The organism is Patescibacteria group bacterium, assembly GCA_028716665.1.
Taxonomy (GTDB): domain Bacteria; phylum Patescibacteriota; class Patescibacteriia; order UBA2591; family JAQUPP01; genus JAQUPP01.
Genome location: JAQUPP010000001.1, coordinates 1 through 57,671, shown reverse-complemented (window position 1 = coordinate 57,671; position 57,671 = coordinate 1). Strand labels below are relative to the sequence as shown.

The following is a 57,671-nucleotide window of genomic DNA, read 5'->3' as shown; positions in this document are numbered from 1 at the left end:
AAAAGTTTTAACTAATCCCGATTTGCCAATTGAAGAGGATCTGTCTCGCCGCGATTTCACGATTAACGCACTTGCCCTGAGCATAGTCGAAGGGATGGCGTCAAATATTATTGATCCATTTAACGGCCTAAAAGACCTTAAAAATAAAATTATTAAAACCGTTGGCAAGCCGGAAGACAGATTTAAAGAAGATTATTCCAGAATGTTGCGAGCGATAAGATTTAATTGTCAGTTGGATAATGATTGGCAAATTGAAAAAATGACATGGCAAGTCATTAAATCTAAAATCAAATTGATCGCCAAGACAGTGCCTTACGAAATTATTGCCCGGGAATTTTTGAAATCTTTTTATTTTAATCCGGTTAAAGCTCTTGATTTATTTGATCAGAGTGGATTTTTTGAAGCAATAATGCCGGAAATTTTAAAAATGAAAAAATGTCCGCAGCCGAAAAATTTTCATTCCGAAGGAGATGTTTGGGTACATACGCGTTTGGCTTTGGAAAAATTATTTTCTCCGCAATTTAAAAAGCAATTCAATAGTGAGCGCCCGAACACAGAATTGATTATCGCCACTCTTTTCCATGATTTGGGCAAGCCGCCGACCATTCAAACTCCGGAGAAAAATCACACTGACCGCATTCGTTTTAATGAGCATGACGTGGTGGGCGCGGAAAAAACCAAAAAAATTTGCGAGCGATTAAAATTTTCAAGTCCGGGCTTCGCCCCAGAGGGAGATTCTCAGCCCCGAAGGGAAAATTTCGGCGTTGATCCGGAAAAAATCGCCTGGTTGATTAAAAATCACATGCTTTTGGTTCACGGCAATGCTCTTAAAATGCGGCCGCAAACCATTGAAAAATATTTTTTTAATCAAAATTTGCCGGGCGAAAATTTGTTAAAACTTTCATTCGCGGATATTTCAGCCACGATTTTGGAAAAAGGCCATTCTGATTTTGGCGATTTCAAAAATATGCTGAAAAGAATCAAAGAATTAAAAAAATTAAGCGCTAATAAAAAAGAATTGCCCCAACCGATTTTAAACGGCAATGAAATTATGAAAGAGTTTAAAATAAAACCGGGACCCAGAATAGGCGAATTATTGGAGATTTTAAGAGAAAAACAGCTCGAAGGAAAAATTAAAGATAAAAAATCAGCAATAAAATTTTTAAGAGGGTTGACAAAAATGAAAAATGTGTTTTAATGAACATTAAATAGTAAATTTAAAAAGGAGGTTAAAATGTTATTGGCGATAGCCGTTGCAGTTGTAATAGCAATTTTATGGAAAGTTGCTATTGAAGAAAAAATTTCCAGCACTATTATTGCAGGAATAGTTACCTTTGTCATTATGTTGTTCATTGATAGCATTGTGTATGACAGCGTGGATTTATTTTGGGCTTTTAAAAAAGAATCCGGTCGGTTAACAACACAAAGTTTAGTAGCTCTGAGAGATAAAAGTGGTTCTGAAACAAGAGGAGATTTTTTTATTGGGACAGGAAACATAGAGACTGACAATAAAATGTTTTATTACTATTATTATCGGACTTCTGATGGCGGCATAAAATTCGGGAAAGTAAGTGTTGATTCGGGGGTTACAATCTATGAAGAAGATCGTAATGACGGGGTGATTGAGATGCAAGAAATTGTCAATAAGAAAATTTTTATTCCCAATACTTTTTGGAAAAAAATGATATGCTTTGGTTCTGTTAAAACAACTAAAATTCGCACATGGAAAAAGCCAAACAAAATAACAATCAGGATTCCAAAGGGAAGCATTAAATCAGGTCTCAACTTGAATTTAGGGGGATAATAAAAAATAATCAGGTGCTTGCATATTAGCAAGCACCTTTTATTTTTTTAAAATTTATGTATAATTAAATAAATATTTAGTATATTAAAAAGGAGGTGAGGAATGAAAATATATTTTGGACATCCGCAAAATGTCTATAATACGGATTTAGAAAAACGATTGCTCGAAAAAATCGATTTTTATTTTCCGAAATGGGAAATTATAAATCCGGCGGAAAAATGCCATCAGGAAGAAGCGAAACGTTTAAAGCAAAAAAGAGGCAGTGCGGCGGCAATGGATTATTTTATAAAATTGATTTCTGATTGCGAGGTGGGGATATTTCTTCCCTTTAAAGATAATAAATGGGGGGCGGGAATATTCAAGGAAGCGAAAAATATCGCCAAACGCGGTGGAATAATTTATAAAATTGATGAAAAGGGGACAATTGACAACATAAAATTTAATCTGGTTAAGCATTTAAGCATTAAAGAAACCAGAGCGCGTATTCGTGATAAAAATGGCAATTTTCTTCCTTATTGCTGAGAATTAATCAGGGCGGTCTAAATGACCGCCTTTTTTATAAAGTATATTTATCGGACTATTGACACTTTTTCGAATTTACATATAATTATAAATAGATTCAGTTCATTAAAAAAAGGAGGAAAAAATGAAGTCGAAAAAAGCTTTGAAAGTATTTACCCCGGAAGAATTAGAACAACAACTTCTGAAAAGGGTGAAGAAAGGACCAAATTTACTTTCTGATTTGGCGAAGATTTTTAAGAAATCGCAGGACAAAATTGTCCAAATGGTGGATTCTCTCAGAGAACAGGGTTATGACATTAAAGTAACCCAAAGAACGGAAAAGGGAGAATTTATCTATGAGGTTAAGTTTTTTGACGAACCTCAAGTTGGACCGTCAATTCGTTTAGAATCTACCGGTCGAACAGAAATAAAGATTGGATTTATTTCTGATACTTGTTTCGGTCTTAAAACTCACCAGCCGGAACTTTTAGCCTTGGCTTTGAAAGAATTCAAGAGACGCAAAATGGGTTTTGTTATCCATTGCGGAAATATTGTCGGCGGTAAGCCAACTAAAAGCAACGGTCAGGATTTTTTAGGCGGAGGATTTGACGAACAAATTGATTTCACTTCGGAGATACCCAAAATGCCATTTAAAATTTATTTTTTAAATGGACCTCGTGATTTGACTCATGCTCAGGATGTAGCGCATGTTCTCTGTCAGGATAGAAAAAATTGGCGGAAAGAAGGAGATTTGGAAGCTAATTTTTATATCACCGGATCAAAAGGGGAATGGAAAATTAAAGTCATGCATCTTAAAAAGGGTTCTCCTTACACGGTTTCTTATCCTACGCAAAAGGTGAAAGAGAATTTTACGGCAGCGATTCGGTATATGCTGAGAAAATCTCATCGGCCAAATCTCTTAATTTTAGGAGGTCTTTCTACACCTTTGGTAATTCCGGCAAAAAAACCTGGTGATATGATTAATATCGCTTTACCGGGTCTTTGCGCCACGCCTCCTTCTCAAGAAGCAGAAATTAAGAAAGGTAATGTACCGGAATTGGGTTACACCATTGTTACAATTAAACTTGATAAAGGTGGCAATCCGATTGATGTGGAATGGGAATTCAATATCCTGACCGCTTATGAACAGGTGGAACAATGCTATTATACTCCTCAATCTTCGGGTGATCATACTAACATTCCTTTAAACGAGGCGGAGAGAGACATTCTCAGAGAATTACAGGAAAGACCAAAACGACTTGGAGAATTATCTCGAAAACTTAATCTTGATAAGGGCAATGTGGTGGAAGTGATTCAGAGTTTGCAGAAAAAGAAGTATAGAATAGCGCATGATGAAGCTGCCAAAAAATACGTTTTAAAGTATGATTGGACTTCAAGGAGATTTGAACCAATTTCTTTAACAGGCGTTCATGCCAAGAAATTGATTATTGCTTCCATCTCCGATACCCATATTGGTGATAAAACGGCAAGAGAGGATTTAATTGAGAGAGCCTACCAAGAAGCTAAACTGGCCAAGGCTGATGTGATGACTCATTCCGGCGATGTTTTTACCGGAACCAATGCTTATAAAGGACAGCAATTTGATTTAAAATATCATGGTGCGGATGAACAACTTGAAAGAGCACAGAAAATTTGGCCTGACTCTAAAATTCCTCTCAAAGTAATTGGAGGATCTTCCCATGAAAAAGCCTATTCGGTTCTTGCCGGTTACAATATCGTCAAAATGTTTGCTCGGTTACAGAAGAATGTTGAATATATTGGTGGAGAATTCATCGTGGAAGGGACGACAACCATTAATGGGGTAACCATACGTTTAGTCCATCCTAAAGGAGGAATTCCTTACGGAAAATCGTATCGTTCGCAACGATTTATAGAAACTCTTGTGGAAGAACAAAGTAATTCTGAGGATGGAGTAAGGGTATTATTACTGGGACATCTTCATGTGTCGATATTCATGCATTATAAGGGAATCTCTTCATTCCTGGTTCCTTGTCTCGAAGGAAGTACCTCTTATTTAAAAGAAAGAGGTATGGTTCCATGGCTTGGAATGTGGATTACTGAAATAACCTTAGACAGAAAGAACAATGTGACGCGTGTCCGGCCCAAATACATCTCTTTTGAGGAAGAGATAAAAAGTGAATAAAAACAGCCCCCGCTTATAAAAGAGCGGGGGATTTTTTTGACAAAAATTAGTTTTTTAGCTAGAATGATTTTTATGGGGATTGACCCCCGCACCTGAACGGTGATAAAATGCTCAGTAATATATTTTTAAACTTTTTTTAAAATAGAATAAATTTTAAAATTTAGAACAGATTAATCAAATATAATGAATAATTCATCGCATTTTAAAAATATATCGCCGTTTGGTATGGGGGTTGACTTTTTTTTAAAACCGAATATAATCTTTAAAGATAAGGATTATTTGATTATTGAAAAACCGAGCGGATTATTGGTGCATCCTACCAAACATCAAAAAGAAAATACTTTAGCGAATTGGTTAATTGAAAATTATCCTGAAATAAAAGATATTAATGAGAGTGAAAGACCGGGGATTGTTCATCGCTTGGACCAAAACGTTTCCGGATTGATGATAATTGCCAGAAATCAAAAATCATTTGAATATTTTATTGATCAGTTTAAAAATAGCCGGGTAAAAAAAGAATATTTGGCTTTGGTTTGCGGCCGGCCTTCGCAAAAAAAAGGAACAATTGAATTACCAATTGGCCGAACAAAAAAAGGAAAATTAGTCGTTGTTCAATCTAAAAAAAATATTAAAATTTCCAAGCCGGCGATAACCGAATACGAGGTTGTTCAAGAATTTCCAAAATTTACTTTATTAAAACTCAGGCCGTTTACCGGTCGAACGCATCAAATTCGTCTTCATCTGCAATCAATCGGCTGTCCGATTGTCGGAGACAAGCAGCACAGCAAAGCAAAAACCGATTTAGATAGAATTTTTCTTCACGCCGGTTATCTGGGTTTTTACGATCTAAATAATCAATGGCAAGAATTTAAAAGCGATTTGCCAAAAGAATTAAAGGATTTTTTAAATAAAAAAGTCTGCCTATCAGGCAGACAGGGAGGTAAAAATGAGTAAATTATTCGTAATTTCCGGACTTTCCGGAGCAGGCAAAGACAGTGTGATTGAAGGTCTTAAAAAAGAGAATCTTGATTTTAATTGGGTAGTTACTACCACCACGCGTCCGATGAGACAAGGCGAATCAGAGGGCCATCCTTATCATTTTGTTTCAGAAGAAAAATTTGAACAAATGATAAAAAATGACGAATTAATTGAACACGCTTTGGTTTACGGTAATTATTACGGTCCGCAGAAAAAGGATGTGGAGCAATTAATGCAGTTGAATAAAGCAATTCTCTTTAAAATTGATTGCCAAGGCGCAAAGACAATCAAAATTAAATTCCCGGAGGCAAAAGTGATTTTCATTATTCCTCCATCAATTGAAATTTTGGAAAAGCGATTGCGCAGCCGCGGACAAGATTCGGAAGAAGTAATTCAAGAACGTTTGGCTGAAACACAAAAAGAATTGGCCACCCTTGATAACTGGGATTATGTTATCACCAATGAAGAAGGGAAGCTGGAAGAAACTGTTGAAAAAATAAAGAAAATTATTTTAGAAGAGGCTCCTGCCTAGAGCCTCTTCTCCTAAACATGTTATTAGCCTTAATATATTAATCAAAATTAAAATTTAATATGGAAGATATAAAAAAAGAAAAAAAAGAAACCAACGTTACGGACATTAAACCGGGAATGATGATTAAAATTTTTCAAAAAATCAAAGAACCGGATGCGAAAGGAAATATGAAAGAAAGAATCCAAATTTTTGAAGGCATGGTCATTTCTCGCCATGGTGGAAATACAGCAGGCGCCACTTTTACCGTTAGCAGAAAAGCGGCTGACAATATCGGCGTGGAAAAAATTTATCCTTTGTATTCACCGACGATTTCAAAAATAGAAATAGTGAAAAAGTTTAAAGTCAGAAGAGCCAAATTGAATTTCTTAAAAGATCATTCAAAAAAATTAAAGGAAATAAAATAATTGTTATTTTAGGCGGACGTGCCTGCCTGCCGGCAGGCAGGGCGGAACTGGTATACGCGCATGTAATTGTTATATTACAATTTTAAAATTATGGAAAGTTATTATGTTTATGCTATAAAAAGTATTAAATATAATTATATTTATGTTGGGATGTCAGAAAATCCGGAGAAAAGATTAAAAGAACATAATATTGGAAAAACTAAATCAAATAAACGATATATCCCTTTTAAAATTATATTTACAGAATTTGTTGGTTCTAGATATCAAGCGAGACAAAGAGAAAAATATTTTAAATCTGGTTGTGGTAAAGAATATTTAAAAACATTGATAAAATAATTGCGGACGTGGCGGAACTGGTATACGCGCATGCTTGAGGTGCATGTGGGAGCAATCCTGCGAGGGTTCGAATCCCTCCGTCCGCACTTTAATTAATAATTTTATGGGCCCGTGGTATACCGGTAACACGCTTCCATGGCATGGAAGAGTAAGGGGTTCGATTCCCCTCGGGTCCACCAAAAATAAGATTCTTGAAATTAGCGTTGAGGATTTAGTAAATTAAACTTATGAAAAAATTCCCAAAAGATGCATTTTTTGAGAAGATGGAAGCACTGGGATTGGCGCTGACTTTTGATGATGTTCGCCTAAAATCGGGTCATTCCGAAGTTATGCCGGACAACGTAAATCTTGAATCAAAATTTTCGAAAAATATTTTTTTAAAAATTCCTCTCGTTAGCGCTGACATGGATACGGTGACAGAAAGCGGTATGGCAATAGGAATGGCTTTGTTGGGCGGACTTGGCGTAATTCATAAAAATCTTTCTCCTAAAGACCAAGCGGATGAAGTGGCTAGGGTAAAATATTATCTGAATGGCTTTATAGACGAACCAATTTGCGCGTACGAAAATGAATCCGTAAGGGAAATTCTCATGAAAAAAGAGGAAAAGAAATATGATTTCTGCACCTTTCCTGTTATTAATAGAGCTAATCGACTCATCGGTATATTAAGTAAGACCGATTTTGATTTTTGCCAAGATTTTTCTCTTCCGGTCGCAAAAGTCATGAGTAAAAAAATCATCACGGCGCCAAAAGGGACCTCTCTAAAAGAAGCGCATAAAATAATGATGGCAACAAAAAAGAAGATTTTGCCGTTGTTGGATAAAAATGGTAAAATCGCAGGGATGTATGTTTTTAAAGATGTTCAAAGAATAATAATGAAAAATCCTACCGGATGCAATGTGGATAAAAATGGACAGTTAATCGTGGCCGCGGCAGTGGGCGTGAATGATTTTGAACGGATTGATTTATTGGTAAAAAATAAAGTTAATGTGTTGGTAATCAGTACGGCGCACGCAGATACAAAATCAGTTATTGAAACACTTAAAGAAATAAAAAGAAATTATAAAATTGATGTTGTAGTCGGTAATGTCTCAGAACCGGAATCGGCCTGTCGACTCGCCAAGGCGGGTGCTGACGGAGTAAAAGTAGGTCAGGGACCGGGTTCAATTTGCACTACAAGAGTTATCGCGGGAATCGGCTCGCCTCAAGTAAGTGCTGTTTACAAATGCGCAAAGGCTATTGGCGCGTTTGATATTCCTGTTTGCGCGGACGGCGGGTTGCATAATTCAGGAGACATTCCTATCGCTATTGGTGCAGGTGCGTGTTCTGTGATGATGGGCGGCATGCTGGCAGGAACAAAAGAGGCGCCAGGTGAAATAGTTTTTAAAGATGGCAGACAATGGAAAGTCTACAGAGGAATGGGTTCTATCGGGGCAATGGAAGTTAACAAAGGCAGTCGAGAAAGGTATAGACAAGTGGATACAGGAAAAAAAGAACTTATTGCCGAAGGCGTTGAAGGATTAAAACCTTACAAAGGAGAATTGGAACAAGTAATTTTTCAATATTTGGGCGGACTGAAACGTGGAATGGGATATGTCGGCGCGGCAAATATTTCTGAACTTCACGAAAAAGCAGATTTCATTAGAATCACACAGGCGGGCAAAACCGAATCTCACCCTCACGATATTATTATTACAAAAGAACCACCGAATTATTCTCTCGAATAAAAATTTAAAGGGCATCAAGGGGCGACTAGTTTAATGGTAAAACGTTTCCTTTACACGGAAGAGTACAAGGTCCGATTCCTTGGTCGCCCACTTGTTAAAATGTTACAATGTTTTAATATTGAAATGATTTACGCCAGGGTAGCTCAGCCCCGACGTAAAAGTCTGGACTCCGGTCCCTGTAAAGGCGTCGGAGTGGTAGAGCGAAGGACTATTAATATTTAAGATGTTTAAATTTTACGCCAGGGTAGCTCAGTGGTAGAGCGAAGGACTGAAAATCCTTGCGTTGGCAGTCCGATTCTGCCCCCTGGCATATTAAAAGACCGTAGATTTCTACGGTCTTTTAATATTTTATATTTTCTAAAATTTACAAAGATTTTTTGTAGACTTCCATGATTTCTCTCAGCCGTTTTTCGTCAATTGCCGGCATTTCTATTCCCAAATCTTTCGCTTTTTGATTGGACAAAATGCAATTGCTTCGTTTGGCGCTGGTAATATTATAAAGTTCATTCAAAGAAATTAATTCATATTGATGATTTGGATTGACTATTTCTTGATAAGCTTTAAGCATTTGTTCGTGAGTCAGATAATTGTCATTCACTAAATTTAAAATTCCGGTCGGTTTGATTTCCGCCAATTTAACCAAAGCCGGAAACATATCTTCAATTAAAGTTACGGAATTAGGCAAAGAAATAACTTTTTTGTAAGAAATTATTTTATTAAGCAGATTGCGCGGATGAGAATACATGGAAATCGGCATTCTGATTCTCAATTGAAGAACGGGCAATTCTTTAAGCGCCATTTGCATTGCGACTCTCATTCTGGAATAAAAACTGCCGAAAAAATTCGGTTCATCTTCTTCGCTAAAAGGCGTTTCCGGCGTGCCGGAATAAATACAGCCCGAAGCGATTTGAATCATAAAACTTGACGCTTCCAGAGCGGCTAAAGCGACGTTAATCGCGCCCGCGACATTTACGGCAATTGTTTCTTGTTTGTGAGTTTCGCACCAGTCAATATTCGGATAAGCTCTGACGCCGGCAAAATTAATCACCACATCAGGTTTGATTTCTTTAAATTTTTTCTTTAAAGCCGGCAAATCAGTAATATCAATTCTTTCGTTGGAAACTTCAAAATTATTTTGTTTTAGATATTCCACGAATTTTCCGCCCATAAATCCGCTTGCCCCTAAAATATAAAAACTTGGTTTATTATTTTTCATACCAGGTAGTAGAACTTTGACCGGTTATTTATTCCTGTCAAAGTTATAAAAATAGTTAATTTATTATTAAAATTTTACTTTATATGCTTGGTAGAACCCCTTAAAAGACTAAGTCAAAGTTTCACTACCTGGCATATCTTTATTATACCTATTTAAAATTTGTTGGCAATCTTGGGACTTGACAAATTCTTAATTTTTGATAATCTAAGATTAGTTCAATAAAAAAAGGAGGAAAAATGAAAATACTTCAATGGTTTAAAAAAGTAAAGGAGGATTGCAGGCTTATAAAAGTACAAGTAAAGGAGGATTTCAAATATTTGTTAATTAGGGGGATCTGTGAGCATTGTGCAACTCTGCAAGGACTTATGGTTTCAGATTCAGACACTAAACTTAAATGGTGTGCTTGTTACGAAAGCGGATTGTTTCCCGGCAGTGTATGGAAACATACTAAGTGCTGTCAGAATGTTTGTCCAAAAGTAAAAGACATAAAGATAAGTTATCCTGATGAAGAGGGCTGGCCGATTGTGTCTGTGTTAGTTAAGGATAAAAGCGGGAAAGAAACTTTTTATAAAGAATGGAATAAGCATTTGAAGGCATTAAGTAAAGATGAGATAGAAAAGGGAGAGTATTTGCCATGTTAATTGAAATAAAAAAAGGGGCCGTCGGTCAGACGTGCCCCTCTTTTCTTTTTTTAAAAAAGCGTTATAATAATGTCATATGGCAAAAGAACTAACAAAAATGGATAAAATAATTTCGTTGTGCAAACGCCGAGGATTTATCTTCCCCGGTTCTGAAATATACGGCGGATTGGCCAATTCTTGGGATTTTGGCCCTCTTGGCGTTGAATTGAAAAATAACATCAAGCGAACTTGGTGGAAAGAAATAGTTCAAAAAAGAGATGACGTGGTGGGATTGGACAGCTCTATTTTAACGCCCAAAATTGTTTGGGAAGCGTCGGGACATTTGGAAAATTTTACCGATCCGTTGGTGGAATGTAAAAAGTGCCATCAGAGATTCAGGTCTGATAAAATTGAAGGCAAAAAATGCCCGGATTGCGGCGGCGAACTCACCGAAGGCAAGAAATTCAATCTCTTAATGAAAACTCATTTAGGCGCGGTTGAAGGTTCTCAAGACGAAGCTTATATGCGTGGTGAAACTTGCCAAGGAATTTATTTGAATTATTTAAATGTTAAAGAATCAATGAGAAAAAAATTGCCGTTTGGCGTTGCTCAAGTCGGCAAGGCATTTAGAAACGAAATAACCCCCGGAAATTTTATTTTCAGAACGCGCGAGTTTGAACAAATGGAAATGCAATATTTTGTTTCGCCCAAAGAAGCGAATGAATATTATCAAGAATGGAAGGATTGGACTTTTGATTGGTATAAAAATTTGGTTTATCGTCCGGAAAATTTGCGTTTGCGCCAGCATGAAAAAGACGAATTGGCGCATTACGCCAAAGAGGCCTGGGACGTGGAATACAAAACACCGTTTGACGATTGGAGCGAATTCGCCGGCATTCATAATCGCGGGGATTGGGATTTGTCGCGGCACGGAAAATACAGCGGCGTGGACATGAATTACACAAACGAAGAAACAAAAGAAAAATTCATTCCTTACGTTGACGAAGTTTCCATGGGCGCGGATCGAGCTGTTCTTTTGTTTTTAATTGATGCTTATGATGAAGTTGAAACCAGATCCGGCGGCGAAAATGCAGTTCATGAAACGGAAATAGTTTTACGCCTTCATAAAAATTTAGCCCCGATTAAGGTGGCAATTTTGCCTTTATCAAAAAAAGAAGAATTATCTCAACCGGCCAAAGAAATTTATCACGATTTGCAAAAATATTTTATGTGCCAATATGACGAAACGGCTTCTATCGGAAAACGTTATCGCCGCCAAGATGAAATCGGCACGCCTTATTGCGTGACTGTTGATTTTGAAAGTTTGGAAGATAAAAAAGTGACGGTTCGCGACCGCGACACCATGAAACAGGAAAGAATTTTAATTTCAGAATTAACCGGTTGGTTAAAAGATAAATTAGAAAATTAATATGTACTTTCAAACAAAATTATCTCAAGGCCTTCGCTTGATTACAGTACCGGTTAAAAATGCCGAGTCAGTAACGATTGAGGTGCTCTTGCCGGTTGGTTCGCGTTATGAAACCAAGGATTTAAACGGCGCCTCTCATTTTATTGAACACATGATGTTCAAAGGCACAAAGCGTCGGCCGTCTTCTTTATTGGTGGCGAAAGAATTGGACAGTTTGGGAGCAAGATATAATGCGTTTACTTCCAAAGATCATACCGGTTATTGGATAAAAGCGGTTGATAATAAAACGGAAAAAGCTTTTGATATTTTATCCGATATGGTTTTTAATTCGGTTTTTGACAAAGAAGAATTTGAAAGAGAAAAAAAAGTTATTTTGGAGGAAGTTAAAATGTATGAAGAAAATCCTTTGCTTCATATTGAAGATATGTTTGAAAAAGTATTATTCGGAAATCATCCTTTAAGTTGGTTGGTAAGCGGGGATATGCCGACTGTTCAAAAAATGAGCCAGCAAAAATTAATGGCTTATAAAGAAAAATTTTATCAGCCGAATCAGATGATCGTGGTGGTGGCGGGCAATATCAAAAATCAAGAAGCCATTAAATTGGTTAAAAAATACTTCGGTGCTTATCAGGGCAAAAAAAATAAAACTGATTTTTCGCTTTTTAAAAATGAAGAAAAAAAATCTTGGCCCAAAGCGAATATTTTATTCAAAGATACCAATCAGGTTCAAATCGCTTTAGGCGGCCTGGCCTATTCTTATCATCATCCCGATTTGGAAGCGGCTAGTGTTTTAAGCCTTATTTTGGGCGGTAATATGAGTTCGCGGCTTTTCACCGAGATAAGAGTAAAAAGAGGACTGGCTTATTTCGTGGAAATGGAATTGGGCGTTTATCAAGATACGGGCAGTTTTGAAATTCGAGCCGGTGTTGATAAAAACAGAACGGAAGAAACGTTAAAAGTTATTTTGGAAGAATTAAATAAAATTAAAAAACAAGGCGTAAGCAAAGAAGAACTGACTCGGGCTAAAGATTACATTGAAGGGACAATGAAGCTTTCTTTTGAAGAATCGGCCACTTTGGCTTCATGGTACGGCAGGCAATTATTATTGGTTGGCAAGATTATTGAACCGAAAGAAAAATTAAAAAAGATAAAAATGGTCAGCCAATCTGATATTCAAAGAATAGCCAACCAGCTTTTTAAAAACAAAAATTTAAGTTTGGCCATGATCGGGCCATTTAAAGAAAATCGCCAATTCTTGCGGATTTTGCAAGATGAGATATAATTAAAGTATAAATATAAATCAAAATTTATGCCAGGTAGTGGACTTTGACTTGTCCTCTCACAACTAAAAAGTTTTATCTGGTATATATTTTGCGCATCTAACATATCGTTGAAGATTTAATTTGTTGATTTTTGGTCGGACAAAAAATTCATAAAATAAAAAAGGTTTCCTAAAATAATTTAATTAATAATTTAAAACTTTGGTAATTTCACAAAAATTGTCAAAGTTCTACTACCTGGTATGTTTGAAAATCAAAATAATTCAAGTTCAAAAAATACAAATGTTTTTAGTATAGATTTTTTATCAGTTGTTAAAGTTGTTTTAGTTCTTTTGGGTTTTTGGTTTTTGTATTTTATCCGCGACATTATTTTTATGGTTTTAATCGCGGTTTTTTTGGCCGTGATTATTAACCCCACGGTTAATTTTTTTGAAAGAAAAAAATTACCCCGTTGGCTGGGAGCATTAATTGTCTACTTGTTTATTCTATTGATTTTAACCGGTATCAGTTTTGCCGTTTGGCCGACTATTGTAGAACAAGGGAAAATTTTTATTGATCAAATTCCGAATGTTTTTCAATCAATTGTAGTAAAAATACCAGCAGGTGTCCAAGAACAATTTTTAAAATTAGGAAATCAATGGTTAAATCAGAAAGTTCTGGGAGACACAAATATGTTTTCTTTATTGGGAAATACTATTGGTCAGATTGTTTCCTTATTCATGGTTCTAATAATATCTTTTTATTTGTCTATTCAGAAACACACTTTCTATAATTATTTGAATTTAATAATTCCGATAAAATATCGCCATTTTTTTGAGCATTTTATGAGATTATCCCAGAAAGAAGTCAGCGGATGGGCGATAGGTCAATTCTTAATTTGCTTGATTATAGGTATTCTAACTTATATCGGCTTATTCTTTTTAAAAGTTAAATTCGCTTTAATTTTAGCCATTATTACCGGCTTCGGAGAGATGATTCCATTTATAGGTTTTGCTTTAGGAGCTATTCCGGCGGTAATTATCGCTTTTGTTCAATCACCGCTTTTAGGTTTATTGGTGATAATTCTCTATATTATTATTCAAGAAATTGGGCATCTTATAATTTCTCCAAATATAATGTATAAAGTTGTCGGACTTAATCCGGCCTTGGCTTTGATCGTTTTATTAATTGGCGGAAGATTGGCCGGCCCGATCGGAATGTTAATTTCTGTTCCGATTGCCACAGTTATCAGTATTTTGATCCGTGATTATTTTAAAGAAAAAAGAGAAGTTGAACTTGAGGAAAAAAATTTAAAAGCGTAAATATTATTTATTATGTTTTCTAAAAAAATTGGTATAGATTTAGGGACGGCCAATATCTTGGTTTATGTGCAAGGGCGAGGAATTGTTACCGATGAACCTTCGGTGGTGGCAATTTCTACGGCAGATAATAGCGTCTTGGCTGTTGGCGATGAAGCCAAGGCCATGATCGGACGAACCCCTGATTCAATTGTGGCAAAAAAACCATTGAAAGATGGCGTTATTGCGGATTACAAAACAACTGAAGCCATGTTAAGATATTTTATCGGTAAAGCGATCGGACGTTTTCGTCTTTTCAGACCGGAAGTTATGGTGGCAGTGCCGGGTGGCATTACTTCAACTGAAAGAAGAGCAGTAATTGATGCGACGATGGCGGCCGGAGCTCGAGCGGCTTATATTATTAAAGAACCGATTGCTTCGGCTATTGGCGCGAATATTCCCATTGGTTCGGCTTCGGGACATATGATTGTTGATATGGGTGGAGGAACAACCGAATCAGCGGTTATATCTTTGGGCGGAATTGTTGCTTCAACTTCCATCAGGGTGGCTGGAAATAAATTAGATGCGGCGATTATGGTTTTCATCCGAAAAAAATATAATTTGGCGATTGGTGAAAGAACGGCCGAAGATATTAAAATCAGAATCGGTTCGGCCTTGCCGTTAGAAAAAAAATTGAAAATGGATATTAAGGGCAGAGACATGATTACCGGTTTACCTAAAATTATTACCATTGATTCTGATGATATAACAGAAGCCATTCAAGATGAACTTAATGCTATTGTTTCGGCGATAAAATCCGTGCTTTATGAAACTCCGCCCGAATTGGCGGCTGATATTATGGAAAAAGGCATGGTTTTATCCGGAGGTACGGCTTTAATCAGAAATTTAGATAAACTTTTCACTCAAGTTACCGGCGTGCCGGCTTATGTAGCCGAAGAACCGTTACTTTGCGTAGCTCGAGGAACAGGTATAGCTTTGGAAAATTTGGATTCTTATAAAAAGAGTCTTATGGCAATGAAATAATTTATGATTATCGGCATTGATGCTTCGAGGGCAAATCGCCCGCAAAAAACAGGCGTTGAATGGTATTCCTACCATTTGATTCAAGAATTAAAAAAAATCCCTCTGTCTCAGGGGGATAAATTTATTTTATACGCGTCGGAAGAATTAAAAGGAGATTTGGGAATTATGCCGGCCGGCTGGAAAACTAAAATTTTATCTTGGCCCTTGAAATATTTTTGGACTCAGAAGAGATTATCTTGGGAAATGTTGATTAATCCGCCGGATATTTTATTTGTTCCGGCTCATTGTTTGCCTATTTTTTGCCGAGCTAAAAAAATAATGACCATTCACGATCTTGGATTCAAGCGTTTCCCAAAAGCTTATACTTTTGGGCAGAGAATTTATTACTCACTGGTTCATTCTTTTGCCGCCAAATATGCCGATAAAATTATCACTCCGTCGGAATTTACAAAAACGGAAATAATAAATTTATATAAAACAGATCCGAATAAAATAATCGTCATCCCTTTGGGATACAGTGAAAATTATAATTTGATTGAAGATAAAAATAAAATAGAAGAAATTTTGATTAAATATCAGATTAAAAAGCCTTATCTTTTTTTTGTCGGCCGGCTGGAGAAAAAGAAAAATATCAAAGGATTGATTAACGCCTATCAGCAGCTCCAAATTCTAAATTCTAAATTCCAAATTCTAAATTTGGTTTTGGCCGGAAGCCCGGGATTCGGTTATCAAGAAGCGAAATCACAAATTAAATCTTTGGGAGAAAAAATTCGTCAAATTAATTATGTTGAACCGAAAGACTTGGTTTATTTATACGCCGGAGCAGAAGCGTTTGTTTTTCCTTCTTTTTATGAAGGATTCGGTATCCCTTTACTTGAAGCAATGGCCTCCGGTTGTCCGATTGTCGCCTCAAATCAAGGTTCTTTGCCCGAAGTCGCTCAAGACGCAGCTCTGTATTTTAACCCCGAAAATTCATTGCAAATGATTGAAGCGATTAAAAGAATAATTAATGAGCAAGATTTGAGAAAAGTGCTGATAGAAAAAGGGTTAGAAAGGGTAAAAGAATTTTCTTGGCAAAAATGCGCTGAAAAAACTTTTAAAACATTTAAAAATATAATTTAAAAAATATGCCAGGTAGTGGACTTTGACTTGTCCTTCGCAGCTAAAAAGTTTTACCTGGTAATATCTATATTGCGTACTTAATCTGTTTGAAAGCTTTAATTTTGTTGATTTTTGGTCGGACAAAAAATTCATATAACAAACAAAGGTTTTCTAAAATAATTTAATTAATTAATTAATTTAAAACTTTGATGATTGGACAAAAATTGTCAAAGTTCTACTACCTGGTATGAAAATACTTAAAAGTGCCGGAAATTTTGTTATTTTAACGCCTAAAGAAAATTTAAAATCGCAGTTGTTAACCATTGAAAAAGCGGGGAGGACTTGTTATCAATCAGTTGCTCAAGAAATAACTCAGGAAACCGCGGAAAAATTCGTTAAAATGATTTTAAAACTCGGGCACGAAAGCGTAATGGAGCACAGTTTGATGATTGTTCAATTTAATGATTGTTCCCGCGGCTTGACTCATGAATTGGTTCGCCATCGTATAATGGGTATTTCTCAAGAATCAACCCGTTATGTGGATTATGCCAAACCGGGCGCGGAAGTGGACTTGGAAAAATTTGAATTAAAATGCGTTGTTCCGGCTCATAAAGATGAAAATGAAAAAGTTAAATTGGCTGACGGCCGAGAAATGTCCATGGCCGAAATGCTTCAAGAAACGGAAGAATTTTATCGAGGATTAAGAAAGGCAGGTTGGTTGCCGCAAGATGCCAGACAAATTCTGCCCACGGCGATTAAATCTCAAATTGTTGTTTCAGCGAATTTTCGTGAATGGCGGCATATTTTTAAAATGAGAACTGCTCGACCGGCTCATTGGGAAATCAGAGAAGTAATGGGTAAATTATTGGAAGAAGTTAAAATGATTATTCCGGTTGTTTTTGAAGATTTTGTGGAAGCCGGTAAAGACGAAAATGGTTTGAAATATTTTGAAAAAATCTCTCGTTCTTAATAAGAAAATAAAAAATCGGCAATTACATTTTATAATTGCCGATTTTTTATTTAAAGTAAATTTTATTATTCTAATTTCTTGGTGCTTTCTACGTAATAATTGTCAAAACTGCCATCATCAATGCATTGTTCTTGATAACGATCGCGGCCAATATAATTCATATAGCCACCAGTGGTGTCGAGTACTTGGCGCTGAATGGTTGTTTTATTTGCGCAATCTTTGACATATCGATAAAATTTGTCGGGGATAACAGAGGGAATATCAGAATATAAATCAGGATTGGGCACAAAACAATTTCTGCCGGCTGGCGGGTGAAAATAACCTTCTTGATCCATATAATCCACCGAAAAACCTATAAGTAAGAAATGTTTATAAGGATGATTTCCCGGATAAGTATCGCGGACAGCCTTTGACTGGGCATAGAACCTTTTCCCTTCATCATTGAGAAGTAAAAGAATTTCATTTTCATTGCCATCTCGCGGTTGAGATAATTCTTCAGGGATAGAGGTTGGAGTACAAGTTGTTTCTACAAGTTTATTTTGTGTCGGTTCGTCTAAAACACCGGATATTTTTAAATCATTTTTTTCTTGAAATTTTTGAACTGCCAGAACAGTTTTATCGTCATAAACTCCCGTGACCTGACCTTCGGGATAAATCTGAGGATATTGGCTTAAAATATATTGCAAGCGACGTATAACTTCATTTTCATCACCTTTTTTAAATTCTTTAACAATGTCTGTTTTTAATTGATCCATGCTTTGTTGAACTTGATTTTTTGTTTCTATTTGGTAAATTCTTTCTTGAAGATTGTCAACTGACGTTTGCAGTGTGAATAAATAATATGTTAAACCTCCTGCTATTATTAAAACTAAAAGAATAGATAAAGCGGATGTTTTGTTCATAATTTTTATTTAATTATTTATTTTAAATAAAATACGGTCCGGACGGGGCTCGAACCCGCAACCTCATCCGTGACAGGGATGCGATCTAACCAGTTGATCTACCGGACCATTAAAATTATTATATCAAATTTTTATTTTCTGACAAGCCCCCAAAAACAAATACTGCTCTTATAAAAAGGAAGCAGTATTTGTTTTTAAGGTATTATTTTTTTATGGATTTAACCAATTCGGTGAAAACTTTCGGATAATTGCAAGCCAAATTAGCCAAAGTTTTTCTGTCCAATTCTATTTTATTCTTTTTCAAGCCGTCAATAAATTTAGAATAAACAGTTCCATTCTCTCGGCAACCGGCATTGATTTTGATCAGCCATAAAGATCGAGCTGTTCTTTTTTTGACTTTTCTGCCTTGATAAGCAAAATTACCGGCTCTCCAAAGAGCGATTTTAGCTAATTTAAATTTATTTTTTCGGCCCCATTTAAAACCCTTTGCTTCTTTAAGGACATTTTTTCTTCTTTTAAGATGGGCTAAACCGCGTTTTACTCTAGGCATATTTTTTTTAAATTATTTTTTAAATATAACTTTTTACAGTTTTGGCGTAAGTTTTATAAACAGACTTATCAGCTCTTTTACTTTTAGTCTTACTGCCTTTTTCTCGAGCATTAAAATGATCCTGCCCGCAAGTTTTATGCACGACCTTGCCCGTTTTCGTTAATCTGAATCTTTTGACAATTGCTTTATTTGTTTTCATATATTTTTTTTAACGACTAAGGCGCTAAGTCTGCCGCCCTGTCTTTTAAGTGGTTGTTCTATTATAATATTTTCTCCTAAAAGTTCAATAAATTGTTTGATTAATTTTTCAGCCAAATCAGCGTGTAATTTTTCTCGGCCGCGCAGAAATAATTCTGCTTGAACCTTATGGCCTTCAGCTATGAATTCTTTGGCTTTTTCAACTTTAAGTTCCAAGTCATGTTGGCCAATGCGAGAGCTTAATCTGATACCTTTAACGCCGCCTGATTTTTGCAATTTTCTTTCTTTCTTTTGTTTTTTAAGCAAATTGTATTTAAACTGACTGAAATCTACAATCTTGGCAATCGGGGGATCGGCCGTCGGATCAAGTTCCATTAAATCCAACCCTTTTTCACGGGCTGATTCAAGGGCTTTTGAAGTTTCTAAAGTGCCGACATTTACGCCGTTTTCATCGATTAGGCGAACTTTGAGGGCAGTTATTTGTTTATTTGTGCGATAAAATTTCACGATTTTAAATTGTTATGTTTGTTATGGTGTCCCAGTACCGAAATCCGAATAAATGTTGTGATAAAATAAGGCTGGAAGCACAGTGCTCGCCTGCGGCTTATTTCATCTTATTATAAAATTTATTTATAGATTTGATACGGGATACTCAATTTTCTGGTCCCGCTTCAGCGGGAAGAAAATTGGTGGAGATGGCGGGTACCTCCCCCGCGTCCGGGAAAATTTTAGATAAAAACGTTTACCTTCATTTTTCAGTTATTTTCTTGATTAAAAAGTGATAACTGAACGAAACCTTTTTAATCAGAGCTTGATTTTGGTTTTCGGAAAATCCAGACAAGCGACTGGATTAACTTATCCGATAATATAATACGTCATGATTCGAGCATCGGCACTGTAAATCCTAACGGCTACAGCGTTAAGCTATAGCAAAGTTTAAATTTGTGTTGGCATTTATATCTGCCGTAGAAAATTAACGTATTTCTGATTTATTTCCTATTAAAAAATAGGAATGTACGGAAGGTAATTTTTATCCAAATCAACCGTCAATTTTTGAGCATCCCCATAAAATATCCTGTCTACCGACAGGTAGAATTTGTGATGGATATCTTTTTAAAGATCAATAGTAATATTATATACCTTTTAAATTAAATGTCAAGGTCTTTTTGTTCTCGTCTTTTGTAATCCCGCTCTTTGATGGCTTCGCGCTTATCCCATTGTTTTTTTCCTCTCGCCAAGCCGCATTCTATTTTTACGAGGCCGCCTTTGGTATAAGCTTTGAGAGGAACAAGCGTTACCCCTTTTACTTTCATTCTGCCGATTAAAGTTCTCATCTCTTTGCTTTTAATCAGTAATTTTCGGGTATGGGTGGGATTATAATTTTGTTGGACATTAAAAGCAGGAGGGTAAGGCGAAATATGGACATTGATTAATTCCAATGCCCCTTGATTATTGATTGAAACATATCCGCCGGTTAAATTTATTTTTCCGTATTTTGCGGATTTAACTTCCGGTCCATTCAAAATAATTCCGGCTTCAAAGGTTTCCAGAATTTCATAATTGAAATAGGCCTTTTTATTGGTAGCGAGAATCATAAGGGTATTGTAGCATATTGAGTTTAATATGAGAATATGCTATATTAAATTTAAGTGATTGTGTTATAATATTATTATATTATATTTTTATGCGCATTGGTATTGATTGCAGAACAATTTTAAATCCGGAAAAAAATATTGTGGGTGGAATTAACCATTATACCTATCAACTGGTCAGGCATTTACTTAAAATAGACAAAAAAAATACTTATGTTTTATTTTTTGACCGTTCGGTTCAAAAACGCCGCTTAGCTAAGTTTAATCAAAATAATGTTTTAATCAGGTTTTTTCCTTTTGTCCAATATACCAGGTTAATGCCCAAGTCATACACCAATTATTTAATCAGCGCTTATTTAAACAAGGAAGAGCTTGATGTTTTCCATTCTCCGACCTTAGCCTTGCCGTTTTCTTATAAAAAACCATGCGTGGTAACGGCTCATGATTTGGCGATTTACAAATTTCCGGAACTTTATTCTGATAAACACAATGTTTTGTCAAAAACAGAGATCCCCGCTGCCATTAAAGAAGCTAAAAAGATCATTACCGTCAGTCATTCCACGTCAAAAGATATTCACGAAATTTTCGGAACCTCTGCTGATAAAATTAAAATGGTAATTCACGGTTTAGATGAAAGATTTTTTGAAAAACAATCGGAAGAGAGCATTAAAAAAAATAAATCCAAATACGGCATTAAAAAAGATTATTTGCTTTTTTTGGGAACTCTTGATTTAAGAAAAAATATTATCCGTATTATTTCAGCTTATGAAAGATTAAGAGAAAAAATGAAGTCCAATTCTTTACCTGATATTCAATTGGTTTTGGCCGGCGCTAAAGGATTTAAATTCCATGATATTGAAAAGAAAATTTCAGCTTCAAAATATAAAAAGGATATTATTTTACCCGGATATATCGCAGCCGATGATCTTAATCCGCTTTTCGGAGGAGCTAAAATTTTTGTCTTTCCTTCGTTTTATGAAGGATTTGGCTTACCGATTCTTGAAGCAATGGCTAACGGCGTCCCGGTTGTCACTTCAAATGTTTCTGCTATGCCTGAAACAGCCGGTGGTCATGCTGTCTTGGTTGATTCATATGATGTTTCTCAAATTGAAGAAGCCGTTTATCGTTTATTGACTAATAAAGAATTAAGAGATAAACTAAGTGAAGAAGGTAAGCAGCATGCCCAGAAATTCAATTGGGATAAAACCGCCGAGGAAACATTAAAAATTTACAAAGAGGTCAGTATTTTATAACATAAAAATTAATTAATTAAAAATTTATGACAGGATTTACACAAGAAACATTAAAAAACTCTGAAATTTTGGACAATAAAAAATCACCCAGCAGGCGAATGGGGGTTGTTGTCCTAATAGTTGGTATTATTATTTTTATCGGGGTAGTAGTTGTTTTGTCCTTAATGGTCTTCTCCGCCAAGGAAACTTCTTGGCAAGCGGTTTATGTATCCAATGATCAGATGTATTTCGGCCATATTGTCAAAGATAATGGCAAAATATTAGTTTTAAAAGATGTTCATTATCTGCAAATGCAACAAATAGCGGCAACTAAAGAAGGAGAACAGCCAAGTCAGCAATTAACGGTTGTCAAAGCGGGCAGCGAAGTTTATGGTCCAACCGGTGAAATGAAAATTAATTGGGACCATATTCTCTTCACTCAAAAACTTAAAGCAGATTCACAAGTCATTGAAGCTATTAACAAACTGGGTAAGTAAGAATTATCGCCTTAATTTTTTATTATGGCTAAAAGATATTTATCAGGCCTAGAGCAATTTAGGCCTGAAAATTCTTCTTTTAAAACAAAGAAGCTAGATCGGGCAAAATCAAAAAAGCCGAGCACCTTTGGCTTCTTTTTTATTTTTTTGATTTTAGTTATAGCGGCCAGTATCGGCGCTTTTTTTTATTTTAATTCCCACAAAACGCAAAATGACAATGAAGATGTAAAATTTTGGCTGGATTACAGCCATGAACAAATAATCGGAGAGGAAAATACTCTTTCCGTTTTTGTTAAAAATGAAGAGAAAAATGATCTGGAAAATGTGGAGGTTGTTTTAAATTTTCCCGATAAATTTATTTTTACTTCCAGCGCGCCGGAATGCAATCAAACTTTAGTCCACGGTTGTGTTTGGCTTTTCACTAAAATCGGCAAAGATGAATTAAAAAGAATTGATTTAAAAGGAAAATTATTCGGTTTGGCCAATGAAGAGGGCGTATTTGAGGGAAAATTAAATTTTCGTCTTTCCGGATTTTCCGCTGATTTTCAGAAAAAATTTTCTGACAGCGTTATTCTAAAGCCGATTATCAGCGTCCAATGGGAAACTCCCGAAACTTATAATTTCAGTGAAACTTTAACTTCTTCGTTACTGGTGGAAAATGTCAGTAATGAAAATATCCCTTCTCTTCAAGTGAATGTTGACACCGGTCCGGATTTTATTGTTAATGCGTCCCGTCCGGAATCTCAGAAAGAAGAAAATAAAATTAAATGGACAATTGACAATCTCGGTCCTAATGAAAAAAAGTTATTGGAAATTGACGGTTATACTAAAAATTCTCTTTTAGAATCATTGAATTTTAAAATGGAAGCAGGTGATTTAAATAATGGCCGATTTTCTCCTCAATTTTCCGAAGAGAAAAAAATTCTTATTCAAAAATTTGATTTAAGTGTTGCTCTGGAAGTGGCTTCAAAACAAGATTCTGAGCAGAGTGTCAGTTGGGGAGGCATATTGCCAATCAATTTAAGTTATCAAAATAATAGTTTTAAAACCATTAAAGATTTGGTTCTTCAATTGAAATTAACAGATGCTTCATATATTGATTTTGTCGGACTTAAAAAATCTTTTTGGCAATATTTCGGCGAAGACAATATTTCGCCGCTTATTCAGTCAAAAATTTGGTCTTCCAACGCCGGCTCGGATTCTTCGGATGAATATATTATTTCTTGGGATAAAAAAATAAATCCTGATTTTTCGGAAATTGCGCCCGGGGCGAGCGGAAAAATAAGTTTTAATTTGCCGATTAAACAACTTAACGCGATTATTAATGCCGGTTCTCAACCCAAAATTGAAATTCAAGCTTTGGCAAACGGACAATTAAGCGACGCTTCCCGATTATTTGAAATAGAAGGACTTAAAATAAATGTTAAGATAAATACAAATCTTAATTTAAATGCCGAAGCTCGTTATTATGATGATGAAAATGCAGTAATTGGCCAAGGACCATTGCCGCCGCAAGTCGGTCAAGAAACTCGTTATTGGATTTTTTGGCAATTAAAAAATACCATTAATCCGGTGGAAAATATTTCGGTCAGAACCAAGTTGCCGGCCGGTGTTTCTTGGATCGGGCAGACAAAGGCCAGCCACGGTTCAATTTCTTATGACGAATCCACTCGTGAAATAAGTTGGCAAATTCCGCAATTAGACGCTTATCAGGGCGGATCATACTCGTTTGTAGAATCATCTTTTGAGGTCAGTGCTACACCTGATTCTTCATCTTCCGGTCAAATATTATTTTTAACCGACCCCATAACCATGGAAGCAAAAGACCAATTTACCGGCAATATAATTCAAGATCAAAAAGCTTCACTCGATAGCAATTTACAGGACGATCCGATTGGCGAAGGGAAAGGCAGGGTAATTTAATTTTAAAAATTCAATAGAAAAATGGCTCTCGTTTTTTGAGAGCCATTTTTTGTTAAAAGAGATAATAAACTTCACTTGAAATTGAATATGACGCGTCTTGATTGAGATTAGTCACCATCGGTGCTACCAGACTGCACTCTAATCCATAATGAGTATTGCACATAATTCCTATCCCGGTGTTAATGGCTATTTGATCCGGGGAAAATACGCCCAGAACGCAGCCATAAACTTTTCGTTCAGGACCTAAAGATATCTGTATTCCAATCTTGCAAAATTGGTTAGAAGAACTGATCCCGGGTTCTATCCTAAGACTGAAATTTTCGCTGGTAGGAATTAAGTAGAGAGCATTTAGAGAAAAAGTATTCGGAGATTTCCATTCGAGCGCCGGCCCAATCATATTTTTTGCTTCCAATGCGGATATTTGAGAAAATAGCATTAGAACAACAAGTAATAAATTTTTCATCTCTTCCCCCTTTTAAAGGTGCTATATTTATAGCAAACTTGCTTGTTATTATTTTGGTATAATTTTTGCCTTTTGTCAACCCCCGCCTAAATTTTTTACAAAAAATTTAGGCGGGGGTCAATCCCTTGCTTTTTTATTTTTTTCTGTTAAAATTAAGTTATTAAAACTTTATATCCAATATGGCTCAAATAAATTTTTTACAAATTGAAGAGGAAATCCTTAAATTTTGGCGAGAAAAAGAGATTTTTGATAAATCTCTGTCAAAAAAAGCCCCTCAGGGCAATTTCGTCTTTTTTGAAGGTCCACCAACCGCCAATGGCCGTCCGCATATCGGCCATGCTTTAACGCGTTTTTACAAAGACGCGGTTTTGCGGTATAAAACAATGCAAGGATTTCACGTTGATCGCAAGGCTGGTTGGGATGCCCAGGGCTTGCCGGTTGAACTCGAAGTGGAGAAAGAAATCGGCATCAGCGGCAAACCGGATATTGAAAAATTCGGCATTGATAAATTCAATCAAAAATGTCGGGAAAATGTTTGGAAATACAAAGATGAATGGGAAAGAATGACTGAAAGAATAGGTTTTTGGTTGGACTTAAAACATCCTTATGTAACTTATGATTCGTCTTATATCGAAACTGTTTGGTGGATTTTGGCGAAAATTTGGAATAAAGGATTGCTTTATCAAGATTATAAAGTTGTGCCTTGCTGTCCGCGTTGCGGCACGGCGTTATCTTCTCACGAAGTCGCTCAAGGTTATCAAAATATTGAAGAAACTTCGGTCTATTTAAAATTCCAAATTCTAGATTCCAAATTCCAAATTCCAACATATCTTTTGGCCTGGACAACCACGCCTTGGACTTTGCCGGGCAATGTTGCTTTAGCAGTGAATAAGGGTGTTGATTATGTAAAAATTTCAAAAGATGGAGAATATTGGATTTTGGCAAAAAGCAGGTTAAATGTGATTGATGGCGATTATGAAATTGTTGAAGAATTTTTGGGAGAGAAATTATTAAATCTGGATTATCAGCCGCTTTTTGATTTTATTAAACCGGAAAAACGGGCTTGGTTTGTCATTCATGGAGATTTTGTTTCCACGGGAGACGGCACAGGTATTGTTCATATTGCTCCGGCTTTTGGCATAGAAGATATGGAAGCGGGTAAAGAAAATAATTTACCAACTTTGATGACAGTTGAGCTTGATGGAAAAATGAAAAATGAAATTAAGCCTTGGGCCGGAATTTGGGTTAAAGACGCCGACCCCTTGATTATCAAAGATTTGGAAAACAGAAAAATTTTAATTAAAACGGAAAAAATTCATCATGATTATCCTTTTTGTTGGCGCTGTAAAACTCCTTTACTTTATTACGCCAAAATGTCTTGGTTTATAAAAGTTACTGATCCTCAGGTGAAAGAAAATTTAATTAAAAACAGTCAGACTATCAATTGGGTCCCGGCTCATATCAAAGAGGGAAGATTCGGCGAATGGCTAGAAAATATCAGAGATTGGGCGATTTCCCGCGAAAGATATTGGGGCACGCCTTTGCCGATTTGGGAATGTCAAAAATGCAAACATCGCGAATGCGTCGGTTCCTTTGAAGAATTGGCGAAAAAAACAAATAAAAATTTGGGAGAAAATTTTGATCCGCATCGGCCGCAAATTGACGAATTATCTTGGTCTTGCCCTGATTGTGGCGGAGAAATGAAAAGAGTGCCGGAAGTTTTGGATTGTTGGTTTGACTCCGGTTCAATGCCCTTTGCTCAATGGCACTATCCTTTTGAAAATGTTGAAAAAATTGATCCTTCGACCATTCAACAAGTTCATGGTGGTGAGCAAGATCGAACCACAAGCTCAGGACAGGCTCAAGGTCAAAGTTATCCGGCTGATTTTATTTCCGAAGCAATGGATCAAACCAGAGGTTGGTTTTATTCACTTTTGGCGATTTCAACTTTGATTGACAAGGGCGCCAGTTATAAAAATGTGATTTGTCTTGATTTTGTTTTGGATGCTAAGGGAGAAAAAATGTCCAAATCAAAAGGCAATGTTGTTTCTTGGAATGCAGTTGAGCAATATGGCGCTGATCCCATTCGGTGGTTTTTATATACGGTTAATCAATCCGGCGAGAGTAAATCATTTGATCCGATAGAAATTAAAAAAGCCACTCAGCGGATGTTTTTGATTTTTTGGAATGTTTTTGAATTTTATAATACTTATGGTTTAAAGGTTTCTAATCCGGCAGAATTTAAAAAATCAGAAAATATTATTGATCAGTGGATTTTGACTAAATTTTCTTTATTGATTAAAGAAGTTAGTCAGAAAATGGACAAATATGATTTAACCGGAACAACCAGAATTATTGAAGCTTTCATCACTGATTTATCTCAATGGTATTTGCGGCGTTCTCGCGATCGTTTTTCCGACAAACAAGAAGAGGCGAGTCAAACTCTTTATTATATTTTATTGAATTTAACGAAATTATTGGCTCCATTTACGCCGTTCTGCGCCGAAAAATTATATCTTGATTTAACTCAAGGAAAAATTAAAGAATCGGTTCATTTGGATGATTGGCCGACCGCGGACGAAGCATTAATAAAACAAGGAGAAAAATTATTGGAAGAAATGGAAACGGTCAGAAAAATTTGTGAAATATCGCACAATCTCAGATTAAAAGCGAAGATTAAAGTTCGCCAACCGCTTAAAACACTTTCCGTAAAAATGAAACTATTTGCCAATCAAGGCTTGATTGATTTAATTAAAAATGAAGTTAATCTGAAAGAAATTAATTTTGTGGAAAATTTGCCGCAAGGAAATGGACAGCAAATAAACGAAGACTCTGAAATTAAAATAGCCCTTGAGACAAATGTCACTCCAGAACTGAAAAAGGAAGGATTGGCGCGGGAATTGACCAGAAACATCAATTCTTTGCGAAAAGAATCCGGTTTAACGCAAAAAGATCAAGTTGATATTTATTATCAAACTTCTTTTGCAGACCTTGAAGAAGTAATGAATGATTTTGCGAATCTTCTGAAAGAAAAAACCGCCAGCAAGAATATCTTCAAAAAAATACCCGATCAATCTTTGATTCAAAAAGAATTTGACATCGATGGAAATAAAATGTCTATTGCTTTGGTTTTAACGGAAAAATAAAATTTAAAAAAATGACTTCTCATCTTAATGGAATTATTTTGGAATCTCAAAATTTCAGGGAAAATGATCGCGTTTTAATTTTTTATTCTCAGGAATTGGGTAAAATTGAAATTTTGGTGAGAGGAGCGCGAAAAATAAAAAGCAAATTAAATCCTTTCGTTTCGCCATTCGCTTTATTGGAGCTGGTTGTCGCGCCGGGAAAAAGCTTTTATCATTTAATTGGCGGAGAAGTTAAAAGATATTTTAAGGGCGTCAGCGGAGATTATAAAAAAATAATTCACGCTACCAATTTATTCCGTCGGATTAGCGTTCTGATAAATCTTCACAGGCCTGATTCAAAAATTTCAGTTTTATTGATAAGATTTTTAGAAAAAATTGACCAGATTAACCCGGGGAAAGTTCAAATTATTTATTATGCTTGTCTGATTAAATTGTTATCTTTATTGGGTTATCGGCCGGAAATAAAACAATGTTTTGACTGCCGTAAAGATGCCAAGTTATTGGGGGAAAATATTTATTTTGATTTTGAAAAAGGCGGAATCTGCTGTTTTAAATGCAGGGAAAGCCGAATATCGGCGGTAAGAATTAATTCAAGAACTTTGGAAATTTTACATAATCTTTTATATAAAAATTTTGATTATTTGGAAAATTGGCATTTTGACGAAAAAAGTTTTTTAGCCGCTCAGAATGTTATTAAAAAGTTCTATCGATGGCATCTTAAGTAAATTAAAATTTAAAAATCAAAATGTAAAATTAATTTGTCATTTTGATCTTTGATATTTACATTTATAGTCGTTATGTTTAAACTGATAAAAAAATCAAATAAATCTAAAGCTCGGTTAGGGAAATTAACAACTGCACATGGTATTATTGATACTCCATTTTTCATGCCCATTGCCACTAGAGCAGCGGTTAAAGGTTTGATTCCGGAAGAATTGGAAAGTTTGGGCGCTCAAATTATTCTTTCAAATACTTATCATTTATTTTTACGGCCGGGATTGGAAATTATCAAGAAATCAGGCGGGCTGCATAAATTCATGCATTGGGAAAAACCGATTTTGACTGACAGCGGGGGATATCAAGTTTTTTCTTTGGAAAAAAACAGAAAAATTAAAGATCAGGGAGTGGAGTTTCAATCTGAATTTGACGGGACGAAAATTTTTTTAACTCCGGAAAAAGCGGTTGAAATTCAAAAAATATTAGGTTCGGATATCATGATGGTTTTGGATGAATGCGCTCCTTATCCGGCCAGTTATGATAAGGCAGACCAAGCGGTTATCAGAACGACAAATTGGGCTCAAAGTTCTAAAACAGCTTATAATAAAATTTTCAAGAAAAGCCGCGTTAAACCGTTAATTTTCGGCATTATTCAAGGATCGATTTTTAAAGATTTGCGCCTTAAAAGCGCTAAAGATTTGGTAAAATTGGATTTTGACGGTTATGCTTTGGGCGGATTTATGGTTGGCGAACCGATAAAAGATACTTTTAAAATGATAAAATTAGTGGAAGCTGAATTGCCGGAAAATAAAGCTCGTTATTTAATGGGGGCCGGCAAACCGGAGCAAATTGTTCAAGCCGTAAAGGCGGGAATAGATATGTTTGATTGCGTTATCCCAACCAGAAACGCCAGACACGGATTGCTTTATGTCATGACAAATAATAAATCATTAATGGCCGGAAAAAATTTCTATCAGGAAATTCACATTACCAATTCAAAATATAAAGACGACATTAAACCGATTGATTCTCATTGCAAATGTTATACTTGCCAAAATTTTTCGCGCGCTTATCTCAGGCATTTGTTTATGACCAACGAACCGCTCGGACAAAGATTAACTACAATTCATAACCTTTATTTTTATTTAAATTTAATGAAAAATATAAGGGAGGAACTAAAAAAAGAGTAATTTATGTTATATCAAAAAAAGAAAAAATATTTATTCAGAACTATCGGCCGATGGACTCCGATCAGAATAATAAAAAGATTTTATTATAAAATTTGGGCTTTAAAATACAAGCAAATCCATATTGTCGTTGATACTTGCGCGCTTTTAAGCAGCCGTGAAATAGAAAGATTGGCTTGCTTGAAAAATATTTGGGTTCCGCGTTCTGTTTGGCAGCAAATCGGAAGGATGGTCAATCCGGAACTTGTGTGCGTTGAAGAACCCGACAAAGAAGATTGCTTGGTTGCCAAAACGCCGTTAAAATCTGAGATTCTCATCAAGAAAACCAAAGAAGCGGCGCAGAGAGCGGAAGTGATTATGACGCAAATGTTAAACAAACATTATTGGAAAATCATTTCTTCCCGCGGAACCGGAATTGTGGGATGGATCAGCAGGAGAAAAGTTGATGATTTGGATCCGGAAATTAAAAAAGAATTAAAAGCTCTCTTGAAAAAGAGAAGCCAGAAATTTGATCCGGAAATGAGTTTGGGCGATTTGGTCGGCAGCACGGATTTGAGAATTTTAGCCGCGGCCATTTTTTTGCTCAGGCGCAAAAAAATTGAAAATAAACTGGTGGTGATTTCCGAAGACAGAATTTTATCTTTAATATCCAGGAATCAAGGAATAAAAGTTTTAAGATCAACCAAGGATTTATAAAATAAAATTATAGGGATCGCGTATATTTATGCTTAATCAAAGATCAAAATATTTACAAATAGCTTTTAATCGCTCTCTTGATGAAGTAAGAAATATGATCGCGATGCTTCCTGCTTCGGAAAAAATAATTATTGAAGCCGGAACGCCTTTGATAAAAAAATACGGACAGAAAGGCATTATTGCATTAAAAAATTGGTGGAGCGATAAAATACAGAAACCGGGATATATTGTTGCTGATTTAAAATGTATGGACAGGGGCTCAAGAGAAGTTGAAGCAGTTGCCGAGGCAGGCGCCTCCGCGGCTACCTGCTTGGGTTTGGCGCCGGCGGAAACTATAAATGAATTTATTAGAGAATGCGAAAAATTCAATATTGATTCAATGATTGACATGATGAATGTTGAATTTCCGTTTGAAATTTTACAAAAATTAAAAAAACTTCCTACCGTGGTTGTATTGCACCGCGGGGCAGATGAAAAAGAAAAAAACAGAGAGAAAAAAATTCCGCATGATCAAATTCACAGGATAAAAGGAACTTATGGCAATGTTTTGATATCAGTTGCTGGTGGAGAAACCCCGCGCGATGTTGTAAGAACTTTTTTTAATGATTCTAATATTGCTGTAATTTGGCAATCCTTTTACGAATCACCGGAAAATACCGCTAATTTAGCGCAGGAATTTTTAAAAACGATCAAAAAATAATGCCGACGAAAAATATAAAAAATAAATTTAACCCGATCATCTTGGCAATTATTATTGCAATGATTATAAATCCAAGTTTAAGTATAATTTTAATAATTATACTTATTATTTATGTCAAAAAAAATCCCAAATCTTCGTTTTTTGATTTAATTAAAAAAAATATAGTAAATAATACAGATAATCAAACAATGGAGCAATTAATTATTGAAAAAATAACTTCAATTAAGCCTCTTGTTGTTCATCCTTTGTCCAATCAAATAAGACTGGTAAAAAACAAAAAATATCTTCAAATCGCCCTTAACAGCACGCTTGAAGAGGCGAGAGAAATTATTTCGCAAATTCCGGTTTCGGATAGAATCTTAATTGAAGCCGGAACGCCTTTGATAAAAATATATGGGGCAGGCGCTATTTCGCAAATTAGAAATATGGCTTCCGCCGGAACTTACATAGTTGCTGACAATAAATGCGCGGATTTAGCGGCACGCGAAGTGGAGATGATGGCCAACGCCGGTGCTAATGCGTCAACTTGTCTTGGGGTCGCGCCGATTGAAACGATTGATAGTTTTATAGAGGAATGCGAAAAATTCAATATTGATTCAATGATTGACATGATGAATGTTGAAAATGCTCTTTTGGTTTTAAAAAAATTAAAAAAACTCCCCAATGCAGTGATACTGCACAGGGGAGTCGATGAAAGCGAATTTTCCAAAGAAAAGCAAATTCCTTATTATCAAATAAAACAGATTAAGGGAAATTATAATATTTTAGTCGCCGTAGCCGGAGGAGATACTATTAGAGAAGTGCAACGAGCAATTTTTAATGATGCTGATATTGTCGTTGTTTGGAAGAATTTTTATCAACCAAACATTGAAACCGCCAAACTGGCTGAATCTTTTTTGGGAGAAATAAAATAAGGATTTATTTCATTATTATTTTGGTTTGACTGCCTGAGAAATTGCTTTTATTCCTTCCAGTACTTCAACCGGCAAGGCAAAGATTACTGTTTTTGACGGATCGGGATTTATTTTTTCAATAGTTTGCAGAGTTCTCATTGAAAGACCGCCGGAAACTGAACTAAGCACTTGAGCTGCCTGGGCTAAACGCTCGGAGGCCTGAAATTCTCCTTCTGCCCTGATGATAATGGCGCGTCGTTCTCGTTCAGATTCGGCTTGTTTTGCCATAACGCGCTTCATATCAGCCGGCAATTCAATATCCTGTATTTTTATGTCTGTAACCAATATGCCCCATGATTGAGTGGCGGCTACGACAATTTTTTGAATTTCTTCCGCTATTTTTTCTCTTTCCGAAAGCAAAGAATCAAGTTCAATGCCGCCTATTACGTCTCTGAGAGCGGCTTGAGCATATTGAGAAACGGCAAGAGTATAATCTTTAATATTTAAAATTGCATTTTCCGCGGATTGCACCTGAAAATACACGACAGCATTTATACCGACAGGAACATTATCTTTCGTAATTACTTCTTGTTGAGGAATGTCAGTAGTCGTGATACGCATATCAATTTTTATCATTCTTTGAAAACCTGGGAAAATCCAAGTTAATCCCGGCTGTTTTGTTCCGGTATATTTTCCAAGCGTTAAGACAACAGCTCGTTCATATTGATCAATAACTCTTAGACCGGAGAGGAAAAAGAAAATAATGATTATTAAGATTGGCCAAGTTAAAAGTATTCCCATAATTTTAATAATTAAATTTTGTAAATTATTTTAATTGTTATTGTTCGACTGATATTATTATACTATATTTAACGAAGTTCAACAATAGCCATTGCGAAATTTTATAGCGAATTGACACAAGCGGATCGGCTGGAGTAAAAATATATTCAAAAAATAAATACCTGTTTTTAAAACAGGTATTTATTTTATTTTGGAGCGGGCTCCACCACCAATATGTTTTACATTAAACTTTTTTCTATTCTGATTTTAAGCTGATGATAAGCCCGACTATATTTTTTTAAACGAGACTCTCTTTGTTTAGCGTCTTCTCTGGATTTATATGATTCGTAATAAATTATTTCAAATGGACGTCTTGGTTTAGTCGCTTTGACTAATCCTCTACTATGTTCAATAAAACGTTTTTTCAAATCATCAGTAAAACCGATGTATAATTTTTTATCTTTTTTACTTTTTAATAAATATACATAAAGCATAATCAGTTGGAAATTTTGGAGCGGGCTCCACCACCTGAATGGCAATGTATTTTTTATAAATGCGGAAACATTGCTTCTAATAAATAAATCTATATTTATTTTTTTTATAATCTAATCTTTTTTTAAAAATACATAACAAGCATTTATTGCCATTCTGGTGGTGGAGCGGGTAAGGGGAGTCGGACCCCTGTCAACAGCTTGGAAAGCTGTGGTAATACCGTTATACGATACCCGCCTACGCTTTTTGCAAAAAGCTTCGGCGGGCAGGCCCGCTTTTAGCTTTCTGTTTTTAAATTTATTCAAAATTTTTATTGTGCCATTCCGTATCCTTGGCGAAGGATGGTCGGGCTGCTGGGAATCGAACCCAGTCTATCTGCTCCCAAAGCAGACGTACTACCGGTATACTACAGCCCGTTTTTTTAATATATTTTAGTCAAATCAATGCCGGTGTAATAATATTTTAAAATTTGAGAAAAATTTGCGCCTTGATTGGCGGCGACAATTGCGCTGCGTTGAGGCATCCCAACGCCATGTCCCAATAAAGTTTTTCCTGCCCCGGGTGGATCTGTTTTGGAAATCAAATAAGCTACTGGCGCTGCCGTCATTGATGCTTCAATAGAAGATCTGGTTCGTCCATCGCTTTGAGCGAAATAATAAGCTGAAATTGGATTGTTTTGATAAGTCGCCACTACGCCTTGCGTCGCGGCTAAAGCAGTTAAAGTATTTGTCATTCTTAGTTCCCGTTGATAACCGCGATAAACTTGATCTGCCTGAGTGGAACGTACAGTGAATAAAGAATCTCCGTCTGGCGTATTGGTATACTTTGGACTGATATATCTGGAAGCAGCATAAGTTCTGGCGGCAATTGCTTGAGCTTTTAAAAATTCTATTGGTGAAGAATCTCCCGCCTCGCCCAATCCTTTTAAATAATCTTCCATCGGCAATTGATTGATCAGCCAGAGGCGTTGAGTTGAAGCATTATATTGTATTTCCATATCCCCTCGAAATTCATTATCATTTTCTCCGCCATCCCAGAATGGACCATTCTGCCAACTTTGAATTTTAAAAATTATTGAATCATCTCCTTTAAATTTAACAAAAGAGTCCAACATCATTAATCTTTTTCCTTTGTCGTCGAGAATAAAATATCGTTTCAGTTTAAAGTCAAAATCTACTTCCATAATTCCGCCGTCACTGACGCGAATTAAAAGTTTATTATTTTGATCAAGAAGTTGGTAAGCTTTTTTATCAAGAGTTGAAATTTTAAAAGGCAAATAATCTTTTTTTTCTTTTTCTTCCAAATAAAGCAATCCGACTCTTATATCCGGCCCCTCAGAGGTGCATTGAAAAAGAGGTTGAGTGGCAATGGTTATTTCAGATGGAATACTTTTCCAGAAAGTCCCTGTTGTCGGAGCTGGGGTTGGAGTAGGCACGGGCGTTGGGGTGGGCGTCGGAGTAGGAGTTGGGGCAGGAATTACCGAAGAAGAACTGGAAGTTACTTTTAAGGCAATTTCAATTTCTCCGCCAGGAATTAAATTATTACCGGCAAAAAGATTTAATTTTTCCCAATATAAACCGGGTTGACCGGGAGCCAAGAGAGTAAAATTAAAAGTTATTTCTCCTTGAGGGTCAATTGTTAAAAATGAATTAATTCGATTTGGCATATTATTGTCATACCAAGTCGGATAAGCAAATTTACTTTTCATTCCGGAGACAGTTCGTAAGGTTATAGCTTGTGGGCCGGTGCCACTCCAATACATTTGACCGGTATTTTTAAATTTAACCCAATAATCAACCGTTCCTCCCGTGATTACTTCCGGTATGCCGGCAGAACTTTGTTCTAATCTTTGAGCCTGATAATCCGATTGAGCGAAAGTTTGATTTGGAAAAGTCAAAAGTAAGGCTGATGACAGTCCTAAAATCAAAATGATTTTTGAATAAAAAATCTTTCGCATATCGTATATTCTAACAAAAAACTAAAATTAGTCAACTAGTTTGTATAAGATTAGTAAGATATTAATTTTGCATATTATTTTATTTTATGCTATAATTTAAATATAAATATTTAAATTAATTATGTTTAAATTGAAATTTGAAATCAATAAAATTTATCTTTATTTACAATTGATAAAGCAGGCTGAATTTTTAGATAAGAATAAAAAACTCTTAGGATCCAGTTTATGGAAGAAGTCCGAAAGTACATACTATATTCTCTCGGGAATTTATTATAATTGGTTTATTTCTTCTCTCAGTTTAGAAAATAGAGAAATTAAAACTTTTATTCAGGCTCTTTCTAAAAAAATTAAGATTGCAGAAAAAATATTGAAAAAAGAGTTTCAATCGAGAGAGTTTAAAAAAATTTATCAAGAAACAAAAAATTATAAAAAAGAAATAGAAAATCAATGGTCAAAAAATAAAGAAGAGGCGTTAAAACATCTAAAAAATATAACCGGAATAACCTTACCTGATGCAACCTTAACTGTTTACTTGGTTCACCCCGCACTTCATAATGGAAGATATTGGGGTAAAAAATTAAATATAATTACTTATGGTCATTCTGAGGATTGGCAAAATTACACTACCGTTTACTTATGTCATGAAATAATGCATTTCTTGACTAAGAATTATTCTGGAGACAAAACCAATCTTCACGCTCTAATTGAACTCATCTGCGATAATGAGTTGCGAATAAGGTTGAATAAAAATGGTAAATATTTCCAAGAAAGAAAATTTAAGATAGGTCATAAATCTTTAAGAAAATTAGAAAAACAAATTTTACCTCAATGGCATAAATATCTTAGAGAAAATAAAAATGGAAAAAATAGTTTTTTTACTTTTTCGAAGAATATAGACAAAAAAATAGGCTCTACTGTTTTATAACAATAAAGCCTATTTACGATGAGATTAATTACCCGCTGGTGCACAGGCAGAAGGAATACATTCTGGGTTACATGGCTTCCCGTCAGTAGGGTTACAATGGTCTTCAGGAGGGCAAGAAGTTTTCGCTCCTCCTTTTTCTGTTGTAACATTCGTGATCTTTAACATTTTTTCACCTCCTTTTGTTATTTACTGCCCCCATCTGCCCGTATAGGGATTATACTGGCATTCTAAAGGCTTCGCATATAAATTTCCTGTTTGCTGCATCACTTTTGCTCGGCAATCAAAACAAGCATAGCGATATTCGCAGTCTCGACAAACCATTATTTTATCTTTAGATAAACTTTTTATTTTTTGAGCCGTTGAAGATTCCCAAATTTTTTGTATGGAATCTTTTTTTATATTACCCAATTTTAATCCGCGTTCCATAATACAAGGGAAAATATCGCCCTGCGATGAAATACATAAATGATCTGAATAACAATTATGCCCACAGAATCTTTTTAAAAAGGTTTTCTCATGGATTTTGGTAAATTTTGGTTTTTTAATGAGTAAATCCTTCTTAAGATTTTCAGTAAGTAGTCCTGATTCACAGCCCCGACCAAGAGGACGCACTATATCATATTTAATCTTTTCGGCCCCTACTTTTTTTCTAAGAAAGCGAACAGTAGATTTTATGCAATTCTGGTTGTTTCTCATAACCGTAATAGCTATTCGGAAAGGTACGCCCGCTTTCTGAAGTTTTCTCAAGTTTGAAAGTGTATTTTTATAACTACCACATTCTTGAGTAATACTCTCATGGATTTTTTCTATAACAGAATAAAAAGAAACTGCTACATGAACCTTCTGTTTTAAAAAATACTCAATATCAGAATCTGTCAGAAGTGTCCCGTTTGTAAAAATTTCGATAAAGTCGTAATGTAATTTCTTGGCATATTTTATCAATAGATAAAGAGTAGGTCGACACAAGAGCGGTTCCCCACCGGTAAATTGAATCTTCCGACATCCTATTTTTCTCGCCTGAGAAATAGTTCTCTTCCAGTCTGTTAATTCCATATTCTCTGATTCGAGTTTTCTGCAACCACTGGAATTATAACAGTGGAGACATCTTAGATTGCAACTTGAGGTTAACTCTATCCAAAGAAAATCTAATTTTTTCTTGTTACAAAATAACATTATTTTTCTCTTAATCTTTTTTCTTTGAGAAAAATTCCCCAACCCCATTTTTTGAAGTTGTAATAAATAACTCAAGGCTTCTTTCTTGGCCAACTCATTATTTAAAATATCCAGAACTTCTTTTAGAGAGAATCCTTCCTCACTACAAAAATCCAGAAGTCTTAATGAGGTTCTATCAATTGAATAAACATTTCCTGTTTTCAAATCATATAAAGCACCGCACAAAGCCCCTTTAACTAGAACACATTTTTTATTCAGAAAAAAGAAATTTTTTTTCATCTTTTGCCTCCTTTTTAAGGTACTGCACCCCCAAACTAGAGGGGTAATTGTTATTATTTTAGCACATTTTTTACGTTTTTGTCAACCCCGTGCCTTTTAGTAATAATATAAAGACGTGGAATCAATTGCCAAATTGTTATTTTTTGATATAATTTAATTAAATATGCCAGGTAGTAGAAATTTGACCGTCCCGTTAAAGCGGGACTAAAAATAAATATTAATAAATCAAATTCTTGCTATTCTGGTATCTAGTTTAGATTTCAATAACATCAAATTATTTAAGTAGTCAAATTTTCACTACCTGGTATGAGTTTAACCAGTTTGGTCAGTAAAAACACATTTGTCCATTTAGTCGGCAAAATAATCAGCCTTTTTTTGAGTTTGATTATTTTCAGTATGATCACTCACTATTTGGGCACAGAAGGATTTGGTCAATTTACGACCGTAACTTCATTTCTTCAAGTTTTTGCCATTTTCGCCAATCTTGGTTTATATTTGGTTTTTATTCAAATACTTTCCGCGCCTAAAACCGATGAAAAAAAAGTAATCAGTGATTTTTTCAGTTTTCGTTTGATTTCCAGTATTGTTCTTTTGTTCATCGCTCCCTTGATTGCCTTGTTGATTCCTCAATATTCAGGCTTGATAAGAATCGGAATATTCATTACTGTTTTTAGTTATATTTTCACTTCTTTGAGTCAGTTATTGACCGGTTTTTTTCAGACCAAAATGCAAATTAAAAAAGTGGTTTTTGCCGAAATAGCCGGCCGTTTGGTTTTATTAATTCTAACCGAATCGGCGATTTTATTGAAAACGCATTTGATTGGAGTTTTGGTGGCTCTTATTTTTTCCAGTTTGGTTGAATTTTATGTTCTTTATCGATTTTTGGGCCAGCAAATCAAAATATCTTTATTGCCCGATTTCCATGCTCATTTGAATATTTTTAAAAAATCTTGGCCGGTCGCTCTTTCAATGATTTTGACAACAGTTTATTTTAAGGGTGACACGATTATTCTTTCTCTGTTCCAATCGCAGAACGATGTCGGCATTTACGGCGCATCTTATCGAATTTTAGAAACTTTGATTATGTTTCCGCCGATCTTTGTCGGATTGATTATGCCTTATTTAAGCCGTTCATGGGCTGAACAAAATCTTGAATCTTTTAAAATGATTTTTCAAAAATCTTTTGATTTTTTTATGGTTATTATTTGGCCGCTCATTATCGGAACAATGTGTTTGGCCGCGCCTTTGATGATGTTTGTTGCCGGCGCAGATTTTCTTGTTTCCGCGCCGCCGCTCAGAATTTTAATTTGGGCCACCGGTTTGATTTTCTTGGGAACTTTGTCAACTTATGCCGTGGTTGCCATAGAAAAACAAAAATTAATGCTTCCTTTTTATTTTATTTCCGCTCTAGTGGGTTTAATCGGTTACCTTATTTTTATTCCTACATATTCTTATTACGGTGCGGCTTATATGACAATTATCGCCGAATTATTGACCACGGTTTTATCCTTCTGGATTATTTATAAAACAACCAAATTTTTGCCCAATTTTAAAATCGGTTCAAAGTCGCTTCTGGCCAGCTTGATTATGGGATTTTTTCTGTTGATTTTAAGCGGCCAAAATTTATTTTTCCTGATTTTTGTGGCAATAATAATATATTTTGCCGCGCTTTATTTTTTGAAAACAATTTCTTCTCAAACCATTAAAGAAATTGCGAATTTGAAATAATTTTTATGCCAGGTAGTAGAAATTTGACCAAAATTTTTCCAAAGGGAAAATTTAAAACACTACTATGGTATAGAGTATGAATAATATTTTTATTAAATAATATAATTTTTTAAAATTTTGACAAAATAATAACTGTCAAATTTTCACTACCTGGTATGTATATTTTTTATTTTTTAGTTTTAGTTTGCGCCGCTTTACCGGCTTATCAAATCAGATTTCAGATTTTAGGTTTGCCGATGACTTTATTGGAAATAATGATTTTGATTTTGTTTTTAGTTTGGCTGATACAAAAAATCAAAAATCAAAAATCAAAAATCAAAATTACAATTCAAAATTTAAAATTAAATAACTGGTTTTGGATAATTCTGATTTGGTTAGCAGTGGCCACCATTTCCATGTTTATTGCTCCAAATTTGCGAGAGGCGGCCGGAATCTGGAAAGCGTATTTTATTGAACCGATTCTTTTATTAATAGTTTTTCTTGATTTGATAAAAACAAAAAAAGATTTTAATTTAATTTTAAACGCGCTGATTTTTTCCGCTTTTTATTGTTCTGTTTGGGCGATTTGCCAAAAGATTTTTCATTTCGGCGGCATGATGAGCACTGAAGTTTGGGGCGCGCCGAAAACTTGGCGGGCGACCGGTCTGTTTCCCCAGTCAAATTTTTTAGGATTGTATCTGGGTCCGATTATAATACTGGCCATTGGCCAGTTAAAGTGCAAAGTGCAAAGTGCAAAAGTCAAAATGACAATGCAAAATTTAAAATTAAATAAAGAATTATTTGAAATTTTATTTTATTCTTTTACTATTTTATTTTCAGTTTTAGCTATTATTTTAGCGAGAAGTAATGGGGCGATTTTGGGAGTTTTAGCCGGGTTGATTTTTATGGGACTTGTTCATAAATCAAGCAGGAAGTGGACGACAATTGCTTTAATTATTTTATTATTAATTATTGAATTGCTGCCAGTGGCGCGAAATTATGTTTGGCAAGAAGTGACTTTTTATAATCTTTCCGGACAATTGCGGGTTAATATTTGGCAAGGGGCGATTTCTTTGATTAAAACCAACCCGATTTTAGGTGTGGGTTTAAGCGGTTATCAGAATTTAATTTCCCAATATCAAGCCAGATTTTATGATCCAATAACGCATCAATTGATTTCCGTGGAAACTCATCCTTATCCGCATAATTTATTTTTGGCTCTTTGGTGCGAATTAGGGTTGGCAGGATTGATTGTTTTTTTGTGGATTTTAATTAAATTTTTTCGTGACGGATTTAGAAAAATAAAACTTATTAACTTACCAACTTACCAACCTACCAGCTTAACGATTATGGCCGCCATGGTAACAATATTAATTCATGGTTTGGTGGACACTCCTTATTTTAAAAATGATTTGTCAGTTTTATTTTGGTTAATTATCGGCTTAAATATAATTATTGACAAAAGCGATAAAATGAGACATAATGTAAATATGGAAGATCAAAATAATAATATAGATGAGTTATTTAAAGACCTTATTCAACAAAGAAGATTAACAAAAATAATTTCTCTTTCTTCTTTAAGCAAGGAAGATAAAGATTTTTGGCTTAGGTTGATCGGCCATTTAAATTTGGAGCAAATTGACGTTTTGCTTAATTTAATTGAGAATAACCCCGACAACTTTAATCTTTTGAATAAAAATTTAAAAGATAAAATGGAAATTATTTCTTCCAAAAATTTTAATTTATGGGAAAATATTTTAAAAGAAGAAGAGGAAATGATTAAAAAATTAATTTAATCAAATATGGAAAGATCTTACGAACAATTTACAGGACAAGAGTCGGAAATCGAGAAAAAAGATCCGATAACCGAGATTAAAGATAAAGAAAATAAATTATTTTCAAAATTCAGATTTGGCGGCGTACCAAGGCCGGTCAGAGATTTAATTTTCGGGTTAGGTCTTTTAACTAATTTTGCTACCGCCGAAGCATTTACTTTTTTTAGACACCAAGAATCACAGCAACAGACAACCCAAGAACAAGTAGATCCGGCAGAAGAACAAGAAAACATGTCAGAAGAAGAAATCCAAATGCATCAAGAATATGCCCAAGAAGTAGGAGATCAATTTGATGCGGCTATTGATTCTATTAATGCAGGTAATATATCTTTTTTTCGTCAATCATATACTGTTATTTTTATGGAAGATAAGGGTGCGGGAAAATTTATATGGGAGCACCAACAACGACCACTTTGGGAAGATGGATTAAAACCGACCAAATTAAAATCCCTGTCTGATGGTAAAAAAATCCAATTTTGGGTTGATTGGGAAGGGATTATTCAGAATGATTTACAGTTGAAAGGCTCTTTCACAACCATAGAAGGAAGTGGTATTATTGATTTAGATAAATTCGTTGAAATTATGAATAAGCGACATCCTGATAATACAAAAAATTCAAAACCGGGCGAATCCGCCGAGACAGAAGATAGAATTAATTTAGAAAAAACAATAGATAATATTATTACTCATATACAGGAGTATAAAGAAATGAGTAACAAAATAGAAAAGGAATATGCGCGCACAAGAATAATTGCGGACGTAGAGGAGGTGAAAGTAGAATACGGCTCACAAATTTTTAATGAAAAATTTTTGCAAGAATATCAAGAAATTGTTAATGTTAAATAAAATCTATTGACGATTTGTCTAAAATTTGACATTATTAAAGATAATTAGAAAAAGGGGGAAAAATGAAAAAGTTCTTTTCAAATATATTTTTATATTTTTTCGCCATCGGAGTCGCGGTTGGTTATTTTTTTATCTTTTGGTTGACAGTTCACGGTAGCATGCAATCCGGAATATTGGGTTGGTTATTTTTCGTGATAATAATAGGCACGGGTATTCTGATAAACATATTAGAATATAACCAGCTTATGCCTTGTCATAAACCAATTCAATTATATTTGCTTGTTTTTGGAATCGGAGCAATGTTTACCGGATGGAATTATTTTAATTTACGAGGCTCGGGTTATGGCAATATAGCCACAGATATGATTTGGGCGGTTCAGGTATTTGTTGGATTTATGGCTTTATTTAAAGGTATAGAAATTATTAAAATTAAGAAAAAGGGGCTAAAATAGCCCCTTTTTTATATTGACAAATTTTTACAATCTGTTACACTAAACAACAATTAAATAAAGTCTGCCTATCAGCGGACAAAAGGGGGAAGAGGTGAAAAAGTTCTTTATAAAATTATCTTTAAATTTTTTAGGTATAGTCACCATTGTTTATTGGTATTTTTTTTGGATGGGTTTCTGCGGTGAAATATCTGAATTATTATCAATATTATCATTTGTGGCAGAAATAATAATTCTGTATATTTTAGCACAAATAGTGTACGACAACTATTCTCTTATCAAGCATAGTCAGAAAAAAGAAGAAGAAACCTTGCGTTGCAAGATATCTCGCGTATATCTATTTATTTTCAGTTATGCGGCAATGCTTACTTTTTTGGTTTATCCTTTTCTGCGGTTTAAAACTATTTGTTTAAAGGGCATAGCATCTGATTTTTTTTGGATAAGTTTTTTGATTGTCGGGTTAGGAACATTTAATCCGGGTTTAGAGATGATTAAAATTAAGAAAAAGGGGCTAAAATAGCCCCTTTTGGTTTTTCTTGACAAATTTTAAAAATTTGTTATACTTTATTTAATTATAAAATAAGGGGGGAGAAATGAAAAAAATTTATCTTGCAGGAGATTTTGGGATTTGGCGAAAAATGACGATTGAAACATTAAAGGACGGATATGAAATTTGTAATCCGCTTGAGGCGTCAGATTATCCGCTATATTATGTGCGCGACAATTTGAAAGCAGTGGAACAATGTGATATTCTGTTTGTATTTCGTCCCAAGAAAATTATTGATTGTTTTGAAATGGGACTTTGGGCCGGAATAGCTTATCGAAAGAGTATAACAATCATTTTTGCCGATGAAACTGATTTTCCTGATCCTTCAATTTTCTCCATTGCAAAAAGAACATTTACCAAATTGGAGACGGCGGCGTGCTATCTAAGATTCTGGGCAGAGGGAGGAGATGAAATTAAGGCTTTGCATAAAGCAATAGAGCCGGAAAAACAGAAATAAATAAGGCGGGAGAAAAATATTCTCCCGCCGTTTTATTTTTTAAAATTTGACTTATTGTTAAAAAATATCATACTTAAGATATATCAATATGTTTTTTGTTTATATTTTAAAAAGCTCTAAAAATAAGTGGTTTTACATCGGATCAACTTCAGATTTAAACAAAAGATTAGAAGAACATAATTTAGGAAAAGTTGTTTCTACTAATTTTTATCGACCATTAAAATTAATTTATTATGAAGCTTATTTTTCTGAAAAAGACGCAAGACATCGAGAACATAATTTAAAGTTAAAATCTAGAGCTTTTGCTCAATTAAAAAAGAGACTCAAGAGTACATTAGAAAATGCATAAAATTTAATTATCTTTAAGAGGCGTGCCTCCACACCAAACGGGCGTGGAAAAAATAAATAATATTTTAATGGCACCATTAATAAAGATAAATATACGGGAGATAAATATAATATCCCCATTTGGTGTGGAGGCGTGGCTGAGTGGTCGAAAGCGGCAGTTTCGAAAACTGCTATATCCGTAAGGGTATCAGAGGTTCGAATCCTCTCGCCTCCGTATTTATATACACAGATAGATAAGATTCGAACCGCGGGCCGCAGTCCCCGGCGAGGGGGCGAAGGTTTCGAGCCATAGCAATGGCGAGAAGCGAATCCTCTCGCCTCCGTACTTCGACAAGCTTAGTACTTTATTTCGGAAAGGAGAAAAGTATTGAGTTTAGGGTCGGGAGGATCTGCACTTTTATTTTTTGAAATATGAAAAATTGGTTTGAGAATGGTGAGCCTGTCGAACCATCTCGCCTCCGTATTTATATGTTTTATTTAAGAAGAGTCATTCAATTTGTTGATTTATAGAATTTTAAAATGGAAAAAGTTAATTTAAAATTTCCAGCTCAAAGCCGGTCTCAGCCCAAGGCTGATGAGACTTGGGTCCACGTCTCAAGCGGAAAAAATAAAAATTGGCGAATTTATTTGCGCGATGAAGTTGATAAAAGCGTTTTTAACGAAATATTCAAATTTGAAGAATATCGCAAGGCTAAAGAAAAAATAAAACAAGCCGCGATGCCGATTATTGACGTCGGCGCTCACATCGGCTTATTTATTTTTTATTGTCGCAGTTTTAATCCGAGAGTAAAAATTTACGCTTTTGAACCGGAAAAAAATAATCTTGAAATTTTAAAACAAAACATCTCGGAAAATCAGCTGTCAAATATTGAAATTGTTGAAGCGGCCATGGCGGAAAAATCCGGTCAAGGAAAATTGATTTTAATGCCCGATAATCACAATCATTTTTTAGCCAATGGAAATGAGTTGACTGGCGAACAAAAAAATCAAGAAATAAAAACTTTCAGTTTGGCTGATTTTTGTGAGCAGAAAAAAATTAAAAAAATTTCCCTATTGAAAATGGATATTGAAGGCGCGGAATATCGGTTGATTAATTCTTTCAGCTCCGCAGATTTTGCCAGAGTTGAATCAATTATTTTGGAATATCATGAAAATAAAGGAAATCATCACCAAATTTTAGAAAATCATTTACGCGAGAAAGGTTTCGGTGTCCAGACTTTTCCTTCAAAATTTGATAAAAAAATGGGATTTATTTGGGCCGTAAATAAAAAATTCAATCAAACACTTTAATTTTAAATAAAATGAAATTAATTACACTCAATATTTGGGGAGGGAGAGTATTTAATCCCTTGATGGATTTTTTTAAAAAACACGCCCAAGATACGGACATTTTTTGCTTGCAAGAAGTTTTTAATAATCCATTACATACAAAAAGTAAAGTTCAGCAAAGCGCAAAAGAAGACATCTATCAAGACATTGCCAGTATATTGAAAGAATTTAATGGATATTTTGCTCCAAGACAGGATAATGAAGAAAGTTTGGCCATGTTTATCAGAAAAGATTTGGATATTAAAGAAATCGGCGACCATTTTGTTTATCGCTGGAAAAATGCGATGGAAAACGAAGACCTTACCACGTGGGGAGTAAATCTCCAATATCTGAAATTTATAAAAGACGGAAAAGAACACATGATTTGTAATTTGCACGGCCAATGGTGCCCTGACTTTAAAAAAGATAATCCGATAAGATTGGAACAGTCGGAAAATACAAAGAAATTTTTAGATAATTTTGACGGTTTAAAAATTTTGTGCGGTGATTTCAATCTGACTCCGGATACAAAAAGCATGGCAATATTGGAAAGTTCAATGAAAAATTTAATTAAGGAATATAATGTTACTTCAACCAGGAGCCATCTTTACAAAAAGGATATAAAATTCGCCGATTATGTTTTAGTTTCGCCGGAAATAAAAGTGAAAAATTTTGAAGTCATTCAAGACGTAATATCAGATCATTTGGCTTTGAGTCTGGATTTTTAAGTAAATTTTAAAAAAGTTATAATAAATTATGTTGCAATATTTAGTTTTTGTCGGAGCCGCGGTTAATTTATTTGGAGCATTTTCTTATATAAAAGAAACTTTAAAAGGGAACACCAAGCCGAATAAAGTTACTTGGTTAATGTGGTCTGTCGCTCCATTAATAGCGACCTTTGCGGCACTTTCAAGCGGAGTGAGATGGTCTGTTTTGTCTGTTTTTATGGCAGGGCTTTGCCCTTTATTAATTTTTGTCGCTTCTTTTGTAAATAAAAATTCTTATTGGAAATTGGAAAAATTTGATTATCTTTGCGGTCTTTGTTCAATATTGGCGCTTATTCTTTGGGGTTTGACCAAAGAGCCGATTATCGCAATTATATTCGCGATCGCGAGTGATGGATTTGCGGGAATTCCAACTTTAGTAAAATCGTGGAAATATCCGGAAACAGAAACTGTTACTGCTTACATCACCGGGTTATTTAATGCGCTTACAAGTTTTGCGGCGATAAAAATATGGAATTTTTCATCGTGCGCTTTTCCCGTATATTTGGTAGTTTTGTGTATTTCTCTTATTTTTTCTGTTTATCATCGCAAAATTTTTAAAAAATTATTCGCTGTTAAAAAATAAATTCATTTCAACCTTATTAATTAAATGTATTAAAATTATATTTTATGACTCAAAATTCACCACAAACTGCAGTTCAAAATTTTGCCGAACTCGGCATTGCTCCGGCGCTTTACAACAGTCTCTTAAAATTAAATCTTACTGTTCCGACACCGATTCAACAAAAAACAATTCCAATAGCTCTTGAAGGAAAAGATGTGGTTGGTATTGCTCAAACTGGAACCGGGAAAACACTTGCTTTCGGATTGCCGATGATTCAACGCCTTAATCAAATAAAAGGTTGCGGGCTTGTTGTTCTTCCTACTCGCGAACTTGCTTTGCAAGTTGATGAAGCATTATACAAAGTGGGCGCGGCAGTGGGATTAAGAACCGCCGTGGTTATTGGCGGAGCGCCGATGGGAGCGCAAATTCGCGCTTTAAACAGAAGCCCTCATATTATTATCGCTACGCCCGGCCGTTTAAATGATCATCTTCAGCAAAGAACAGTTCGGCTTAATAATGTGGTTATTGCAGTCCTGGATGAAGCTGACCGAATGTTGGATATGGGATTTGCGCCGCAAATCAAAACCATATTTCAGGCAATTTCTCCGGAAAGACAAACCATGCTTTTTTCCGCCACCATGCCGGCTGAAATTTTGACCATGGCAAAAACTTACATGAAACTTCCGATACAAATTGAAGTCGCGCCGACCGGAACAACCGTGGATAAAGTTACGCAAGAAATTTTTATTATTCCGCAACAAGATAAATTTCCATTATTGGAAAAATTATTAACGCAATATAAAGGATCGGTCCTTATTTTTACGCGGACAAAACACGGCGCGAAAAAATTAAACGAATCAATTCAGTCTTTGGGATATACGGCAAATGAAATTCATTCAAACCGATCTCTTGGCCAGCGCAGAGAAGCGCTTACCGGATTTAAAACCGGAAAATACAGAGTATTGGTTGCGACCGATGTCGCGTCTCGCGGAGTGGATGTTGTCGGCATTGAATTGGTTATCAATTATGATTTGCCGGAAAACAGCGAAGATTATGTGCATCGCATCGGCCGAACAGCGCGAGCCGGAGCGGTCGGACACGCCATATCGTTTGCCACTCCATATCAAAGAGGGGAATTGCGGGACATTGAACGTTTGGTCAGAAAAAATATTCCAATTTCAAAAACTCCGGAACTTCCTCCAATGAGAAAAGGATTAACGCAACAAAAAACAGAAGCGCCAAGAAGACGGGAAAATACGGCGCCAAAAAACAGAGATGATTATCGATCATATAGATTTCATAAACCCAGAAGATATTAATTTTAATTTTTTATGCAAGAAACCATAGAAATATTTGACGTGGCGGTTATCGGCGGCGGACCGGCGGGAATGATGGCAGCCGGAAGAGCGGCGGAATTGGGCGCCAGCGTGGTGCTTTTGGAAAAAAATAACAATCTCGGGAAAAAATTGCTTATGACCGGAAAAGGCAGATGTAATCTGACGCAGAATCAACCGGATAACAGAGAATTCATTAAAAAAATCGGCGCGAACGGAAAGTTTTTATTTTCATCATTGGCTTGTTTTGGTCCGGAAGAAACAATGCAATTTTTCAAATCTCATAATTTGCCGCTTAAAACGGAAAGAGGAAAAAGAGTTTTTCCGACATCTGACCAGGCGGAAGATGTGTTGAAAGTTTTACAAAGATATCTCAAAGAAAACAAAGTTAAATTTATTTACGGGTCGGAAATTTTTGATTTTAAATTGGAAAATAACCGAATTGAAAAAATAAAATTAAAAGACGGGTTTGTTCAGGCGCGCAATTATATTATCGCCACGGGCGGAAAATCTTATCCGACCACCGGATCAACGGGCGACGGTTATCAATGGGCAAAAAGAATGGGACATACTATTACTGAAACAGATCCGACGCTTGTTCCTATCAGAACCAATGAATCTTGGATTCAATATTTGCAAGGATTGAGTTTAAAAAATGTCGCGATTAATATTTTTCAAAATAATAAAAAACAAGCCACTCGTTTCGGCGAAATGATTTTTACTCATTTTGGATTAAGCGGTCCGATTATTCTTGATGCGAGCAGGGAAATTGGAGAACTTCTTAAAAAGGGAGAAGTGGAGATTGAAATTGATTTCAAGCCGGCGCTTGATTTCAAGCATCTTGACGAGCGGTTAAAAAGAGATTTTCAGGAAAACGCGAATAAAAATTTTGAAAATTATCTGCCTCAGCTTGTTCCCAAAAAAATGATCGGCGTGATAATCAAATTATCCGGAATTATTGCCAATACGAAAATTAACGCCATTACCAAAGAAGAGAGGAAAATTTTAGTTCATCTTTTAAAAGAAATGAAAGTGTCAGTGGTGGGATTAATGGGATATGATCAGGCGATCGCGACCAGCGGCGGCGTCAGTTTGAAAGAAGTGGATTCAAAAACAATGAAATCTAAAATTATTGATAATTTGTTTTTTGCCGGCGAAATTTTGGATCTTGACGGTCCGACCGGCGGATATAATCTTCAAATTTGCTGGAGTACCGGTTACGCAGCCGGAACCCACGCAGCTGAAAAAATTAACGATTAAATTTTTAAATATGTCAGATTTAACATTTAAAGAGGTTGTGCAAAAAACCAATGAAGTCATTGATGCTTTTAAAAAAGTTGAACAACGGGAGTGGGGAATAGAAGGTAATATCATTGAACTTACGAAGCAGATTGGCGAGCTTAGTAAGAATGTTATGGTTCTGGAGAAATATTATCTTGCCGAAAGAATGGATAATCCTAACTATAATAAGGCTTCAAAAGATGAGATTGGTAATGAGTTGTCCGATATATTTTTTATGATTATTAGGATTGCTAATCACTATGGAATTGACCTCGAAAAAGCACATATGAGAGAATTGGAGATTGCTCTAATTTCACTAAAAGAAAAATAAAAATATGTTTGATTTTTTTAAAGCGATTATTTTGGGAGTGGTTGAAGGCATAACGGAATTTTTGCCTATTTCTTCAACCGGCCATCTGATTATTGTTAATCGCTGGATTTATTTCAGCCAAGATTTTACAAAAATGTTTGATGTGGTTATTCAGCTCGGCGCGATTTTCGCCGTTATTTTTTATTTTAGAAAGCAATTATGGCCATTCAGTCATAACAAAGAAAAGCAAGCGGAAGTTATTGATTTATGGAAAAAAACAATTGTCGGAGTTGTGCCGGCTATAATTTTAGGCGCGCTTTTGGGCGATTTTATTGAAAAAAAATTATTCGGGTTACTGACTGTTTCTCTGGCTTTGATAATCGGCGGCGTTTTGCTGATTATCATTGAAAAAAGAAAAAAAGAAAGTAAAATATTTTCAGTGGCAAAAATGAGTTATAAAATCGCGCTCTTGATTGGCTTGATTCAATGTTTAGCCATGATCCCCGGCATATCGCGTTCGGCTGCGACTATTATCGGCGCCATGCTTCTGGGCGCTTCGCGCTTATTGGCCGTGCAATTTTCTTTCTTTCTGGCCATCCCGACCATGGTTGCCGCCTCAGGTTATAGTTTGTTAAAATACGGAATGGCAATGAGCAAAATGGATATTCTTATTCTTTCAACCGGATTTGTTGTTTCTTTTTTGGTGGCTTGGGCAGTAATAGCTTTTTTGATAAAATATATTCAGCGAAAAAATTTTACGCCATTCGGCTATTATAGAATAGTTTTGGGCTTATTGGTTTTGTCTCTTCTTTTATTAAAGTGAAAAAATGAATTTTCCTCAATATACAATTAAAAATATTCAAGAAACTTTTGAAGCGCTGAAAACCGGCCAAAACGGAATCTCTGATCAAGAAGCGGAAAGCCGCTTGAAAACTTACGGTTTTAACGAATTAAAAGCCAAAGAAAACGGTTTGCTTGATATTTTTTTAAGGCAATTCAAATCGCCATTTTTTTATTTGCTTTTTATTGCCGGATTAATTGCTCTCGCGGTTGGCGAAAAAGTTGACGCTTTGGTTCTTTTCGCTTTTATTTTTATCAATGTTTCTTTCGGATTTTTTCAAGAAGCGAAAGCCCAAAAAGCCATTTCGCTTTTGCAAAAGTTTATTCCGTCCAAGGTGAGAGTTCGTCGAGACGGAATGGAAAAAGTCATTGATAAAAAATATTTGGTTCCGGGCGATATAGTTCTTCTTGAAACAGGCAGTATTGTTCCAGCTGATTTAAGAGTTTTGGAAACAGATGATTTTTTGGTTGATGAATCGGTTTTAAGCGGCGAATCAATTCATCTCGGTAAAATTTTAAATCCTCTTTCCGCGGAAACCAAAGAAGTTTTTGAAGCGAAAAATATTATTTTTGCCGGAACTTCAGTCTCTTCCGGCGAAGCCGAAGGGATAGTGGTGGGCACGGGCAAACAAACAGCTTTCGGTGAAATTACGAAATTGGTTTCAGGCATAACTAGGGAAAGCGTTTTTGAAAAAGATATTTTAAAATTTTATAAAATCATATTGAGAACGGTTATAACGGCTGTTCTTTTGATTTTTTTGGCGAATTTGATGATCAAGGGAACGAAGAATATTTTTGATTTCTTGATTTTTTCCATTGCTTTGATAGTGAGTATTATTCCGGAGGCATTGCCGTTAATTATTACTTTTTCTTTTTCCAGTGGAGCATTAAGATTGGCCAGGGAAAAAGTGGTTGTCAAAAGACTTTCCGCGGTTGAAGATTTGGGAAATATTGAAATTTTATGCACTGATAAAACCGGCACTTTGACTAAAAACAAACTTGAACTTGAAGAAATTTTTGCCCAAGATAAAGAAAAACTTTTTCTTTACGGTCTTCTCGCTTCTCATTACATTGAAGACGGCGCTCAAAACAGCTTGAACGCATTTGATTTTTCTCTTTACGAAAAATCTTCTCCAAGTGTTCGTTTAAATTTAAAAAATTTCAAGAAAGTTTCATTTATTCCTTTTGAATCAGAGCGTTTAAGAAACACCATGGTAGTAAAAGATAAAGAAGGAAAATGTTTTCTTATTGTCAGAGGCGCGCCGGAAATTATTTTGGATTTATCTTCGGAATTTGAATACGGAAAAGAAAAAAGCGAAGTGCAAAAAGAAATTGAAAATCATGGACGCGAAGGAAAAAGAATTTTGGCCATTGCTTATAAAGAATTAAAAGGAGAATATTCGGAAAAAAGCGAAGAAAATATGACTTTTTTGGGATATTTTTGTTTTGTTGACCCATTGAAAGAAACGGCGAAAGAAGCGATTCAGACGGCGAAAAAACTAGGCATTCAAATAAAAATGATCACAGGGGACAGCAAAGAAGTGGCCGGGCATATTGCTCACAAAGTTGGGTTGGTTAGAGACGTAAGTGAAGTTATTTCAGGAAAAGTTTTGGATTCTTTGCCGGAAAAAGAATTTGACGAAGCTTGTTTGAAATTTTTCATTTTTGCCAGAATTTCTCCTGAGACAAAATTAAAAATCATCAAATCTCTCCAGAAAAAATTTGAAGTCGGATTTTTGGGCGAGGGGTTGAATGATACGCCGGCTTTAAAAATCGCTGATGTCGGAATCGTTGTTCAAGAAGCAGCTGATGTTCCGAGGGGAGCGGCTGACGTAATTTTGCTCGAAAAAGATTTAAGAGTGCTTATTGACGGCATTAAAAACGGGCGAAAGATTTTTTCAAATATCAATAAATACATAAAATGCGCCATGGCGAGCAATTTCGGCAATTTTTATTCAATCGCCGTAATTTCTTTGTTTATCACTTTTTTGCCAATGCTGCCGATTCAAATATTGCTTGGCAATCTTTTATCGGATTTTCCTTTGATTGCCATTGCTTCCGACACGGTTGATACCGAAGAACTTAAAAAACCAAAAACTTCCCGGCTTAGCAATTTTATCGGTTTGATAATAATTCTAGCTTTAGTCAGCACGGCTTTTGATTTTATATTTTTTGGAATTTTTCATGGCATCAAGCCGGCATTTATGCAAACTCTTTGGTTTATTGAAAGTATTCTTACTGAATTGGCCCTCCTTTTTATTGTCAGAACCAGGCATTTTTTCTTAAAAACAAAAAGACCAAGTTTAACTTTAACGCTTCTTGTTGTCTTGGATGCTATTTTTATCGTCATTTTGCCTTTTACCGGTTTGGGCCAGAAATTTTTCCATTTTGCCGCGCCGCCGATTAATTATGTCTTAATTGTTTTCGGCCTGGTGATTGCTTATTTTATATCAAGTGAAATAGTAAAATTATTTTACTATCGCCGCCAAAAATTGAATTTAGCGAAGATATAAATTTTTTTATGATCATAGATCCGCATGTGCATTGCCGCGATGGCAAACAAGCATATAAAGAAACCATAGAGCATGTTTTTAAAATTGCCGATGAACAGGGCGTGAATAAAATTTTTGACATGCCTAATACCACTCCGCCGATTTTATTTGAAAAAGATGTTAAGGCGAGACTAAAACTCGTTCCTAAAAACAGAAAAAACGACTACTATTTATATATCGGTTTGACCGCGAATAGAAAACAATTGAAAGAGGCGATAAAGTGTTATGATAAATATCGCGAAGTTATCGGTTTTAAATTATATGCCGGAAAATCAGCAGGAAATCTGGCGATTATCAGCGTTAAAGATCAAATAAAAATATATAAAACTCTTTCTGAATTTGAATACAAAGGCGTGTTGGCTGTTCATTGCGAAAAAGAAAGTTTTTTAAAACCAAAACTTTGGAATCCTTTAAAACCGATCACGCATTGTTTTGCCAGGCCAAAGAAGGCTGAAATAGAATCTGTTAAAGATCAAATAAAATTCGCCAAACAAACAAATTTTAAAGGAACTTTGTATATTTGCCATGTTTCATGTCCGGAATCCGTGGAATTAATTGATCGAGCGAGAAAAGAAATAAAAATTACTTGCGGTGTGACGCCGCATCATATTTTGTGGAGCAATGAGATGTTAAAACAACCCGATGGTTTGCTTTATACCACAAATCCGCCGCTCAGAGACAAAAAAGACGTTAAAAAATTAAGAAAATATTTGAAAGACGGTAAAATAGACTGGATAGAAACCGATCACGCGCCGCATATCATTGGTGAAAAATTATTTTCGCCATATTGTCCGGGTTATCCTTCTTTGTATCTTTATAAAAATTTCACGGAAAAATTTTTACCAAGCATCGGACTGAGTAAAAAACAAATCAAAAAAATTACATTTGAAAATATTCGTAAAACATTTAAAATTATTTAAATATATGAAAATAGTCAGCGCTTGTTTAGTGGGAATAAAATGCAGATGGGACGGCAGTGCGAAACCTTGTCGCAGGGTTATTGATTTAGTGAAACGCGGCAAGGCAATCCCGGTTTGCCCTGGACAGTTTGGCGGGTTAACAACGCCCAGATTGCCTGCTGAACAAAAGGGTGATAAAGTTTTTACAAAAAATAAAAAAGACGTAACCATAGAATTTGAGAGAGGAGCTGAGATTGGATTAAGAATCGCTCAAATGGTAAATTGCAAACAAGCGATATTAAAATCAAAATCTCCGTCTTGCGGTTCGGGAATGGTTTATGACGGCACTTTTTCCGGAAAATTAATCAAAGGCGACGGCGTTTTTGCCGCTCTTCTGAAAAAACATAAAATTAAAATATTAACTGAAAAAGAAATAAAATAAATATATGAAAACAAAATACATTTTCGTGATGGGCGGGGTAATGTCAGGGGTCGGTAAGGGGATTGCCGTTGCTTCAATCGCCAAAATTTTGCAAAGCAAGGGTTATCGCGTTTCGGCGATTAAAATTGATCCTTACATTAATGTTGATGCCGGTACGATGAATCCGATGGAACACGGCGAGGCATTTGTGACCGAAGATGGGCTTGAGACAGACCAAGATCTCGGCAATTACGAAAGATTTTTAAATCAAAATATTTACAAAACGAATTACATGACCACGGGCAGTGTTTATCAATCCGTGATCAACAGAGAAAGAAATTTGGAATATGGCGGCCGGTGCGTTGAAGTGGTGCCGGACATTCCGAATGAAGTGATTGACCGGATTAAGAAAGCGGTCAGAGCGACCAAATCGGAAATCATGATTATTGAAATCGGCGGCACGGTCGGCGAATATCAGAATATGCTTTTTTTGGAAGCAGCCAGAATGATGCATTTGAAATCACCTCAAGATGTCATTTTTATAATGCTTTCTTTCTTGCCGGTTCCGTCAAAAATCGGTGAGATGAAAACAAAACCGACTCAGCAGGCGGTAAAAACTCTCAATTCGGCCGGTATTCAGCCGGATTTTATTTTAGCTCGAGCATCAATGCCATTGGATAAAGTAAGAAAAAGAAAAATTTCAATTTTTTGCAATCTTAATGAAAACGACGTTATTTCCGCGCCGGATGTCACTTCTATTTATGATATTCCGATGAATTTTGAAAAAGACAAACTGGGCACGAAAATTTTGGAAAAATTTAATTTAAAAACGCGCAAGGGCGATTTGAAATTATGGACCAAGGCGGCCAGAATAATGAAAAACGCCAAAAAAACGGTTAATATTGGATTGGTGGGAAAATATTTTAGAACCGGACAATTTATTTTAAGCGATTCTTATATCTCAGTGATTGAAGCGGTTAAACACGGATGCTGGATCAATAATTGTAGACCGAATTTTGTTTGGATCAGCACGGACGAAATCGCCAGCCAAGGAATAAAAATTTTGGAAAAATTGGACGGCGTGATTGTGCCTCAAGGTTGGGGTTCGCGCGGTTCGGAAGAAATGATTAAGGCGATTCAATATTGCCGGGAAAAGAAAAAACCGTATTTCGGTTTGTGTTATGGAATGCAAATGGCCGTGATTGAATTTGCCCGTCATATTTGCAAATTAAAAAAAGCGAATTCCGAAGAAGCGGACCCAAAAACTCCGTATCCGGTGATTCATATTATGCCGAATCAAAAAGAATATTTGGCCAAAAAACAATACGGCGGAACAATCAGATTGGGAGCTTGGCCGTGCGCTTTAAAAAAAGGAACAAAAATTTATAACATTTATCAACAAGAAAAAATCTTTGAAAGACATCGCCACCGCTATGAATTTAACAATAAATATCGGGAGATGATGGTTAAAAACGGTTTAATAATCGGCGGCACTTCGCCGGACGATAAATTGGTGGAGGCGATTGAATTAAACAATCATCCGTTTTTTGTCGGCACGCAATTTCATCCGGAATATAAATCAAGATTTTTGGAGCCACATCCTTTGTTTAAGGCCTTTATTAAAGCGTGTTTAGGGAAGAAATCCCTCACCCTTCGGTGATGTCATTTTCCAGATGCGAGCCAGTATTTTACTAATTTATTTAATTTACCATTGATTTAAGAGAGTTTACTTATATTTTAAAAAAATTAATTAGGAAAATGCGGGACGAGCATTATCACCGAAGGGTGAGGGATTGACAAAAACTAAAAAATGTGCTTAAATAATAGTAGATATATAATAAATTAAAGATTGTTTAAAAACAATCTTAATGAGGTAAATATATGAATAGAGAAGGTGGACCGTCATCAAAAGATATAGGGATTAATAATCCTGAAGATTTAGCGACAAAATTAAAGACAAGACTTGAAACAAAAAAAGGAGAGCAAGAAAAAAATATTGAATTAAAAATTATTGATCGAGAATCTCTGATTACAGAAGCTCAAAAAAATGATGGATTACTCAAAACTGCTCAGGAAAGTTTGGGTTATTTTGATTCTTTACAGAAACAGGGAGATTTAAAAGATCCTAATGATATCAAGGAATTGAATGAGCTTAAAATTTTAGTTGATAATTTAGAAAAGCGTCAAACTGAAATTGATCAAGAAATAAAAATAATTTCAAATCATCCTGAAGTTGAGAAAAAAATATATAATGAGGCTGAAAAGATAAATTTTGATAAAAATACGGAAGAAGAAATAAAAGAATCTGAGAACACCCAAAAAAAGTTAGATCTTTTTAGGGAAGAATTTATTGAAAAAGCTTTGCAAGAATTAAGATATGAAATACAATTTCCTATCTTCAAAGCAATGAAAGATGATAAGGAATTCATACAGCTACCAGACTTGGAAGTAATAGGGCCTGATGGTCTTAAATATGTAAGAATGGTGGGCAATACAGGATATTGTGTTGAAAGAAAAAGATTATTGTTTAAACAAAAATTTATTATTAAAGAGAAATGGGATGATGATAAAGTTATAGAAGAATTTAAAACCGAAAAAGAAGTAGAAAATTTTTTGAGAACAGAAACTTATAAAAGAGCTAAAGAAAATCTAGAAAAAGAAAGTGATAATCATTTGAAATTACTAATGGCAATTGGCATAAGGAAGCTCCAATTTAATAAATGTTAATAAATGGGCTGATTTTTTAGAAAGCTGAGAAAATTACAGAATTTTTTAAAGATGAGCCATGGGTAAAAGTAGAATTACATGCCAAGAAAGAAATGGTAAAATGTTGTTTAGAGGGATATTTTAAGGAAGAAAAACAGAAAAATTGATTAAAAATATTTTATAACAACTTATCCACAGTATTGTGTAATATCCACATTGACTTATTTTGCCATTTTTTGTATAGTACCTATTACAACAATTTTTAAAATGTTAAAAATTATAAAACAAAACATTATTGTTTTTTCAAACAATCTACAATTAAGCGGCTGATTTTGCTGTCCTTTTTGGGCAGTTTAAAAACCGCTTGAAGCGGTTTTTTGTTTTATCTTGTGAAAATTTTAAAGATTGAAAATCGTAGAAAATTTAAAAATAAAATAAAGAACCCTATTAAATCCCGCAGAGCGGGAATTTCGCCAGAGGCGAAATTATTTAACAGGGTGAGCGAAACTCTAGTAAAATTTTATTCGTCTTTCAGACTCTAAAATTTAAAGAGTTTCCTCAGTACTTTGACAATTTAATAATCGAAAATAGAAATAGAGTAATGTATCAATATCGTCCAATTTAAATTAAAGTAAGTTTTTTCACAAAATATTTTTTGTGAGTTAAGTGGTGAATTAGAAAATTAGAGCATGTGGTGGATGCCTAGACATCAAAAGCCGATAAAGGACGTAGCAGCCTGCGATAAGCTTCGGGGAGGTGGCAAGCAACCTTTGATCCGGAGATTTCCGAATGGGGTAACCTATTTGCGCTAAAACGC

At 35.2% G+C, this 57,671-nt stretch carries 56 protein-coding genes, 8 tRNA genes, 1 rRNA gene and 1 other RNA gene (1 of these 66 running past the window's edge); 51 read left to right on the top strand and 15 right to left on the bottom strand.

Translation table 11 applies throughout. From position 1 onward, the window contains the following. From PHF10_00330 to PHF10_00270, 13 genes are all read left to right on the top strand, one after another. A protein-coding gene (locus tag PHF10_00330; protein ID MDD5534188.1) for an HD domain-containing protein crosses the window boundary here: on the top strand, positions 1 to 1,198 show its 3' portion. 359 nt of this gene lie to the left of the window's left edge; the window shows 1,198 of its 1,557 coding nt (coding positions 360-1,557); its start codon lies beyond the left edge, outside the window; its stop codon occupies positions 1,196 to 1,198. Between the two features lie 36 nt (positions 1,199 to 1,234). Beyond that, the gene (locus tag PHF10_00325) at positions 1,235 to 1,804 is read left to right on the top strand and encodes a hypothetical protein (GenBank protein ID MDD5534187.1); all 570 of its coding nucleotides are present in this window, start codon (positions 1,235 to 1,237) and stop codon (positions 1,802 to 1,804) included. Positions 1,805 to 1,906: 102 nt separating this feature from the next. Continuing rightward, entirely contained in the window at positions 1,907 to 2,326 is a 420-nt protein-coding gene (locus PHF10_00320; GenBank protein ID MDD5534186.1) for a hypothetical protein, read from the top strand. 124 nt (positions 2,327 to 2,450) lie between these two features. After that, a complete protein-coding gene (locus PHF10_00315) occupies positions 2,451 to 4,469 on the top strand; it encodes a hypothetical protein (protein MDD5534185.1) in 2,019 nt (672 codons plus the stop codon). Between the two features lie 225 nt (positions 4,470 to 4,694). After that, entirely contained in the window at positions 4,695 to 5,423 is a 729-nt protein-coding gene (locus PHF10_00310; protein MDD5534184.1) for an RNA pseudouridine synthase, read from the top strand. Then, positions 5,416 to 5,979: a guanylate kinase gene (gene gmk, locus PHF10_00305; GenBank protein MDD5534183.1), complete on the top strand. Its 564-nt coding sequence runs from the start codon at positions 5,416 to 5,418 to the stop codon at positions 5,977 to 5,979. Before PHF10_00310 ends, gmk begins: the two co-directional genes overlap by 8 nt. Before the next feature lie 59 nt (positions 5,980 to 6,038). After that, positions 6,039 to 6,383, top strand: coding sequence for a 50S ribosomal protein L19 (locus tag PHF10_00300; protein MDD5534182.1), 345 nt, complete (start codon positions 6,039 to 6,041; stop codon positions 6,381 to 6,383). A 90-nt stretch (positions 6,384 to 6,473) separates the two neighbouring features. Continuing rightward, positions 6,474 to 6,719 carry a GIY-YIG nuclease family protein gene (locus PHF10_00295; GenBank protein MDD5534181.1) on the top strand — a complete coding sequence of 82 codons (246 nt, stop codon included), beginning with the start codon at positions 6,474 to 6,476 and terminating at the stop codon, positions 6,717 to 6,719. Between the two features lie 2 nt (positions 6,720 to 6,721). Then, positions 6,722 to 6,805 (top strand) — tRNA-Leu (locus PHF10_00290). A 19-nt stretch (positions 6,806 to 6,824) separates the two neighbouring features. Then, positions 6,825 to 6,898 (top strand) — tRNA-Ala (locus PHF10_00285). A gap of 48 nt (positions 6,899 to 6,946) precedes the next feature. After that, positions 6,947 to 8,446 (top strand): IMP dehydrogenase, encoded by a 1,500-nt coding sequence (gene guaB / locus PHF10_00280; GenBank protein ID MDD5534180.1) that lies wholly within the window; start codon positions 6,947 to 6,949, stop codon positions 8,444 to 8,446. Positions 8,447 to 8,465: 19 nt separating this feature from the next. Beyond that, positions 8,466 to 8,536, top strand: a tRNA-Val gene (locus tag PHF10_00275). 148 nt (positions 8,537 to 8,684) lie between these two features. Then, a tRNA-Phe gene (locus PHF10_00270) sits at positions 8,685 to 8,756 on the top strand. Between the two features lie 54 nt (positions 8,757 to 8,810). Here the strand turns inward: PHF10_00270 and PHF10_00265 are convergent. Then, positions 8,811 to 9,662, bottom strand: coding sequence for a sugar nucleotide-binding protein (locus PHF10_00265; protein MDD5534179.1), 852 nt, complete (start codon positions 9,660 to 9,662; stop codon positions 8,811 to 8,813). 365 nt (positions 9,663 to 10,027) lie between these two features. Between PHF10_00265 and PHF10_00260 the strand changes: the two genes are divergently transcribed. The 7 genes from PHF10_00260 (at position 10,028) to thyX (ending at position 17,383) form a co-directional block, all read left to right on the top strand. Continuing rightward, complete coding sequence (locus PHF10_00260; protein ID MDD5534178.1) at positions 10,028 to 10,303, top strand: hypothetical protein; 276 nt, start codon at positions 10,028 to 10,030, stop codon at positions 10,301 to 10,303. 76 nt (positions 10,304 to 10,379) lie between these two features. Next, entirely contained in the window at positions 10,380 to 11,711 is a 1,332-nt protein-coding gene (locus tag PHF10_00255; protein ID MDD5534177.1) for a glycine--tRNA ligase, read from the top strand. A gap of 1 nt (position 11,712) precedes the next feature. Further along, entirely contained in the window at positions 11,713 to 12,993 is a 1,281-nt protein-coding gene (locus PHF10_00250; GenBank protein ID MDD5534176.1) for a pitrilysin family protein, read from the top strand. Between the two features lie 240 nt (positions 12,994 to 13,233). Then, positions 13,234 to 14,292, top strand: a complete 1,059-nt coding sequence (locus tag PHF10_00245) for an AI-2E family transporter (GenBank protein ID MDD5534175.1) — start codon at positions 13,234 to 13,236, stop codon at positions 14,290 to 14,292. 12 nt (positions 14,293 to 14,304) lie between these two features. Further along, a complete protein-coding gene (locus PHF10_00240) occupies positions 14,305 to 15,312 on the top strand; it encodes a rod shape-determining protein (GenBank protein MDD5534174.1) in 1,008 nt (335 codons plus the stop codon). A gap of 3 nt (positions 15,313 to 15,315) precedes the next feature. Further along, complete coding sequence (locus tag PHF10_00235; GenBank protein MDD5534173.1) at positions 15,316 to 16,434, top strand: glycosyltransferase family 1 protein; 1,119 nt, start codon at positions 15,316 to 15,318, stop codon at positions 16,432 to 16,434. A 226-nt stretch (positions 16,435 to 16,660) separates the two neighbouring features. Beyond that, entirely contained in the window at positions 16,661 to 17,383 is a 723-nt protein-coding gene (gene thyX, locus PHF10_00230; GenBank protein MDD5534172.1) for an FAD-dependent thymidylate synthase, read from the top strand. A 65-nt stretch (positions 17,384 to 17,448) separates the two neighbouring features. On the opposite strand, the gene PHF10_00225 is transcribed toward thyX, so the two are convergent. From PHF10_00225 to smpB, 7 genes are all read right to left on the bottom strand, one after another. Next, entirely contained in the window at positions 17,449 to 18,285 is an 837-nt protein-coding gene (locus PHF10_00225; protein ID MDD5534171.1) for a peptidoglycan-binding domain-containing protein, read from the bottom strand. 34 nt (positions 18,286 to 18,319) lie between these two features. Continuing rightward, positions 18,320 to 18,393, bottom strand: a tRNA-Asp gene (locus PHF10_00220). Between the two features lie 94 nt (positions 18,394 to 18,487). Next, on the bottom strand, positions 18,488 to 18,835 hold the full coding sequence (gene rplT, locus PHF10_00215; protein MDD5534170.1) for a 50S ribosomal protein L20: 348 nt from the start codon (positions 18,833 to 18,835) through the stop codon (positions 18,488 to 18,490). 19 nt (positions 18,836 to 18,854) lie between these two features. Next, complete coding sequence (locus tag PHF10_00210) at positions 18,855 to 19,034, bottom strand: 50S ribosomal protein L35 (GenBank protein ID MDD5534169.1); 180 nt, start codon at positions 19,032 to 19,034, stop codon at positions 18,855 to 18,857. Beyond that, positions 19,031 to 19,540 (bottom strand): translation initiation factor IF-3, encoded by a 510-nt coding sequence (gene infC / locus PHF10_00205; protein MDD5534168.1) that lies wholly within the window; start codon positions 19,538 to 19,540, stop codon positions 19,031 to 19,033. Before infC ends, PHF10_00210 begins: the two co-directional genes overlap by 4 nt. A 180-nt stretch (positions 19,541 to 19,720) precedes the next feature. Further along, positions 19,721 to 20,098, bottom strand: a transfer-messenger RNA (tmRNA) gene (gene ssrA, locus PHF10_00200). An 83-nt stretch (positions 20,099 to 20,181) separates the two neighbouring features. Continuing rightward, positions 20,182 to 20,628: an SsrA-binding protein SmpB gene (smpB, locus tag PHF10_00195; GenBank protein ID MDD5534167.1), complete on the bottom strand. Its 447-nt coding sequence runs from the start codon at positions 20,626 to 20,628 to the stop codon at positions 20,182 to 20,184. 89 nt (positions 20,629 to 20,717) lie between these two features. Here smpB and PHF10_00190 point away from each other — a divergent pair, with 89 nt between their 5' ends. Genes PHF10_00190 through PHF10_00180 form a run of 3 tightly spaced genes read left to right on the top strand, consistent with a single transcriptional unit; the run spans position 20,718 to position 24,277 of the window. After that, entirely contained in the window at positions 20,718 to 21,878 is a 1,161-nt protein-coding gene (locus PHF10_00190) for a glycosyltransferase family 1 protein (GenBank protein ID MDD5534166.1), read from the top strand. A 26-nt stretch (positions 21,879 to 21,904) separates the two neighbouring features. Beyond that, positions 21,905 to 22,354, top strand: a complete 450-nt coding sequence (locus PHF10_00185; protein ID MDD5534165.1) for a hypothetical protein — start codon at positions 21,905 to 21,907, stop codon at positions 22,352 to 22,354. 24 nt (positions 22,355 to 22,378) lie between these two features. Beyond that, entirely contained in the window at positions 22,379 to 24,277 is a 1,899-nt protein-coding gene (locus PHF10_00180; protein MDD5534164.1) for a hypothetical protein, read from the top strand. Positions 24,278 to 24,329: 52 nt separating this feature from the next. Here PHF10_00180 and PHF10_00175 read toward each other — a convergent pair whose 3' ends face one another. Then, positions 24,330 to 24,740 (bottom strand): hypothetical protein, encoded by a 411-nt coding sequence (locus PHF10_00175; GenBank protein ID MDD5534163.1) that lies wholly within the window; start codon positions 24,738 to 24,740, stop codon positions 24,330 to 24,332. A 179-nt stretch (positions 24,741 to 24,919) separates the two neighbouring features. Between PHF10_00175 and ileS the strand changes: the two genes are divergently transcribed. From ileS to PHF10_00145, 6 genes are all read left to right on the top strand, one after another. Beyond that, positions 24,920 to 27,886, top strand: coding sequence for an isoleucine--tRNA ligase (gene ileS / locus PHF10_00170; protein MDD5534162.1), 2,967 nt, complete (start codon positions 24,920 to 24,922; stop codon positions 27,884 to 27,886). Between the two features lie 11 nt (positions 27,887 to 27,897). Next, complete coding sequence (gene recO / locus PHF10_00165; GenBank protein ID MDD5534161.1) at positions 27,898 to 28,611, top strand: DNA repair protein RecO; 714 nt, start codon at positions 27,898 to 27,900, stop codon at positions 28,609 to 28,611. A 72-nt stretch (positions 28,612 to 28,683) separates the two neighbouring features. After that, positions 28,684 to 29,793, top strand: coding sequence for a tRNA guanosine(34) transglycosylase Tgt (gene tgt / locus PHF10_00160; GenBank protein MDD5534160.1), 1,110 nt, complete (start codon positions 28,684 to 28,686; stop codon positions 29,791 to 29,793). Between the two features lie 3 nt (positions 29,794 to 29,796). After that, positions 29,797 to 30,486 (top strand): PIN domain-containing protein, encoded by a 690-nt coding sequence (locus PHF10_00155; protein ID MDD5534159.1) that lies wholly within the window; start codon positions 29,797 to 29,799, stop codon positions 30,484 to 30,486. Positions 30,487 to 30,514: 28 nt separating this feature from the next. Then, positions 30,515 to 31,186: an orotidine 5'-phosphate decarboxylase gene (locus PHF10_00150; GenBank protein MDD5534158.1), complete on the top strand. Its 672-nt coding sequence runs from the start codon at positions 30,515 to 30,517 to the stop codon at positions 31,184 to 31,186. After that, positions 31,186 to 32,100, top strand: a complete 915-nt coding sequence (locus tag PHF10_00145) for an orotidine 5'-phosphate decarboxylase (GenBank protein ID MDD5534157.1) — start codon at positions 31,186 to 31,188, stop codon at positions 32,098 to 32,100. The genes PHF10_00150 and PHF10_00145 overlap by 1 nt, the downstream gene beginning before the upstream one ends. 15 nt (positions 32,101 to 32,115) lie before the next feature. Here PHF10_00145 and PHF10_00140 read toward each other — a convergent pair whose 3' ends face one another. The 5 genes from PHF10_00140 to PHF10_00120 form a co-directional block, all read right to left on the bottom strand. Next, positions 32,116 to 32,880 (bottom strand): slipin family protein, encoded by a 765-nt coding sequence (locus tag PHF10_00140; protein ID MDD5534156.1) that lies wholly within the window; start codon positions 32,878 to 32,880, stop codon positions 32,116 to 32,118. Positions 32,881 to 33,098: 218 nt separating this feature from the next. Next, positions 33,099 to 33,353: a GIY-YIG nuclease family protein gene (locus PHF10_00135; protein ID MDD5534155.1), complete on the bottom strand. Its 255-nt coding sequence runs from the start codon at positions 33,351 to 33,353 to the stop codon at positions 33,099 to 33,101. A gap of 161 nt (positions 33,354 to 33,514) precedes the next feature. Further along, positions 33,515 to 33,588: transfer RNA gene (locus tag PHF10_00130), tRNA-Gly, on the bottom strand. Between the two features lie 105 nt (positions 33,589 to 33,693). Continuing rightward, positions 33,694 to 33,767 (bottom strand) — tRNA-Pro (locus PHF10_00125). 5 nt (positions 33,768 to 33,772) lie between these two features. Continuing rightward, the gene (locus tag PHF10_00120) at positions 33,773 to 35,308 is read right to left on the bottom strand and encodes a SpoIID/LytB domain-containing protein (GenBank protein MDD5534154.1); all 1,536 of its coding nucleotides are present in this window, start codon (positions 35,306 to 35,308) and stop codon (positions 33,773 to 33,775) included. Positions 35,309 to 35,429: 121 nt separating this feature from the next. Between PHF10_00120 and PHF10_00115 the strand changes: the two genes are divergently transcribed. After that, entirely contained in the window at positions 35,430 to 36,233 is an 804-nt protein-coding gene (locus tag PHF10_00115; GenBank protein MDD5534153.1) for a hypothetical protein, read from the top strand. A gap of 186 nt (positions 36,234 to 36,419) precedes the next feature. Here PHF10_00115 and PHF10_00110 read toward each other — a convergent pair whose 3' ends face one another. Next, complete coding sequence (locus PHF10_00110; GenBank protein MDD5534152.1) at positions 36,420 to 37,685, bottom strand: radical SAM protein; 1,266 nt, start codon at positions 37,683 to 37,685, stop codon at positions 36,420 to 36,422. 306 nt (positions 37,686 to 37,991) lie between these two features. Here PHF10_00110 and PHF10_00105 point away from each other — a divergent pair, with 306 nt between their 5' ends. The 21 genes from PHF10_00105 to PHF10_00005 form a co-directional block, all read left to right on the top strand. Continuing rightward, the gene (locus PHF10_00105) at positions 37,992 to 39,413 is read left to right on the top strand and encodes a flippase (protein MDD5534151.1); all 1,422 of its coding nucleotides are present in this window, start codon (positions 37,992 to 37,994) and stop codon (positions 39,411 to 39,413) included. A 155-nt stretch (positions 39,414 to 39,568) separates the two neighbouring features. Continuing rightward, the gene (locus PHF10_00100) at positions 39,569 to 41,188 is read left to right on the top strand and encodes an O-antigen ligase family protein (GenBank protein ID MDD5534150.1); all 1,620 of its coding nucleotides are present in this window, start codon (positions 39,569 to 39,571) and stop codon (positions 41,186 to 41,188) included. Between the two features lie 6 nt (positions 41,189 to 41,194). Continuing rightward, the gene (locus tag PHF10_00095; protein ID MDD5534149.1) at positions 41,195 to 42,073 is read left to right on the top strand and encodes a hypothetical protein; all 879 of its coding nucleotides are present in this window, start codon (positions 41,195 to 41,197) and stop codon (positions 42,071 to 42,073) included. A gap of 62 nt (positions 42,074 to 42,135) precedes the next feature. Continuing rightward, on the top strand, positions 42,136 to 42,525 hold the full coding sequence (locus PHF10_00090; GenBank protein ID MDD5534148.1) for a hypothetical protein: 390 nt from the start codon (positions 42,136 to 42,138) through the stop codon (positions 42,523 to 42,525). 91 nt (positions 42,526 to 42,616) lie between these two features. Continuing rightward, positions 42,617 to 43,042 (top strand): hypothetical protein, encoded by a 426-nt coding sequence (locus PHF10_00085; GenBank protein ID MDD5534147.1) that lies wholly within the window; start codon positions 42,617 to 42,619, stop codon positions 43,040 to 43,042. Between the two features lie 73 nt (positions 43,043 to 43,115). Continuing rightward, the gene (locus PHF10_00080; GenBank protein ID MDD5534146.1) at positions 43,116 to 43,526 is read left to right on the top strand and encodes a hypothetical protein; all 411 of its coding nucleotides are present in this window, start codon (positions 43,116 to 43,118) and stop codon (positions 43,524 to 43,526) included. A gap of 88 nt (positions 43,527 to 43,614) precedes the next feature. Further along, on the top strand, positions 43,615 to 43,875 hold the full coding sequence (locus tag PHF10_00075; protein ID MDD5534145.1) for a GIY-YIG nuclease family protein: 261 nt from the start codon (positions 43,615 to 43,617) through the stop codon (positions 43,873 to 43,875). A gap of 126 nt (positions 43,876 to 44,001) precedes the next feature. Continuing rightward, a tRNA-Ser gene (locus tag PHF10_00070) sits at positions 44,002 to 44,088 on the top strand. Positions 44,089 to 44,393: 305 nt separating this feature from the next. After that, complete coding sequence (locus tag PHF10_00065) at positions 44,394 to 45,164, top strand: FkbM family methyltransferase (GenBank protein MDD5534144.1); 771 nt, start codon at positions 44,394 to 44,396, stop codon at positions 45,162 to 45,164. Between the two features lie 11 nt (positions 45,165 to 45,175). After that, positions 45,176 to 45,910, top strand: a complete 735-nt coding sequence (locus tag PHF10_00060; GenBank protein MDD5534143.1) for an endonuclease/exonuclease/phosphatase family protein — start codon at positions 45,176 to 45,178, stop codon at positions 45,908 to 45,910. A gap of 28 nt (positions 45,911 to 45,938) precedes the next feature. Next, complete coding sequence (locus PHF10_00055; protein MDD5534142.1) at positions 45,939 to 46,532, top strand: hypothetical protein; 594 nt, start codon at positions 45,939 to 45,941, stop codon at positions 46,530 to 46,532. A 44-nt stretch (positions 46,533 to 46,576) separates the two neighbouring features. Continuing rightward, a complete protein-coding gene (locus PHF10_00050) occupies positions 46,577 to 47,830 on the top strand; it encodes a DEAD/DEAH box helicase (protein ID MDD5534141.1) in 1,254 nt (417 codons plus the stop codon). A gap of 12 nt (positions 47,831 to 47,842) precedes the next feature. Beyond that, positions 47,843 to 49,105, top strand: coding sequence for an NAD(P)/FAD-dependent oxidoreductase (locus PHF10_00045; GenBank protein ID MDD5534140.1), 1,263 nt, complete (start codon positions 47,843 to 47,845; stop codon positions 49,103 to 49,105). Between the two features lie 10 nt (positions 49,106 to 49,115). Beyond that, the gene (locus PHF10_00040) at positions 49,116 to 49,457 is read left to right on the top strand and encodes a hypothetical protein (GenBank protein MDD5534139.1); all 342 of its coding nucleotides are present in this window, start codon (positions 49,116 to 49,118) and stop codon (positions 49,455 to 49,457) included. Positions 49,458 to 49,461: 4 nt separating this feature from the next. Next, complete coding sequence (locus PHF10_00035; GenBank protein MDD5534138.1) at positions 49,462 to 50,259, top strand: undecaprenyl-diphosphate phosphatase; 798 nt, start codon at positions 49,462 to 49,464, stop codon at positions 50,257 to 50,259. A 4-nt stretch (positions 50,260 to 50,263) separates the two neighbouring features. After that, positions 50,264 to 52,789, top strand: a complete 2,526-nt coding sequence (locus PHF10_00030; protein MDD5534137.1) for an HAD-IC family P-type ATPase — start codon at positions 50,264 to 50,266, stop codon at positions 52,787 to 52,789. A gap of 8 nt (positions 52,790 to 52,797) precedes the next feature. Continuing rightward, positions 52,798 to 53,748: a dihydroorotase gene (locus PHF10_00025; protein MDD5534136.1), complete on the top strand. Its 951-nt coding sequence runs from the start codon at positions 52,798 to 52,800 to the stop codon at positions 53,746 to 53,748. A gap of 4 nt (positions 53,749 to 53,752) precedes the next feature. After that, complete coding sequence (locus tag PHF10_00020; GenBank protein ID MDD5534135.1) at positions 53,753 to 54,169, top strand: DUF523 domain-containing protein; 417 nt, start codon at positions 53,753 to 53,755, stop codon at positions 54,167 to 54,169. Positions 54,170 to 54,173: 4 nt separating this feature from the next. Beyond that, complete coding sequence (locus tag PHF10_00015) at positions 54,174 to 55,808, top strand: CTP synthase (GenBank protein ID MDD5534134.1); 1,635 nt, start codon at positions 54,174 to 54,176, stop codon at positions 55,806 to 55,808. Positions 55,809 to 56,029: 221 nt separating this feature from the next. Continuing rightward, positions 56,030 to 56,875, top strand: coding sequence for a hypothetical protein (locus PHF10_00010; GenBank protein MDD5534133.1), 846 nt, complete (start codon positions 56,030 to 56,032; stop codon positions 56,873 to 56,875). A gap of 650 nt (positions 56,876 to 57,525) precedes the next feature. Continuing rightward, positions 57,526 to 57,671 (top strand): 23S ribosomal RNA (locus PHF10_00005); the annotation flags it as partial.

Excerpts from the sequence above, each read along its gene's own strand:
- PHF10_00015 (MDD5534134.1), top strand. The coding sequence starts at position 54,174 with ATGAAAACAAAATACATTTTCGTGATGGGCGGGGTAATGTCAGGGGTC.
- PHF10_00050 (MDD5534141.1), top strand. The coding sequence starts at position 46,577 with ATGACTCAAAATTCACCACAAACTGCAGTTCAAAATTTTGCCGAACTC.
- PHF10_00100 (MDD5534150.1), top strand. The coding sequence starts at position 39,569 with ATGTATATTTTTTATTTTTTAGTTTTAGTTTGCGCCGCTTTACCGGCT.
- PHF10_00240 (MDD5534174.1), top strand. The coding sequence starts at position 14,305 with ATGTTTTCTAAAAAAATTGGTATAGATTTAGGGACGGCCAATATCTTG.
- PHF10_00155 (MDD5534159.1), top strand. The coding sequence starts at position 29,797 with ATGTTATATCAAAAAAAGAAAAAATATTTATTCAGAACTATCGGCCGA.
- PHF10_00020 (MDD5534135.1), top strand. The coding sequence starts at position 53,753 with ATGAAAATAGTCAGCGCTTGTTTAGTGGGAATAAAATGCAGATGGGAC.
- PHF10_00245 (MDD5534175.1), top strand. The coding sequence starts at position 13,234 with ATGTTTGAAAATCAAAATAATTCAAGTTCAAAAAATACAAATGTTTTT.
- PHF10_00300 (MDD5534182.1), top strand. The coding sequence starts at position 6,039 with ATGGAAGATATAAAAAAAGAAAAAAAAGAAACCAACGTTACGGACATT.
- PHF10_00115 (MDD5534153.1), top strand. The coding sequence starts at position 35,430 with ATGTTTAAATTGAAATTTGAAATCAATAAAATTTATCTTTATTTACAA.
- PHF10_00095 (MDD5534149.1), top strand. The coding sequence starts at position 41,195 with ATGGAAAGATCTTACGAACAATTTACAGGACAAGAGTCGGAAATCGAG.
- PHF10_00075 (MDD5534145.1), top strand. The coding sequence starts at position 43,615 with ATGTTTTTTGTTTATATTTTAAAAAGCTCTAAAAATAAGTGGTTTTAC.
- PHF10_00310 (MDD5534184.1), top strand. The coding sequence starts at position 4,695 with ATGGGGGTTGACTTTTTTTTAAAACCGAATATAATCTTTAAAGATAAG.
- PHF10_00035 (MDD5534138.1), top strand. The coding sequence starts at position 49,462 with ATGTTTGATTTTTTTAAAGCGATTATTTTGGGAGTGGTTGAAGGCATA.
- PHF10_00180 (MDD5534164.1), top strand. The coding sequence starts at position 22,379 with ATGGCTAAAAGATATTTATCAGGCCTAGAGCAATTTAGGCCTGAAAAT.
- tgt (MDD5534160.1), top strand. The coding sequence starts at position 28,684 with ATGTTTAAACTGATAAAAAAATCAAATAAATCTAAAGCTCGGTTAGGG.
- ileS (MDD5534162.1), top strand. The coding sequence starts at position 24,920 with ATGGCTCAAATAAATTTTTTACAAATTGAAGAGGAAATCCTTAAATTT.
- PHF10_00080 (MDD5534146.1), top strand. The coding sequence starts at position 43,116 with ATGAAAAAAATTTATCTTGCAGGAGATTTTGGGATTTGGCGAAAAATG.
- PHF10_00055 (MDD5534142.1), top strand. The coding sequence starts at position 45,939 with ATGTTGCAATATTTAGTTTTTGTCGGAGCCGCGGTTAATTTATTTGGA.
- PHF10_00235 (MDD5534173.1), top strand. The coding sequence starts at position 15,316 with ATGATTATCGGCATTGATGCTTCGAGGGCAAATCGCCCGCAAAAAACA.
- PHF10_00010 (MDD5534133.1), top strand. The coding sequence starts at position 56,030 with ATGAATAGAGAAGGTGGACCGTCATCAAAAGATATAGGGATTAATAAT.
- PHF10_00250 (MDD5534176.1), top strand. The coding sequence starts at position 11,713 with ATGTACTTTCAAACAAAATTATCTCAAGGCCTTCGCTTGATTACAGTA.
- PHF10_00105 (MDD5534151.1), top strand. The coding sequence starts at position 37,992 with ATGAGTTTAACCAGTTTGGTCAGTAAAAACACATTTGTCCATTTAGTC.
- PHF10_00120 (MDD5534154.1), bottom strand. The coding sequence starts at position 35,308 with ATGCGAAAGATTTTTTATTCAAAAATCATTTTGATTTTAGGACTGTCA.
- smpB (MDD5534167.1), bottom strand. The coding sequence starts at position 20,628 with ATGATTCTCGCTACCAATAAAAAGGCCTATTTCAATTATGAAATTCTG.
- PHF10_00315 (MDD5534185.1), top strand. The coding sequence starts at position 2,451 with ATGAAGTCGAAAAAAGCTTTGAAAGTATTTACCCCGGAAGAATTAGAA.
- PHF10_00140 (MDD5534156.1), bottom strand. The coding sequence starts at position 32,880 with ATGGGAATACTTTTAACTTGGCCAATCTTAATAATCATTATTTTCTTT.
- PHF10_00225 (MDD5534171.1), bottom strand. The coding sequence starts at position 18,285 with ATGAACAAAACATCCGCTTTATCTATTCTTTTAGTTTTAATAATAGCA.
- PHF10_00325 (MDD5534187.1), top strand. The coding sequence starts at position 1,235 with ATGTTATTGGCGATAGCCGTTGCAGTTGTAATAGCAATTTTATGGAAA.
- PHF10_00295 (MDD5534181.1), top strand. The coding sequence starts at position 6,474 with ATGGAAAGTTATTATGTTTATGCTATAAAAAGTATTAAATATAATTAT.
- PHF10_00190 (MDD5534166.1), top strand. The coding sequence starts at position 20,718 with ATGCGCATTGGTATTGATTGCAGAACAATTTTAAATCCGGAAAAAAAT.
- PHF10_00260 (MDD5534178.1), top strand. The coding sequence starts at position 10,028 with ATGGTTTCAGATTCAGACACTAAACTTAAATGGTGTGCTTGTTACGAA.
- recO (MDD5534161.1), top strand. The coding sequence starts at position 27,898 with ATGACTTCTCATCTTAATGGAATTATTTTGGAATCTCAAAATTTCAGG.
- PHF10_00210 (MDD5534169.1), bottom strand. The coding sequence starts at position 19,034 with ATGAAAACAAATAAAGCAATTGTCAAAAGATTCAGATTAACGAAAACG.
- PHF10_00060 (MDD5534143.1), top strand. The coding sequence starts at position 45,176 with ATGAAATTAATTACACTCAATATTTGGGGAGGGAGAGTATTTAATCCC.
- PHF10_00025 (MDD5534136.1), top strand. The coding sequence starts at position 52,798 with ATGATCATAGATCCGCATGTGCATTGCCGCGATGGCAAACAAGCATAT.
- PHF10_00175 (MDD5534163.1), bottom strand. The coding sequence starts at position 24,740 with ATGAAAAATTTATTACTTGTTGTTCTAATGCTATTTTCTCAAATATCC.
- PHF10_00265 (MDD5534179.1), bottom strand. The coding sequence starts at position 9,662 with ATGAAAAATAATAAACCAAGTTTTTATATTTTAGGGGCAAGCGGATTT.
- PHF10_00045 (MDD5534140.1), top strand. The coding sequence starts at position 47,843 with ATGCAAGAAACCATAGAAATATTTGACGTGGCGGTTATCGGCGGCGGA.
- PHF10_00090 (MDD5534148.1), top strand. The coding sequence starts at position 42,136 with ATGAAAAAGTTCTTTTCAAATATATTTTTATATTTTTTCGCCATCGGA.
- PHF10_00185 (MDD5534165.1), top strand. The coding sequence starts at position 21,905 with ATGACAGGATTTACACAAGAAACATTAAAAAACTCTGAAATTTTGGAC.
- rplT (MDD5534170.1), bottom strand. The coding sequence starts at position 18,835 with ATGCCTAGAGTAAAACGCGGTTTAGCCCATCTTAAAAGAAGAAAAAAT.
- PHF10_00255 (MDD5534177.1), top strand. The coding sequence starts at position 10,380 with ATGGCAAAAGAACTAACAAAAATGGATAAAATAATTTCGTTGTGCAAA.
- thyX (MDD5534172.1), top strand. The coding sequence starts at position 16,661 with ATGAAAATACTTAAAAGTGCCGGAAATTTTGTTATTTTAACGCCTAAA.
- guaB (MDD5534180.1), top strand. The coding sequence starts at position 6,947 with ATGAAAAAATTCCCAAAAGATGCATTTTTTGAGAAGATGGAAGCACTG.
- gmk (MDD5534183.1), top strand. The coding sequence starts at position 5,416 with ATGAGTAAATTATTCGTAATTTCCGGACTTTCCGGAGCAGGCAAAGAC.
- PHF10_00110 (MDD5534152.1), bottom strand. The coding sequence starts at position 37,685 with ATGAAAAAAAATTTCTTTTTTCTGAATAAAAAATGTGTTCTAGTTAAA.
- PHF10_00135 (MDD5534155.1), bottom strand. The coding sequence starts at position 33,353 with ATGCTTTATGTATATTTATTAAAAAGTAAAAAAGATAAAAAATTATAC.
- PHF10_00145 (MDD5534157.1), top strand. The coding sequence starts at position 31,186 with ATGCCGACGAAAAATATAAAAAATAAATTTAACCCGATCATCTTGGCA.
- PHF10_00040 (MDD5534139.1), top strand. The coding sequence starts at position 49,116 with ATGTCAGATTTAACATTTAAAGAGGTTGTGCAAAAAACCAATGAAGTC.
- PHF10_00065 (MDD5534144.1), top strand. The coding sequence starts at position 44,394 with ATGGAAAAAGTTAATTTAAAATTTCCAGCTCAAAGCCGGTCTCAGCCC.
- PHF10_00030 (MDD5534137.1), top strand. The coding sequence starts at position 50,264 with ATGAATTTTCCTCAATATACAATTAAAAATATTCAAGAAACTTTTGAA.
- PHF10_00150 (MDD5534158.1), top strand. The coding sequence starts at position 30,515 with ATGCTTAATCAAAGATCAAAATATTTACAAATAGCTTTTAATCGCTCT.
- PHF10_00320 (MDD5534186.1), top strand. The coding sequence starts at position 1,907 with ATGAAAATATATTTTGGACATCCGCAAAATGTCTATAATACGGATTTA.